This is a genomic window from Geodermatophilus sp. SYSU D01036, from assembly GCF_054050435.1.
The window spans coordinates 1-55,294 of record NZ_JBJGZJ010000014.1 but is presented as its reverse complement, the minus strand read 5'-3'; the positions used below and the strand labels follow the sequence as shown (position 1 = coordinate 55,294).

56 protein-coding genes (1 of these 56 cut by a window edge) are annotated in these 55,294 nt (G+C 75.6%); 16 read left to right on the top strand and 40 right to left on the bottom strand.

Features of this window, described 5'->3' with window-relative positions; translation table 11 throughout:
• Positions 1–906, bottom strand: partial view of an EAL domain-containing protein gene (locus ACI8AR_RS14960; protein WP_457051730.1) — the 5' portion only. It extends 294 nt beyond the left edge of the window; the window shows 906 of its 1,200 coding nt (coding positions 1–906); its start codon is at positions 904–906; its stop codon lies off the left edge, out of view.
• 151 nt (positions 907–1,057) lie between these two features.
• Between ACI8AR_RS14960 and ACI8AR_RS14955 the strand changes: the two genes are divergently transcribed.
• On the top strand, positions 1,058–1,693 hold the full coding sequence (locus ACI8AR_RS14955) for a dihydrofolate reductase family protein (RefSeq protein WP_457051729.1): 636 nt from the start codon (positions 1,058–1,060) through the stop codon (positions 1,691–1,693).
• A 71-nt stretch (positions 1,694–1,764) separates the two neighbouring features.
• Positions 1,765–2,514, top strand: a complete 750-nt coding sequence (locus tag ACI8AR_RS14950) for a thioesterase family protein (RefSeq protein ID WP_457051728.1) — start codon at positions 1,765–1,767, stop codon at positions 2,512–2,514.
• 10 nt (positions 2,515–2,524) lie between these two features.
• On the opposite strand, the gene ACI8AR_RS14945 is transcribed toward ACI8AR_RS14950, so the two are convergent.
• Together ACI8AR_RS14945 and ACI8AR_RS14940 are read right to left on the bottom strand one after the other, a co-directional pair.
• Positions 2,525–3,199, bottom strand: a complete 675-nt coding sequence (locus ACI8AR_RS14945) for a response regulator transcription factor (protein ID WP_457051727.1) — start codon at positions 3,197–3,199, stop codon at positions 2,525–2,527.
• Positions 3,196–4,341 carry a sensor histidine kinase gene (locus ACI8AR_RS14940; protein WP_457051726.1) on the bottom strand — a complete coding sequence of 382 codons (1,146 nt, stop codon included), beginning with the start codon at positions 4,339–4,341 and terminating at the stop codon, positions 3,196–3,198. Before ACI8AR_RS14940 ends, ACI8AR_RS14945 begins: the two co-directional genes overlap by 4 nt.
• Before the next feature lie 181 nt (positions 4,342–4,522).
• On the opposite strand from ACI8AR_RS14940, the gene ACI8AR_RS14935 reads away from it, so the two are divergent.
• Positions 4,523–5,398: an ABC transporter ATP-binding protein gene (locus ACI8AR_RS14935; RefSeq protein ID WP_457051725.1), complete on the top strand. Its 876-nt coding sequence runs from the start codon at positions 4,523–4,525 to the stop codon at positions 5,396–5,398.
• A 32-nt stretch (positions 5,399–5,430) separates the two neighbouring features.
• Complete coding sequence (locus tag ACI8AR_RS14930; RefSeq protein ID WP_457051724.1) at positions 5,431–6,213, top strand: hypothetical protein; 783 nt, start codon at positions 5,431–5,433, stop codon at positions 6,211–6,213.
• Between the two features lie 92 nt (positions 6,214–6,305).
• Here ACI8AR_RS14930 and ACI8AR_RS14925 read toward each other — a convergent pair whose 3' ends face one another.
• The 3 genes from ACI8AR_RS14925 to ACI8AR_RS14915 form a co-directional block, all read right to left on the bottom strand.
• Positions 6,306–6,839, bottom strand: coding sequence for a DUF4240 domain-containing protein (locus tag ACI8AR_RS14925; protein WP_457051723.1), 534 nt, complete (start codon positions 6,837–6,839; stop codon positions 6,306–6,308).
• Between the two features lie 79 nt (positions 6,840–6,918).
• Complete coding sequence (locus ACI8AR_RS14920; protein WP_457051722.1) at positions 6,919–8,067, bottom strand: acyl-CoA dehydrogenase family protein; 1,149 nt, start codon at positions 8,065–8,067, stop codon at positions 6,919–6,921.
• Positions 8,061–8,927 carry an FAS1-like dehydratase domain-containing protein gene (locus ACI8AR_RS14915; RefSeq protein WP_457051721.1) on the bottom strand — a complete coding sequence of 289 codons (867 nt, stop codon included), beginning with the start codon at positions 8,925–8,927 and terminating at the stop codon, positions 8,061–8,063. The genes ACI8AR_RS14920 and ACI8AR_RS14915 overlap by 7 nt, the downstream gene beginning before the upstream one ends.
• Before the next feature lie 72 nt (positions 8,928–8,999).
• Between ACI8AR_RS14915 and ACI8AR_RS14910 the strand changes: the two genes are divergently transcribed.
• On the top strand, positions 9,000–10,076 hold the full coding sequence (locus tag ACI8AR_RS14910) for an alkene reductase (RefSeq protein WP_457051720.1): 1,077 nt from the start codon (positions 9,000–9,002) through the stop codon (positions 10,074–10,076).
• Positions 10,077–10,154: 78 nt separating this feature from the next.
• On the opposite strand, the gene ACI8AR_RS14905 is transcribed toward ACI8AR_RS14910, so the two are convergent.
• From ACI8AR_RS14905 to ACI8AR_RS14855, 11 genes are all read right to left on the bottom strand, one after another.
• Entirely contained in the window at positions 10,155–10,973 is an 819-nt protein-coding gene (locus ACI8AR_RS14905; RefSeq protein WP_457051719.1) for a TcmI family type II polyketide cyclase, read from the bottom strand.
• A 400-nt stretch (positions 10,974–11,373) separates the two neighbouring features.
• On the bottom strand, positions 11,374–13,824 hold the full coding sequence (locus ACI8AR_RS14900; RefSeq protein WP_457051718.1) for an FAD-dependent monooxygenase: 2,451 nt from the start codon (positions 13,822–13,824) through the stop codon (positions 11,374–11,376).
• Positions 13,821–15,068 (bottom strand): beta-ketoacyl synthase N-terminal-like domain-containing protein, encoded by a 1,248-nt coding sequence (locus ACI8AR_RS14895; protein WP_457051717.1) that lies wholly within the window; start codon positions 15,066–15,068, stop codon positions 13,821–13,823. The genes ACI8AR_RS14900 and ACI8AR_RS14895 overlap by 4 nt, the downstream gene beginning before the upstream one ends.
• A complete protein-coding gene (locus tag ACI8AR_RS14890; protein ID WP_457051716.1) occupies positions 15,065–16,351 on the bottom strand; it encodes a beta-ketoacyl-[acyl-carrier-protein] synthase family protein in 1,287 nt (428 codons plus the stop codon). Before ACI8AR_RS14890 ends, ACI8AR_RS14895 begins: the two co-directional genes overlap by 4 nt.
• Complete coding sequence (locus ACI8AR_RS14885) at positions 16,348–16,773, bottom strand: cupin domain-containing protein (RefSeq protein WP_456936149.1); 426 nt, start codon at positions 16,771–16,773, stop codon at positions 16,348–16,350. Before ACI8AR_RS14885 ends, ACI8AR_RS14890 begins: the two co-directional genes overlap by 4 nt.
• A gap of 19 nt (positions 16,774–16,792) precedes the next feature.
• Positions 16,793–17,749 carry an ACP S-malonyltransferase gene (locus ACI8AR_RS14880; protein WP_457051715.1) on the bottom strand — a complete coding sequence of 319 codons (957 nt, stop codon included), beginning with the start codon at positions 17,747–17,749 and terminating at the stop codon, positions 16,793–16,795.
• Positions 17,746–18,237, bottom strand: coding sequence for an SRPBCC family protein (locus ACI8AR_RS14875; RefSeq protein WP_457051714.1), 492 nt, complete (start codon positions 18,235–18,237; stop codon positions 17,746–17,748). The genes ACI8AR_RS14880 and ACI8AR_RS14875 overlap by 4 nt, the downstream gene beginning before the upstream one ends.
• Before the next feature lie 29 nt (positions 18,238–18,266).
• The gene (locus ACI8AR_RS14870; RefSeq protein WP_457051713.1) at positions 18,267–20,009 is read right to left on the bottom strand and encodes an acetyl-CoA carboxylase biotin carboxylase subunit; all 1,743 of its coding nucleotides are present in this window, start codon (positions 20,007–20,009) and stop codon (positions 18,267–18,269) included.
• Positions 20,006–20,506, bottom strand: coding sequence for an acetyl-CoA carboxylase biotin carboxyl carrier protein (accB, locus tag ACI8AR_RS14865; RefSeq protein WP_457051712.1), 501 nt, complete (start codon positions 20,504–20,506; stop codon positions 20,006–20,008). The genes ACI8AR_RS14870 and accB overlap by 4 nt, the downstream gene beginning before the upstream one ends.
• 37 nt (positions 20,507–20,543) lie before the next feature.
• A complete protein-coding gene (locus tag ACI8AR_RS14860; RefSeq protein ID WP_457051711.1) occupies positions 20,544–22,301 on the bottom strand; it encodes an acetyl-CoA carboxylase carboxyltransferase subunit alpha in 1,758 nt (585 codons plus the stop codon).
• Entirely contained in the window at positions 22,298–22,612 is a 315-nt protein-coding gene (locus tag ACI8AR_RS14855) for a TcmI family type II polyketide cyclase (RefSeq protein ID WP_456929754.1), read from the bottom strand. The genes ACI8AR_RS14860 and ACI8AR_RS14855 overlap by 4 nt, the downstream gene beginning before the upstream one ends.
• A 467-nt stretch (positions 22,613–23,079) precedes the next feature.
• On the opposite strand from ACI8AR_RS14855, the gene ACI8AR_RS14850 reads away from it, so the two are divergent.
• Both ACI8AR_RS14850 and ACI8AR_RS14845 read left to right on the top strand, forming a co-directional pair.
• Positions 23,080–23,745, top strand: a complete 666-nt coding sequence (locus ACI8AR_RS14850) for a LuxR C-terminal-related transcriptional regulator (RefSeq protein ID WP_457051710.1) — start codon at positions 23,080–23,082, stop codon at positions 23,743–23,745.
• A gap of 361 nt (positions 23,746–24,106) precedes the next feature.
• Entirely contained in the window at positions 24,107–24,787 is a 681-nt protein-coding gene (locus ACI8AR_RS14845) for a LuxR C-terminal-related transcriptional regulator (protein ID WP_457051709.1), read from the top strand.
• 26 nt (positions 24,788–24,813) lie between these two features.
• Here ACI8AR_RS14845 and ACI8AR_RS14840 read toward each other — a convergent pair whose 3' ends face one another.
• Complete coding sequence (locus ACI8AR_RS14840; RefSeq protein ID WP_457051708.1) at positions 24,814–25,695, bottom strand: ABC transporter permease; 882 nt, start codon at positions 25,693–25,695, stop codon at positions 24,814–24,816.
• Positions 25,692–26,708: an ABC transporter ATP-binding protein gene (locus tag ACI8AR_RS14835; RefSeq protein ID WP_457051707.1), complete on the bottom strand. Its 1,017-nt coding sequence runs from the start codon at positions 26,706–26,708 to the stop codon at positions 25,692–25,694. The genes ACI8AR_RS14840 and ACI8AR_RS14835 overlap by 4 nt, the downstream gene beginning before the upstream one ends.
• 342 nt (positions 26,709–27,050) lie before the next feature.
• Here ACI8AR_RS14835 and ACI8AR_RS14830 point away from each other — a divergent pair, with 342 nt between their 5' ends.
• The gene (locus ACI8AR_RS14830; protein ID WP_457051706.1) at positions 27,051–28,388 is read left to right on the top strand and encodes a right-handed parallel beta-helix repeat-containing protein; all 1,338 of its coding nucleotides are present in this window, start codon (positions 27,051–27,053) and stop codon (positions 28,386–28,388) included.
• Positions 28,389–28,448: 60 nt separating this feature from the next.
• Here the strand turns inward: ACI8AR_RS14830 and ACI8AR_RS14825 are convergent, their stop codons facing one another.
• The 5 genes from ACI8AR_RS14825 to ACI8AR_RS14805 are packed head-to-tail and all read right to left on the bottom strand — an operon-like array spanning position 28,449 to position 34,423.
• The gene (locus ACI8AR_RS14825; protein ID WP_457051705.1) at positions 28,449–29,132 is read right to left on the bottom strand and encodes an SRPBCC family protein; all 684 of its coding nucleotides are present in this window, start codon (positions 29,130–29,132) and stop codon (positions 28,449–28,451) included.
• Positions 29,129–31,540 carry an aerobic carbon-monoxide dehydrogenase large subunit gene (gene cutA / locus ACI8AR_RS14820; protein WP_457051704.1) on the bottom strand — a complete coding sequence of 804 codons (2,412 nt, stop codon included), beginning with the start codon at positions 31,538–31,540 and terminating at the stop codon, positions 29,129–29,131. Before cutA ends, ACI8AR_RS14825 begins: the two co-directional genes overlap by 4 nt.
• Positions 31,537–32,055, bottom strand: a complete 519-nt coding sequence (locus ACI8AR_RS14815; protein ID WP_457051703.1) for a (2Fe-2S)-binding protein — start codon at positions 32,053–32,055, stop codon at positions 31,537–31,539. The genes cutA and ACI8AR_RS14815 overlap by 4 nt, the downstream gene beginning before the upstream one ends.
• The gene (locus ACI8AR_RS14810) at positions 32,052–32,939 is read right to left on the bottom strand and encodes an FAD binding domain-containing protein (RefSeq protein WP_457051702.1); all 888 of its coding nucleotides are present in this window, start codon (positions 32,937–32,939) and stop codon (positions 32,052–32,054) included. The genes ACI8AR_RS14815 and ACI8AR_RS14810 overlap by 4 nt, the downstream gene beginning before the upstream one ends.
• The gene (locus ACI8AR_RS14805; protein WP_457051701.1) at positions 32,936–34,423 is read right to left on the bottom strand and encodes a uracil-xanthine permease family protein; all 1,488 of its coding nucleotides are present in this window, start codon (positions 34,421–34,423) and stop codon (positions 32,936–32,938) included. Before ACI8AR_RS14805 ends, ACI8AR_RS14810 begins: the two co-directional genes overlap by 4 nt.
• Before the next feature lie 183 nt (positions 34,424–34,606).
• On the opposite strand from ACI8AR_RS14805, the gene ACI8AR_RS14800 reads away from it, so the two are divergent.
• From ACI8AR_RS14800 to ACI8AR_RS14790, 3 genes are read left to right on the top strand one after another with little or no spacing between them, the layout of a single operon-like run.
• Complete coding sequence (locus ACI8AR_RS14800) at positions 34,607–36,106, top strand: FdrA family protein (RefSeq protein WP_457051700.1); 1,500 nt, start codon at positions 34,607–34,609, stop codon at positions 36,104–36,106.
• On the top strand, positions 36,103–37,512 hold the full coding sequence (locus tag ACI8AR_RS14795) for a DUF1116 domain-containing protein (protein WP_456936132.1): 1,410 nt from the start codon (positions 36,103–36,105) through the stop codon (positions 37,510–37,512). Before ACI8AR_RS14800 ends, ACI8AR_RS14795 begins: the two co-directional genes overlap by 4 nt.
• 52 nt (positions 37,513–37,564) lie before the next feature.
• Entirely contained in the window at positions 37,565–38,176 is a 612-nt protein-coding gene (locus ACI8AR_RS14790) for a hypothetical protein (RefSeq protein ID WP_457051699.1), read from the top strand.
• 3 nt (positions 38,177–38,179) lie between these two features.
• On the opposite strand, the gene ACI8AR_RS14785 is transcribed toward ACI8AR_RS14790, so the two are convergent.
• Complete coding sequence (locus ACI8AR_RS14785) at positions 38,180–38,668, bottom strand: DUF2470 domain-containing protein (protein ID WP_457051698.1); 489 nt, start codon at positions 38,666–38,668, stop codon at positions 38,180–38,182.
• A 339-nt stretch (positions 38,669–39,007) separates the two neighbouring features.
• On the opposite strand from ACI8AR_RS14785, the gene rpsD reads away from it, so the two are divergent.
• Entirely contained in the window at positions 39,008–39,610 is a 603-nt protein-coding gene (gene rpsD, locus ACI8AR_RS14780) for a 30S ribosomal protein S4 (protein WP_457051697.1), read from the top strand.
• Here rpsD and ACI8AR_RS14775 read toward each other — a convergent pair.
• The 12 genes from ACI8AR_RS14775 to ACI8AR_RS14720 all read right to left on the bottom strand — a co-directional run bounded on the left by ACI8AR_RS14775 (position 39,598) and on the right by ACI8AR_RS14720 (position 47,859).
• A complete protein-coding gene (locus ACI8AR_RS14775) occupies positions 39,598–40,269 on the bottom strand; it encodes a 3-oxoacid CoA-transferase subunit B (RefSeq protein ID WP_457051696.1) in 672 nt (223 codons plus the stop codon). The two genes, rpsD and ACI8AR_RS14775, sit on opposite strands and share 13 nt — an antisense overlap.
• Positions 40,266–40,934: a 3-oxoacid CoA-transferase subunit A gene (locus ACI8AR_RS14770; protein ID WP_457051695.1), complete on the bottom strand. Its 669-nt coding sequence runs from the start codon at positions 40,932–40,934 to the stop codon at positions 40,266–40,268. The genes ACI8AR_RS14775 and ACI8AR_RS14770 overlap by 4 nt, the downstream gene beginning before the upstream one ends.
• 162 nt (positions 40,935–41,096) lie before the next feature.
• On the bottom strand, positions 41,097–41,360 hold the full coding sequence (locus ACI8AR_RS14765; protein WP_456936126.1) for a hypothetical protein: 264 nt from the start codon (positions 41,358–41,360) through the stop codon (positions 41,097–41,099).
• Between the two features lie 12 nt (positions 41,361–41,372).
• Positions 41,373–42,500 (bottom strand): SRPBCC family protein, encoded by a 1,128-nt coding sequence (locus ACI8AR_RS14760; protein WP_457051694.1) that lies wholly within the window; start codon positions 42,498–42,500, stop codon positions 41,373–41,375.
• Complete coding sequence (locus ACI8AR_RS14755) at positions 42,497–44,182, bottom strand: hypothetical protein (RefSeq protein ID WP_457051693.1); 1,686 nt, start codon at positions 44,180–44,182, stop codon at positions 42,497–42,499. The genes ACI8AR_RS14760 and ACI8AR_RS14755 overlap by 4 nt, the downstream gene beginning before the upstream one ends.
• Positions 44,183–44,275: 93 nt before the next feature.
• A complete protein-coding gene (locus ACI8AR_RS14750) occupies positions 44,276–45,028 on the bottom strand; it encodes a GvpL/GvpF family gas vesicle protein (RefSeq protein ID WP_457051692.1) in 753 nt (250 codons plus the stop codon).
• 2 nt (positions 45,029–45,030) lie between these two features.
• Positions 45,031–45,474, bottom strand: a complete 444-nt coding sequence (locus ACI8AR_RS14745; RefSeq protein ID WP_456929695.1) for a gas vesicle structural protein GvpA — start codon at positions 45,472–45,474, stop codon at positions 45,031–45,033.
• The gene (locus ACI8AR_RS14740) at positions 45,471–45,845 is read right to left on the bottom strand and encodes a gas vesicle protein K (protein ID WP_457051691.1); all 375 of its coding nucleotides are present in this window, start codon (positions 45,843–45,845) and stop codon (positions 45,471–45,473) included. Before ACI8AR_RS14740 ends, ACI8AR_RS14745 begins: the two co-directional genes overlap by 4 nt.
• Positions 45,842–46,054, bottom strand: coding sequence for a gas vesicle protein GvpJ (gene gvpJ / locus ACI8AR_RS14735; protein WP_387991074.1), 213 nt, complete (start codon positions 46,052–46,054; stop codon positions 45,842–45,844). Before gvpJ ends, ACI8AR_RS14740 begins: the two co-directional genes overlap by 4 nt.
• Positions 46,047–47,174 (bottom strand): GvpL/GvpF family gas vesicle protein, encoded by a 1,128-nt coding sequence (locus tag ACI8AR_RS14730; protein WP_457051690.1) that lies wholly within the window; start codon positions 47,172–47,174, stop codon positions 46,047–46,049. Before ACI8AR_RS14730 ends, gvpJ begins: the two co-directional genes overlap by 8 nt.
• Positions 47,171–47,581: a gas vesicle protein gene (locus ACI8AR_RS14725; protein WP_457051689.1), complete on the bottom strand. Its 411-nt coding sequence runs from the start codon at positions 47,579–47,581 to the stop codon at positions 47,171–47,173. The genes ACI8AR_RS14730 and ACI8AR_RS14725 overlap by 4 nt, the downstream gene beginning before the upstream one ends.
• On the bottom strand, positions 47,578–47,859 hold the full coding sequence (locus ACI8AR_RS14720; protein ID WP_456936118.1) for a gas vesicle protein GvpO: 282 nt from the start codon (positions 47,857–47,859) through the stop codon (positions 47,578–47,580). The genes ACI8AR_RS14725 and ACI8AR_RS14720 overlap by 4 nt, the downstream gene beginning before the upstream one ends.
• 398 nt (positions 47,860–48,257) lie before the next feature.
• On the opposite strand from ACI8AR_RS14720, the gene ACI8AR_RS14715 reads away from it, so the two are divergent.
• Positions 48,258–48,434 carry a hypothetical protein gene (locus ACI8AR_RS14715; protein WP_457051688.1) on the top strand — a complete coding sequence of 59 codons (177 nt, stop codon included), beginning with the start codon at positions 48,258–48,260 and terminating at the stop codon, positions 48,432–48,434.
• A gap of 42 nt (positions 48,435–48,476) precedes the next feature.
• Here ACI8AR_RS14715 and bar read toward each other — a convergent pair whose 3' ends face one another.
• Both bar and ACI8AR_RS14705 read right to left on the bottom strand, forming a co-directional pair.
• Positions 48,477–49,580: a barbiturase gene (gene bar / locus ACI8AR_RS14710; protein ID WP_456936117.1), complete on the bottom strand. Its 1,104-nt coding sequence runs from the start codon at positions 49,578–49,580 to the stop codon at positions 48,477–48,479.
• A gap of 13 nt (positions 49,581–49,593) precedes the next feature.
• Entirely contained in the window at positions 49,594–50,547 is a 954-nt protein-coding gene (locus tag ACI8AR_RS14705) for a carbamate kinase (protein ID WP_457051687.1), read from the bottom strand.
• Between the two features lie 122 nt (positions 50,548–50,669).
• Here ACI8AR_RS14705 and ACI8AR_RS14700 point away from each other — a divergent pair, with 122 nt between their 5' ends.
• Complete coding sequence (locus ACI8AR_RS14700; RefSeq protein WP_457051686.1) at positions 50,670–51,110, top strand: hypothetical protein; 441 nt, start codon at positions 50,670–50,672, stop codon at positions 51,108–51,110.
• Between the two features lie 2 nt (positions 51,111–51,112).
• Here ACI8AR_RS14700 and ACI8AR_RS14695 read toward each other — a convergent pair whose 3' ends face one another.
• The gene (locus tag ACI8AR_RS14695) at positions 51,113–51,931 is read right to left on the bottom strand and encodes a PHP domain-containing protein (RefSeq protein WP_457051685.1); all 819 of its coding nucleotides are present in this window, start codon (positions 51,929–51,931) and stop codon (positions 51,113–51,115) included.
• Between the two features lie 78 nt (positions 51,932–52,009).
• On the opposite strand from ACI8AR_RS14695, the gene ACI8AR_RS14690 reads away from it, so the two are divergent.
• Together ACI8AR_RS14690 and ACI8AR_RS14685 are read left to right on the top strand one after the other, a co-directional pair.
• The gene (locus ACI8AR_RS14690) at positions 52,010–54,235 is read left to right on the top strand and encodes a RecQ family ATP-dependent DNA helicase (protein WP_457051684.1); all 2,226 of its coding nucleotides are present in this window, start codon (positions 52,010–52,012) and stop codon (positions 54,233–54,235) included.
• Positions 54,236–54,277: 42 nt separating this feature from the next.
• Positions 54,278–54,910 (top strand): alpha-ketoglutarate-dependent dioxygenase AlkB, encoded by a 633-nt coding sequence (locus tag ACI8AR_RS14685; RefSeq protein ID WP_457051683.1) that lies wholly within the window; start codon positions 54,278–54,280, stop codon positions 54,908–54,910.
• Positions 54,911–55,294 lie beyond the last annotated feature (384 nt).

Genomic DNA, 55,294 nt, shown 5'->3' with positions numbered 1-55,294 from the left:
GCCGGCGCCGACGTCGTCGATGGCCAGCCGCATGCCGGCCGCGCGGAAGGGCACCAGCGCCCTGGTGAGCGCGTCGTAGTCCTCGACCGGGTCGTGCTCGGAGAGCTCGAGCAGGACGCGGTCGAGCGGCAGCTCGCGCAGCAGCGCGGCGCACTCCGGGGTGAGCAGGGTCTGCGGGGACACGTTCATGGCCACGTAGCCGCCGACCCGGTCCAGGTGGGCGGCCGCGCCCCGGAGGGCGAGCAGCTCCACCTCGGAGCCGCGGCCGACGCTGTGCGCCTCCTCGAAGACGACGTCGGGGCCCTTGGCCCACTCGCGCGGGAAGCGGCTGAGCGCCTCGGCGCCGACGCGGACGCCGGTGACCAGGTCGACGATCGGCTGCAGGACCACGCTCGGGCCGCCCGCGGCGACCAGCGGGTCGAGCCGGCCGTCGATGTCGTCGCGGCGCTGCTGCTCGCGGATCTCGGGCTCGATGATCACCGACGCCGCTGACGCGAGGACCTGCATCAGCGCCTCGTCGCGGCGGGTGAGCTCCTTGTCCGAGGTGAAGCCGAAGGCGCAGAAGGTGCCGTAGAGGCTGCCGTCGGAGAGCGTGACCGGCGTCGAGACGTAGCTGCGGATGCGGGGGATGCGCGCCGAGGGCAGGGACATCGCCAGGGGGTGGCGCGTCACGTCGTCGATGACGGCGGGCAGCTTCCCGTCGAGGACCGCCTGGCAGAACGAGGTGTCCTGGGCGACCTTCGCCTTCTCCCGCACGAGCAGCGGCACCCGGGTGTCGACCACCTCCAGGTGCTGGGTGGTGCCGTCCAGGCGGCTGAGGAACGCCACGCTCATGTGCAGCGACGTGCGGGCCGTCCGCAGCAGGTCGGCGATCTGCTGCTCGGCGTCGGTGCGCTGTCGGGCCATCGGGTGCTCCTCGTCCGGAACGGGTGACGTCCTCCCATCGACATCGGTCGTGCACGACTGGAGTGGGCCCGACGGGCCTCACCCGGACCGATGAGTCCCGGCGCCGCCCGCCGTCTCCACCTGCGACCGCACCACCCCGGAGGAGAGACCGATGCGCCCGCTCACCGTCACCACGTTCCTGACCCTCGACGGCGTCGCCCAGGCCCCCGGCGGGCCGCAGGAGGACCCGTCCGGCGGCTTCCCCTACGGCGGCTGGCTGGTGCCGTTCGCCGACGAGGCGATGGGGGAGCAGATGGACGCCTGGTTCCGTCCGGCCGAGGACTTCCTGCTGGGCCGGACGACGTACGAGATCTTCGCCGCGCACTGGCCGCACGTGGACGCCACCGGCGACCCGGTGGCCCAGGCGCTGCAGACCAGGACCAAGCACGTCGCGTCGCGGACGCTGACCTCGCTGGAGTGGTCCACCGCCCGGCTGCTCGGCGCCGACGTGCCGGCCGCCGTCCGGGAGCTCAAGGCCGCCGACGGCGGCGAGCTGCAGGTGCACGGCTCGATCGGGCTGGTGCAGACGCTGCTGGCCGAGGACCTGGTCGACGAGCTGCGCACCATCGTCTTCCCGGTGGTCCTCGGCACGGGCAAGCGCCTGTTCGAGGGCGGCGCCGCGCCGCGCACCTGGGAGCTGGTCAGCTCGACGACCACCTCGACCGGCGCGGTGATGACCGCCCACCGGCGCACCGGCGAGGTGGCCACCGGCTCCTTCGCGCTGGAGGACGCCGACACCACGGTTTGACATCCGTACCGACGGGTGTACGGTCCTCCCGTCCCGGTTGGACAGTCCAACCGGGACGGGAGGAGGGGCCCGTGACCGCCATCGCCCTCGAGGCGTCGCCGCTCGTCTTCGACCCGTCCTGGCGGTCGTTCACGCACGTGCAGGGCGGCCTGGTGGCCGGGCACCTGATGGCCGCCGCCGCGGACCGCACCGGCGCCGCGCCGCGTGCGGTCACCGCCCACCTGCTCGCCGGCGTCCAGCCGGGCGTGGAGACGGCGGTCGACGCCGTTCCCGACCGCGCCGGGACCACCGGCAGCGTGCGGGCCACGATGAGCCAGCAGGGGCGGGTGCTCGCCGTCGCCCAGGTGCTCACGCTGGCCCGCCCCGCCTCCCCGGTCTCGGAGGGCGCGCCGCCGGCGCCCGGGCCGACCGTGCGCGAGGGGGTGCCGTTCCGGCTGCCGCGGGAGTTCGTCCCGATCGCCGACCACACGGAGATCCGCGCGCTGGGGGCGTCCCGGCCGCTGGCCGGCGGGCCCGAGCCGCGGCTGTCGGCGTGGGTCCGCATCGACGGCGACCTCGAGCCGCTGGTCCAGCTCGGCGTGCTGCTCGACGCGCTGCCGCCGGCGCTGTTCGCCGTCCGCACCACGCCGGCGGTGATGCCGACCGTCGAGCTCACCGCGCACCTGGCCGGCCCGCCGCCGGAGACCGGCGCGTGGGTGCGGATCGACCAGGTCACCGCCTGGGCCGATGCCGACGTCGCGGTCGACGACGCCGAGCTCCGCGCCGTCGACGGCTCGCTGGTCGCCCGGGCCCGCCAGACCCGGCGCCTGCTCTCCCGCTGAGCGGGGCCCGTCAGCCCTCGAGCAGGCCGGCCTCGTGGGCGAGGATCGCGGCCTGCGTGCGGTTGGCGAGGTCCAGCTTGGTGAGCAGCCGGGAGACGTAGGTCTTCACGGTGGCCTCGCTGACGAACAGCCGGCCGGCCAGCTCCGCGTTGGAGCCGCCGCTGCCGAGCAGGGTGAGCACCTCGCGCTCGCGGTCGGAGAGCGTGGCCACCCGCTGCAGCGCCTCGGCCCGGCGCGGGGTCGCCCGGCTGTCCACGTAGGAGGCGATGAGCGCGGCGGTGACGGCGGGGGAGAGCGTCGCCGTCCCGTCGGCCACCGCCCGGACGGCGGCGGCGATCTCGCGCGGCGGCGTGTCCTTGAGCAGAAACCCGGCCGCGCCCGCGGCCAGCGCCGCGTACACGTACTCGTCGACGTGGAAGGTGGTCAGGACGGCGACCTGCGGCGGGTCGGGCAGGGCGAGGATCGCGCGGGTGGCGGCCAGCCCGTCCATGCCGGGCATGCGGACGTCGGTGAGCACGACGTCGGGCCGCAGCTCCCGCGCGGCGGCCACCCCGGCCGCGCCGTCGCCGGCCTCGCCGACGACGTCCATGTCACCGGCCGCCTCCAGCACGGTGCGCAGGCCGAAGCGGACCAGCTCCTCGTCGTCGACGAGCAGCACCCGGATCCGGCGCCCGTCCCCGCTCACGTCGGCAGCACCGCCTCGACGCCGAAACCGCCGTCCAGCCGCGGTTCCGCGGTCAGCCGCCCGCCCAGCGTGCGCACCCGCTCGGCCACGCCGACGAGGCCGAAGCCGCCCCCGGGGACGGCGTCCGGGGTGCGGGCGGGCGGTCCGTTGACGACGTGCACGTGCAGCTCGCCGGGCCGCCGGTCCACGCTCACCCGGACCGGCGCGCCGGGGGCGTGCCTGCCCGCGTTGGTCAGGGCCTCCTGCACGATGCGGTACGCCGCCCGGCCGACGACGGGGTCGACCGGTGTGGTCCCCTCCGCCGGGCCGGTCCAGGCGACGGTCATCCCGGCCTCGCGGGCGGACCGCACCAGCCGCGGCAGGTCGGCCAGCTCCGGCTGGGGACCCAGCGGCGCGGCCTCGTCGAGCTCCCCGGCGCGCAGCACCCCGACCATCTGGCGCAGCTCCTCCAGTGCCTGCCGCCCGGCGGTCTGCACCTGACCGGCCAGCTGCTCCACCCGCTGAGGGTTCCCGGCGGCCACCTCGATGGCGCCGGCCTGCAGCACCATGAGGCTCACCCGGTGCCCGACGGCGTCGTGCATCTCCCGCGCGATCCGCGTCCGCTCGGTCACGACGGCGTCGTGTGCCAGCCGCTCCCGCTCGGTCTCGGCCCGCACCGCCCGCTCGCGCAGGGCCGCGAGCAGCTGGGCGCGGGTGCGCTGCCAGATCCCGAGCGCCGCGGGCAGCACGAGGGCGAGGGCCACGCCGCCGAGGGCGCCCACCGCCTCGTTCGCGGTGCCGATGGTCCAGGGCTGGGCGAGCGCGACCGCCCCGAGCGCGCCGGCGACGACGCGCACCGGCCACCGGCCGTCGTAGCGGCCCACCGCGTAGGCGGTGAGCAGCAGGCCGACCGACAGCGCCGGGACCAGCGCCGTGAGGGCGGCGCTGACGACGAAGGGCACCACGGGCGCCGAGCGCCGGAAGAGGAACAGGGTCAGCACCAGCAGCACGCCGCCGACGACGAGGACGGCGTCCGGCGCCAGGCGGGCCTCCGGGGTGACGACGCCGACCGTCACGGTGGCCGCGCTCGCCAGCGCGACCAGCGCCTCGAAGCCGACGCTGCGCGCGCGGAGGCCGGGCCAGACGCGCTCCCGGATCCCCACGGGCGGAGCGTATGTCCGGCCGGTGCGCCGGCGGGTCGTCCGTCCGGCGCGGACCGGATCACCTTTCGGATGACACGGCCGCGCCGTCCGTGGACCCCGATCGGCTGCCTCCGGCCGACGCGGGGAGCGGGCCCGGCCCGGCAGGTTCGTCGTCGACAGCAGCGACTCCCCGGAGGCAGCGATGATCGAGGTCAGCGGACTGACCAAGCAGTACGGCTCCCGGACCGTCGTCGACGACGTGTCCTTCACGCTCGAGCCCGGCACCGTGACCGGGTTCCTCGGGCCCAACGGGGCCGGCAAGAGCACGACCATGCGGATGATGACCGGCCTGGTCCCGGCCACCGCGGGGACCACCCGCATCGACGGCCGTCCCTACGCCGGCCTGCCGAACCCGGCCGCCGTCGTCGGGACGCTGCTCGACGCCTCCGCGGTCCACCCCGGGCGCACCGGGCGGACGCACCTGCGGCTCCTGGCCTCGGCGGTCGGCGTGCCGGCGGCGCGGGTCGACGAGGTGCTCGAGCTCGTCGGGCTCACCCCGGCCGCCCGGCGCCGGGTCGGTGGCTACTCCCTCGGGATGCGGCAGCGGCTCGGCATCGCCGGGGCGCTGCTGGCCGACCCGCCGGTGCTGGTCTTCGACGAGCCGGCGAACGGCCTGGACCCGGAGGGCATCCGCTGGATGCGCGACCTGCTGCGCGGCCACGCGGCCCGCGGCGGGACGGTGCTCCTGTCCTCGCACCTGCTCGGCGAGGTCGAGTCGACCGTCGACCGGCTGCTGGTCATCGGCGCCGGGCGGATCGTGGCCGACGGCCCGGTGGGAGACCTGCTCGGCAGCGAGGGGACCTCGGTGCGGGCCGCCGATCCCGCCGCGCTGACCCGGGCGCTCGAGGCCGCGGGGTTCCACGTGCAACACGGGCCCGACGGCGCGCTGGTCGTCCCCGGCGCCGAGCCCGGCGCGGTCGGCGCGGTCGCCGCGGCCGGCGGCCACGTCCTCACCGACCTGCGACCGGTCCGCCGCGGCATCGAGGACCTGTTCTTCCAGCTCACCACCGCCTCCTGACCCACCTCGCTCCTCCCTCTCTGGAGACCGCCATGGCCACCGTCCTGCCCCCCGTCGTCCCCGCCCGCGGAGCCACCCCCGCCGGCACCCGTCCGCCGGTCCGCACCGGGGCGCCCTCTCCCGCCGCGCTGGTCGGCATCGAGCTCCGCAAGTCCCTGTCCACCCGCTCGGGCCGCTCGCTGGCCGCGGCCTCGGTGCTGCTGGCCCCGGCCGCGACCGCGGTCGTCGCCGCGGCCAGCGAGGAGGGCCTGGCCTCGGTCACCGGCCCGATCGGCGTCATGGGGGTGCTCACCGGGCTGGTGCTGGTGGCGCTCGGTGCGCTGTCCACCGCGGGGGAGTGGAGCCACCGGACGGTGCAGACCACCTACCTGCTCGTCCCGCGCCGCGGCCGGGTGCTGGCCGCCAAGACGGTCGCCGTCGCCCTGCTCGGCGCGGCACTGGCCGCGCTGTCCGCGGCGCTGACCGCGGGCGTCCTGGCGGTCCTCGTCGACGGCGCGTCGTGGGGGGGCGCCGGGCGCGCGCTCGGGGTGGTCGTGGCCGCCGGAGCGGTGTTCGCGGTGACCGGCGCCGGCGTCGGGGCCGCGCTGGCCAACACCCCGGCGACGCTGACCTCGTTCTACCTCGTCGTCCTCGGGGTCCTGCCCCTGGTGCGGAACTTCGAGCCGGAGATCGGGTCGAGGCTGGACCCTGCCGACGCGGTGGTGGCACTGGCGATGGGTCAGGCGCAGACCCGGCCGGTGCTGGTGCTGACCGGGTGGGTCGTGGTGAGCGTGGTCGCCGGCGCCGTGGTCACCCGCCGCCGCGCGGTCGCCTGATCCCGGCGGAACCCGGCCCCATCCCGTCCCTGTCCCGTCCCCGGCGGTCCCGGCTCCGGCCGGGGCCGCCGGTCCGCGCCGGCGTCCCCGCGTCAGTCGCCGGACGCGCGGGCCGACAGGCGGGGCAGGCGCGCCGCGAACCAGGCGTCGTCGTCCTCGGGGAACGGCTCGCCACGGGGGTCGTCGGAGGAGCCGACGGCCAGGTCCTCGTCGAGGTCCTCGGTGTCGACGCCGGCCTCCTCGAGCACGTCGGCCGGCACGTAGGCCAGCGACTCGGCCTCGCTGAAGACCTCGCCGTCCTCGTCCCACTCCAGGTCGGCCAGGGCGTCGGGGTCGGCGAGCACCCGCTCGAACGCCTCCCTGCCCTGGGCGACCAGCCAGACGCGGAAGTCGAGGAAGGCGTCGTCGCTCATGCCGCCGGCGGCGACGTACCCGGCGGCCCACACCCGCCACTCGTTCGCCCGCTCGACCTGGTCGTGCAGGTGTCGCGCGAAGGCGACGACGTCCTCCGTCCCGCGCGCGGACAGCTCCTCGGTGAGCGCCTCCACCTGGTGGGCGACGGGGTCGTCGGACCCGGGCGCGGGCCGGCTGCGCTCGACGACGGTCCAGAAGGTGTCGAGGTCCATGCCGGGACCGTACGGCCGGGGCGCCCGCGGTCCCGGCAGGGACGCGGCCGGCGGGCGTCCCCGCGGGAACGCCTCCGGCTCAGTCGAGGCCGCCGCGGGCGACGAGCTGGCGGGCGATGACGTCGCGCTGGATCTCGTTGGTGCCCTCGCCGACGATCATCAGCGGCGCGTCGCGGAAGTAGCGCTCGACGTCGAACTCGGTGGAGTAGCCGTGCCCGCCGTGCACCCGGATGGCGTCCAGCGCGACCTTCATCGCCGTCTCGGAGGCGAACAGCTTGGCCATCCCGGCCTCCATGTCCGACCGCTGTCCCGACTCGTGCCGCTCCGCCGCGTACAGCACCAGCTGCCGGGCGGCGGTGAGCGAGGTGGCCATGTCGGCGAGCAGGTTGCCCACCGCCTGGTGCCGCCAGATCGGCTTGCCGAAGCTCTCCCGCTCCTGGGCGTAGCGCAGCGCGTCGTCGAAGGCGGCCTGCCCGACGCCGAGCGCCCGGGCCGCGAGCTGGATCCGGCCGGTCTCCAGCCCGGTCATCATCTGCGCGAACCCGCGGCCCTCCACCCCGCCGAGGACGGCGTCGGCCGGCGCCCGGTACCCGTCGAAGGACAGCTCGCAGCTCTCCACGCCCTTGTAGCCGAGCTTGGGCAGGTCCCGCGAGACGGTCAGCCCGGGCCCGTGCTCGACCAGCAGCACCGACACCCCGCGGTGCCGCGGCTGGGCCTGCGGGTCGGTCTTGCACAGCAGCGCCACCAGCTGCGACCGGCGCGCGTTGGTGATCCACGTCTTCGCGCCGTCGACGACCCAGCCCTCGTCGTCCCGCCGCGCGACGGTCCGCATCGCCTGCAGGTCCGACCCGCCGCCGGGCTCGGTGAGCGCCATCGTCGCCCGCACCTCGCCGGTGGCCATCCGCGGCAGCCAGCGGTCCTGCTGCTCGCGCGTCCCGAACGCCAGCAGCAGCTTGGCGACGACGGTGTGCCCGCCCATCGCCCCGGCCAGCGACATCCACCCGCGCGCGAGCTCCGCGGTGACCAGGGCGTAGCAGGGCATGGACACCGGCGCCTCGCCCCACGGCTCGGGGATCGCCAGGCCGAAGACGCCGAGCTGCTTCATCCGCTCGACCAGCGCCTCGGGATAGGTGTCCGCGTGCTCGAGCTCGCGGGCCACCGGCCGGACCTCGCGGTCGACGAAGGCGCGCACGGTGGCGACGACGTCGCGCTCCTCCGGGCTCAGCACGGGGCGGCCCCCGCGAGCACCGCGGTCCCCGTGACCGACGCCGGCTGCCCCACCGCCGCCGCGGTCAGCGCGAACCGGTCACCGTCCAGCCGGCCGGTCGCCCGCACCGGCGTGCCCGCGTACGCCGGCCGGGTCAGCCGGTGGCTGAAGGACGTGACGGACCGGTCCGGGGCGTGTCGGCGCGGGACCTCGAGCAGCAGCAGGGCGAGCAGCGGCCCGTGCACCACGAGGCCCGGGTGGCCCTCGACCTGCGTCACGTAGGGCTGGTCGTAGTGGATGCGGTGCGCGTTGTAGGTCAGCGCGCTGAACCGGAACAGCAGCGGCGGGTCGGGCAGCACCTCGACCACGTGGTCACCGACGTCGGCCGGGGACCCGGCTCCCGCCGGGGCCGGGGACGAGCCGGCCTCCTGGGAGCGGTAGACGACGTCCTGCTCCTCGGTGACCAGCAGCGCGCCGTCCGCCCGGTACTCGCTGCGCACGGTGACCAGCAGCATCTCCCCGCTGCGGCCGGCCTTCACCTCGCACCGGGCCAGCGACGACGTCCGCTCGACCACGGCGCCCACCCGCAGCGGCGCGGTCACCTCCATCCGCCCGCCGGCGATCATCCGGCGCCGGTGCGGCAGCGGCGGGAGGAAGTGCCCGGCGCGGGGGTGGCCGTCGTCGCCGAGGTCGGCGGTGGCCGGCCGGTCGAGGAAGGTGAACCAGTGCCAGCCCGGCGGCAGCGGGTCGCCGTCGGCCAGGGGCGGGGCGGGCCGGTCGAGGACGGCGGCGAACGCGGCCGCGGGCCCGGGCGCGACCAGCGCGGAGTCGGTCAGCGGCCCCGGGGACCAGCCCGCGACGGCGTCGGACAGGAGCGTCACCGGGTCATCGTGCCGCCTGTGACGCCGCCCGCATCCCGGAATGGCCCGGCGCCGGGTGGTGTCGGAATCCCCGTGGACCTGTTCTCTCCCGTGAAGCTCGGCGACCTCGAGCTCGCCAACCGCGTCGCCATGGCGCCGCTGACCCGCATGCGCTCCGGCAAGGCCGGCGTCCCCGGCGACCTCGTCGTCGAGCACTACGAGCAGCGCGCCGGCATCGGCCTCATCGTCACCGAGGGTACCTACCCGACCCACGAGGGCCAGGCGTTCGTCGGCCAGCCCGGCATCGTCACCGACGAGCAGGTGGCCGGCTGGCGCCGCGTCGCCGACGCCGTGCACGCCCGCGGCGGCCGGATCGTCGTGCAGGTGATGCACGGCGGCCGCGTGACCCACCCCGACGTCAACGGCGGCCGCCGCGTCGTCGCCCCCAGTGCCATCGCCATCGACGGCGCCGGCCACACCGAGAGGGGCAAGCAGCCCTACCCGGTGCCGCACGCGCTGACCACCGACGAGGTCCGCCAGGTCGTCCGCGACTTCGTCCGCGCCGCCGAGCGCGCCGTCGAGGCCGGCCTGGACGGCGTGGAGATCCACGGCGCCAACGGCTACCTGCTGCACGAGTTCCTGTCGCCGGCGTCCAACGTCCGCGACGACGAGTACGGGGGCTCCCCGGAGAACCGCGCCCGCCTGGTCGTCGAGGTCGTCACCGCGGTCGCCGAGGCGATCGGCGCCGGTCGCGTGGGGCTGCGCATCTCGCCGGAACACGACATCCAGGACGCCCTCGAGACCGACCGCGAGGACGTGCGCGCCACCTACGGCACGCTGGTCGACCAGCTGCGCCCGCTGGGCCTGGCCTACCTCTCCGTGCTGCACCGCGAGCCGGCCGGCGACCTGGTCCAGGAGCTGCGCAGCCGGTTCGGCGGCCACCTGATGGCCAACAGCGGCTTCGGCTCGGTCACCACCCGCGAGGAGGCGCTCGCGCTCATCGAGGCCGCGCACGCCGACGTCGTCGCCGTGGGCCGGGCGGTCATCGCCAACCCCGACCTGGTCGAGCGCTGGGCCGGCGAGCACCCGGAGAACGAGATCCGGTCGCACCTGTTCTACGCGTCCGGCGCCGAGGGCTACACCGACTACCCGACGCTGCGCGCCGGCTGAGACGCCGCGCGGCGTCCCCGGGAGCCCCTCCGGTCACCCGGAGGAGGCTCCCGGCTGGCCGCGGTCGTCCCGGCCGGCTCAGTCCCCGGGCCGCCAGTCCGGAGCCGTCCAGCGGTGGAACACACGGGCCACCGAGTCGCGTGGGCTCTGCCACGTCTCCGGTCGGTACGGGCTCACGTACGGAGCGAGGTCGCCCATCACCTCGGCGAAGGCCGGCCGCACGGACTCGTGGTCCCGCCGCACGGCCGCGGCCCGGACCGGGTCCTGTTCCAGGAGGTGCACGAACACGTCCTCCATCGAGTACAGCCAGCGGCCGGTGACCCCCGTCTCGATCGGCAGCGGGCCGGCGTCGGACTCGGCGAACACGCGGGCCACGTCCTCCTCGCTGCCCGGCCGCATCCGCTGGACCACGACGGTCAGTTGCCGCTCGGCGGGGACCGCCCCCTCGGGCAGCCAGGTGTAGAAGTGCTTCGCCACGGAGTGCGACGGGTTCTCCCAGTAGCTGGGATAGGGCGTCACGTAGGGAGCGATGGCCTCGGCGATCGCCTGGAACGCCGGCAGGCCGCGGCGCTGCCCGGAGATCGCCGGGTCCTCCTTGCGCTCCAGGACGTGCAGGTAGAGGTCGTGGTGGGACAGCATGATCCGCCCGACGACGCCGAGGTCCTGCGGCCGGGTGATCCGGTCGTAGTGGGCGAACACCGAGCCGACCTCGTTCTCGCTGCCCGGGACGAGGCGGCAGACGATCACGTTGCGGAACGGGCGCCACGTGGCCGAGGCCCACGTGGCGGGGATGGTCGCGAACGGCGCGGCCGGCGTCGACGGCTCGGCCGTGGGGGTCGTCGAGGCGTCGGCCGGGGGGTCGGCCGACGACAGCTGGGAGGGGGTCGCCTGGTCCATCGCGTGCCTCCAGACACGGCTTGCAGGGTGGGGAGGAGGGCAGGGCGCGCAGTCCCCGGAGGCCGGGATGGCCCGCAGCCACCCGGCCCGTCGACGGGGCGTCGAGCCGCAGGTCGCGGAGGCGGGCGAGGACCCGGAGCGTCGCCGTCGTCACCCGCGGACGTCCGAGGGCGGATCCCGGGCGGTCGGTCGCTGGAGCGGGGGGCCCACTCCCGTCGTCCGTGCCTGCACGACGGGCCGCTCAGCCGGCTACCGGGCGCTGACGGGTCCGACCCCGTCCCCGGCCTGCACGTCGGCGCGCCGGGGACGGGGTCGGTCGGGTGGAGCGGTCCTGCTGCCGCGCCCGGGTCTGGGTCACGGGTTCCCCCTGCGTGGTGGTGCGATGTCGTGCCGCCGGGTCTCAGAGCGCGTAGACGCCGGCGAGGTGCTCCCGCAGCACCTCCTCGGACACCGGCCGGGTGCGGAAGCCGACGTGCCCGTCGGGCCGGACCAGGTAGGCGGCCGTGCCCGGGCCCGTGATCCCGTAGGCGGTGCGGAAGCCGTCGCCGGGGTCGGTGAGCACCGGCAGCTCCACCAGCGGCGGGACGGGGGTGCCCGGCGCGAGCAGCAGGTACGGGTGCACCTGCCCGCGGGTCGCCGTCCGGACGCCCACCGCCAGCTCCTCGAGCGCCGCCGGGTCGGCCGTCGCGTCGGCCGACAGCAGCAGCGTCGCGTGGGTGCCGCGGGTGAGGTCGAACAGCCGGACGTCGTGCGCGACGCCGAACCGGCGCAGGCCCGTCACGTCCGGCGCCCGGTGGCCCGGCTCCGGGCCGCCCGCGAAGCCGCCGTCGACCTGCCCCACCAGCGGGCTCCCGGCGTAGTTCATGGTCATCTGCATCTCGAGCAGGAACTGCGCCTTCTCGTCCTCCATGTCCATCTCGTCGGTGAACGCGATGGCCACGGCCCGGTCGACGATCGCCTTGCCCGCCGGGCGCCGCTCGGCCTCGTAGCTGTCGAGCAGTCCGGGGGAGCCCTGCCCGCGGACGGCGAGGGCGAGCTTCCAGGACAGGTTCCACGCGTCCTGGATGCCGGTGTTCATGCCCTGGCCGCCGGCCGGCGGGTGCAGGTGCGCGGCGTCCCCGGCGACGAAGACGCGTCCCACCCGGTACCGGTCGACGATGCCGTGCTTGATCCGGAACACCGACGACCAGCGCAGGTTGCTCGCCGTCGTCCCGGGCGGGCCGAGGTCGTCGATGGCGGCCTGGATGTCGGCCAGCCCCGGCGGGTCGTACTCCTTCCAGAACCCGGCGGGGACGACGCCGCTGCCGATCGTCTCCTGCAGCCGCTTCGGCGCCAGCGTGGCCACCCGGAACCGGTTGCGGCCCCGCAGCGGGACGCAGACGAGCATGCCGGTGAAGTCGCCGTCGTCCTCGATCCGCACCCACCGCAGCAGGTGGCCCGGCGGCATCTCCCAGTCCACGTCGACGTCGCCGAGCATGAACAGCTGCGGGAACATCGACAGCCCGCCGTCGAACCGCAGCCCCAGCTGCGCGCGCACCGCGCTGGAGGCGCCGTCGGCCCCGACCAGGTAGGCCGCCCGCGCCGCCTCGACCTCCCCGGAGGCGTGCGCCAGCTGCGCGGTCACGCCCTCGTCGTCCTGGGTGAAGCCGGTGAGCTCGACGCCGCGCTCCACCTCGACGCCGAGGGACCGCAGCCGGTCGCCGAGGATCCGCTCGGTCTCGTACTGCGGCAGGCCGAGGTGGGCGTAGGGCAGCTCCTCCAGGCCCGACCAGTCGACCTGGTGCGTGAGCTTCCCGTTGACGAAGACGGTCTGGCCGTAGAGCCAGCTGCCGGCGTCCATCGCCTCGGTGACGATGCCCTGGTCCTCCCAGATCTCCATCGTCCGGCAGTGGATGCCGATCGCCTTGTCCGCCTGCGTCGAGGCCTCCGGCCGCTTGTCGACGACGCGGACGGCGATCCCGCGGCGGGCCAGCTCGATCCCGGCGGTCAGCCCCGCCGGCCCGGCGCCGATCACGAGCACCTCGGCGTCCGGCCGGGTCCGCCGGGCGGCGGGGGCCGCCGGCACGGGGAGGGGGGAGGGCAGCGAGCCGAGGTCGATCGGCGCGGTGACCGGCTCGGCCAGCGCCGGCCGGGGCGCCGGCACCTCGGCGGGGGCCTCGACCGGGGCGGGGGCCGGCGGTGCCGCCGCCCGCACGCCCCGCACGCCGGCCTCCTGCGGGCGGAACCGGATCTCGTAGAGCTTGCGCTGGAAGAACACCGACAGCCAGCGGATGAGCGGGCCGCTCTGGTCGGCGTGCGAGGGGTCCTCCACCCAGTTGCGGAAGTCCTCGTCGGACTCCCACTCGGCGAAGATGTGGTACAGGTCCGAGTCCGGCTCCCGGAGCAGCTCCTCGCGGATCAGCCCCTTGGTGCCGCGCAGCCGGTCGGTGACGATCGCGTAGGCCCGCTCGAACGCCTCCTCCTCGCCCGGCGCCACCTTCGTGCTGATGTCCACGCGCACGTGCGAGGCCTGCTCGCCGCCGGTGATCCCGTACAGCACCTCGTAGGTGCTGCGGTCGGCGTCCTCGCGCAGGTCCCGCAGCGCCGCGGTCAGCGTCTCCCGGGCGGTCGAGCGGCCGAAGCCGTCGACCGCGGCCCGGTCCACCCAGTCGGCGACGACGAGGAACGTCCGCGGGTCGGCCGCGTCCCGCATCAGCTCCTGCCGGAGGTTGCCCGGCACCGAGGCGATCTGCGCCGCGGCCTCGCGCCAGGCGTCCTCGAACGCCTGCTCGCAGCCCTCCCGCACCCGCATGCGCAGCAGCGTGCGCACCGCGCCGTCGTGCGTCGTCGGCCGCTCCTCCAGGGTGGTCATGAACGAGTTCCTCCAGCGTGTCGGCGCAGCACGAGGCTGCTGTTGAAGCCACCGGCGCCGCGGGCGAGGACGACCACGGTGGCCAGGTCCTGCACGCGGCCGGCGCGGACGAGGTCGACGCCCGGCGGCGTGTCGACCGGGTCGTCCAGGAAGGCGGTGCCGGGCACGATGCCGTCCCGCATCGCCAGCAGCGCCGTCGCCACGTTCAGCGCCGACCCGCCGGCCATGAGCCGGCCGGTCCACGACGACGGCGCGGTCACCGGCACCGGGGCCGGCCGCCCGCCGAACACCGCGCCGATCGCCTCCAGCTCCAGCCGGTCCAGCGCCGGGACGCCGGCGCCGTCGGCGATCACCAGGTCGACCTCGTCCGGGGAGACGCCGGCGTCGGCCAGCGACAGCCGGATCGCGCGGGCGTACTGCGTCGCGTCGGGCGCCGGGTCCTCGTGGTGGTGGGCGTCGTGGGTGGCGCCGTAGCCGGCGACCTCGCCCCACACCTTCGGCGCGCCGCGGGCCGCGGCCGCGCCGGGCTCCTCCAGCAGCAGGATCGCCCCGCCCTCGCCGACGACGTGCCCGTTGGCCCGCCGGTCGAAGGGCTTGTAGGCGTCCTCCGGGCGGTCGGCGCCCGACAGCCGGCCGCCGGTGGCCTGGCACAGCACCGCGTACGGGCACAGCCCGGCCTCGGTGCCGCCGACCAGCACGGCCGGGGTGCCGCGGCGGACCACCCGCCGCGCCCAGCCGATGCTGTCCAGCCCGCCCGCGCCCTCGGTGACGACGACGCCCGAGGGGCCCTTGAAGTCGTCGCGGATGGACACCTGGCCGGTGGAGGCCGCGTAGAACCAGGCGATCGACTGGTAGGCGCCCACCGACCGGGGCCCCTTGGCCCACAGCCCCTGGATCTCGTGCTGGCTGAACTCGTTGCCGCCCGAGCCCGAGGCCAGGAACACCGAGGTGGCGTAGACGTCGTCCTCGGGGGCGGTGTAGTCCGCGTCCTGCGCTGCGAGGGTGGCCGCCGCCAGCGACATCCACGTCCACCGGTCGGTCTGCACCATCAGCTGCGGCGAGACGTGGTCGGCGGGCACGAAGTCGCGCACCTGCCCGGCCAGCGGGACCCCGTAGCGGTCGGCGTCGAAGCCCTCGAGCGGCCGGATGGCCGGCTCCCCGCGGACCAGCGAGGCCCAGTGCTCCTCGACGCCGACGCCGGTCGGGGCGACGACGCCGATGCCGGTGACCAGCAGCCCGCTCACGACTCCCTCCGCGTGGGGCTGGCCAGCACGATCGCCGACTGGAACCCGCCGAAGCCGCTGCCCACCGAGATGGCGACGTCGACCTTCTGCTCCCGCGCCACCTTCGGCACGTAGTCCAGGTCGCACTCGGGGTCGGGCACCTCGTAGTTGGCCGTGGGCGGCAGCACGCCCCGCTGCACGGCCAGCGCGGTCGCGGCGATCTCGATCGACCCGATGGCGCCCAGCGAGTGCCCGACCATGGACTTGATCGAGCTCATCGCCACGCTGCCGGCGGCGGGGCCGAGGCTCTTCTTGACCGCCGCCGTCTCGTGCCGGTCGTTCTGCTTGGTGCCCGAGCCGTGCGCGTTGACGTAGCCCACCTCGTCCGGCGCGATGCGGCCCTGGTCCAGCGCCCGGGTGATCGCCTCGGCCATCTCGGTGCCGTCGGGCTTGAGCCCGGTCATGTGGAAGGCGTTGCAGCGGTTGGCGTAGCCGGTGACCTCGCAGTACACCTCCGCGCCGCGGCGGCGGGCGTGGCCGAGCTCCTCGAGCACGAGCACCGCCGCGCCCTCGCCCATGACGAACCCGTTGCGGCGGGCGTCGAAGGGCTTGGAGGCGTGCTCGGGGTCGTCGTTGCTGTCGGTGGTCGCCCGGATGGTGTCGAAGCAGGCCATCGAGATCGGCGAGATCGGGGCGTCGCTGGCCCCCGCGATGACGACGTCGGCGTCGCCGTCCTCGACCAGCTGCGCGCCGTAGCCGACCGCGTCGATGCCGGAGGTGCAGCCGGTGGAGACGACGGTGGCCGGGCCGTGCGCGCCGAACCGGACGGCGAGCTCGGCGGCGCCGCAGCTCGGCACCAGCGCGGAGGCGAGGAACCGCGACGCGTACCGCGGGTCGACCTCCCACAGCCGGCCCGAGTCGCTGACCTGGACGTACTCCTGCTCCAGGCGCATCGTCGCGCCGACGGCGCTGCCCAGGGTGACGCCGACGCGGTCGCCGTCCGGGCCGTCGTCGGCGCCGAACCGCAGCCCGCTGTCGGCGACCGCCTCGTCCGCGGCGACCATCGCCATCTGGACGAACCGGTCGTTGCGGAACACCTCGTGGGCGGTCAGGCCGAGCTTGCGGCCGTCGAAGTCCACCTCGGCGGCGACCTGGGAGCGGAACCGGGCCGGGTCGAAGAAGGTGATCCGGCGGGTCGCCGTCCGGCCCTCGGTGAGCATGTCCCAGAAGCCCTCGCGGCCCATCGAGCCGGGGGCGACCACCCCGATGCCGGTGACGACGACCCGGCGCCGGTCGGTGCTCACCGCACGCCCGGGGGCAGCTCGGTGTCCACGTGGCCCAGCTCGGGCCGCGGCGCCAGCGGACCGCACAGGAAGACGAACGTCGCCGTCGTGCCCGTGTCGTTGACGATCCGGTGCCGCACCCCGATCGGGATGTGGACGGCGGACTCGGCGACCAGGCGGCGTTCCTCGCCGTCGAGGGTGACCAGGACGTCGCCCTCCTGGCAGTAGAGGAACTCCTCCGAGTACGGGTGCCAGTGCTCGGTCACGACCTCGCCGGGCTCGAGGGTGAGCGTGCCCATGAAGCCGGCGGTCGAGCCCACGCTGGCCGGGGACAGCAGCACCCGGATGTCCCCGCCGCGGCGGCGGTTGGGCGCGGTGTCGGCGCGGTGGACGGTGGGGCCGCAGCGCGTCGGGGTGGCCGGCGCGTGCTGGATCGTCGTCATGTCTCTCCTCGGGAGCGGGTCAGGTGGGGAGCGAGCCCGCGAGCGCGGGACCCGGGACGTCGGCGGGGACGGGGGCGGGCGCCCCGGTGGCCAGGGAGACGGGCAGGTCCGGCTGCACCTGGGCGACCAGCGGCCCCAGCACCGGGACGGCGCCGATCTCGACGACCGACGTCGCGCCGGCGCCGGCCAGCGCCCGGGAGGTGGCCTCCCAGAGCACCGGCGCGGTGAGGTGGCGGCGCAGCGCCGAGCGCAGCCGCCCGGGGTCGCGGGTCGGCTCGCCGTCGGCGTTGGGGACGACGGGCACCAGGGGGACCGACCAGTCCAGGTCGGCCAGCGCGGTCGCCAGGTGCGCGGCGACCGGCGCCATCAGCGGCCCGTGGCACGGCGCCCGGCCGGGCAGCCGCACCAGCTCCAGGCCCGCCGCGCGCACGACCTCGGCCGCGCGGGCGAGCTCGGTGCGGCCGCCGGACAGCACCGCGCGCTGCGGGGCGTCGAGAGCGGCGACGCACAGCGGGCCGTCGTCGCCGACCGCCGCGACGGCGGCGCGGGCGACCTGCTCCGCGCCGGGGCCGAGGACGGCGGCCAGGCCCGCGCAGGAGGGCCGCGGCGCCAGGCACAGCAGCTCGGCGCGCCAGTGCACCAGCTCGACGACCTGGTCGAGCTCGAGGGCACCGGCGGCGACGAGCGCGGCGAACTCGCCCACGCCGTGCCCGGCGACGACCGCCGGGAACAGCCCGCGGGCGGTCAGGCTGCGGTAGCCGGCCACCCCGGTCACGACGACCTCGAGGTGCGTGGCGACGGGGTCGGGTGCGGTCGCGGGGTCCCGCCACCAGGCGGCGACGTCGCGGCCGACGACGGCGTCGACCTCGGACACGGTGGCCGCGGCCACCGGGTCGGCCAGCCACGGGTCGACCATGCCCGGGCGGGAGCCCTCCTCCCCGGGCAGGACGACCGCGGGACCCCGCGCCGCGGTCACCCCACCGCTCCCCGGGTCGCGGCCGCCTCGACCTTGTCGCGAATGATCCCCATCTGGACCTTGCTGTTCGCGTCGATCCGCCGGGTCATCGTCTCGGTGTCGACCGGGGCCTCCGGCCGCATCCGGAAGTCCTGCACCCAGCGCATCCGGGTGCCGCCGTCCTCGGCCGTGTAGCTCCAGTGGATCTCCATGAACTCGAACGGCCCGGGCTCCACGCGGCGCGCGCGCACCTCGTGGGTGGCCGGGTCGAGGGTCCGCTCGGACACCCAGCTCCACACCCGGCCGGACTCGTCGGGGTGCATGGTCAGCCGGAACCGGAACCAGGTGTCGGTGGACTCGAGGACCTCCACGCTGCGGTACTCGGTGAACAGGTCCGGCCAGGACCGCAGGTCGTTGGTCATCGTCCAGACGTGCTCGAGGTCGGCGTCGATGAGGATCGAGTTGTCGGTGTGGCCGACGGTCAGGGCGCGGGGGTCGGTGCTGGTCATGTCGGGGTGCTCCCTCGGGACGGGGTGGGCTACGCGGGCTGCGCCTGGGCCGCGCACACGGCCTCGACGATCTCGCCGAACGTGTAGTTGTCGGGGCTGTCGTCGGGCATCGCGGTGCCGAAGCGGTCCTGCAGCTCGGTCTGCATGGACAGGAAGGCGAGCGAGTCCAGGCCGACGTCGGCGAAGCGGGCGTCGGGGTCGTCGGTGTGCGCCTCGGCCGGCAGGCCCGCCTTCTCGGTGAGCAGCTGCATGAGGTCGGCCTGGGTGAACGGGGCAGCGGACATGGGTGGGTCCTCCTCGGGACGGGAGTGGGGGACGGACGCCGGACCGGCGGGGGCGCCGGCCGGGACGAGGTGCAGCGCGCCGCGCGAGGCGGGCAGGGCCGGCTCCCGGGACGCGGCGATGGCCGCGGCGCGGGCCACCAGGTCGGGCAGCCGGCGGTCGAGGAACTGGACGTCGTGCCGGTCGGCGCGCACGTCGGGGTCGCGCAGCAGCGCGCGGTGCAGGGCGGTGGTGGTGTGCACGCCGGGGCCCTCGACGCGCAGCTCGGCCAGCGCCCGGTCCATCCGGCGCACGGCCTGCTCGCGGTCGGGCGCCCAGACGACGAGCTTGCCCAGCAGCGAGTCGTAGTGCGGGCTGACCTCGTCGCCCTGGCGGTAGCCGGTGTCGAAGCGGGTCCACGGGCCGTCGGGGACGCACAGCACGTCGAGCCGGCCGGGTGCGGGGGCGAACCCGCGGGCGGGGTCCTCGGCGTTGATCCGGCACTCGATCGCCGCGCCGCGCACCACGACGTCCTCCTGGCGCAGCCGCAGCCGCTCGCCGCCGGCCACCAGCAGCTGCTCGCGGACCAGGTCCACGCCGGTCAGCAGCTCGGTGACCGGGTGCTCGACCTGGATGCGGGCGTTCATCTCCATGAAGTACGCGCGCCCGGCGTCGTCGACGAGGAACTCCACGGTCCCGGCGCCGGTGTAGCCGACCGACAGCGCGCCGCGGACCGCCAGCTCGCCGAGCCCGGCCCGCTGCTCGGGCGTGAGGTGCCCGGCCGGGCCCTCCTCCAGCAGCTTCTGGTGCCGCCGCTGCAGCGAGCAGTCCCGCTCGCCGAGGTACACGCCCGCGCCGTGGGCGTCGCAGAGCACCTGGACCTCGACGTGCCGGGCGCCGGACAGGTAGCGCTCGACGTAGACGGTGGGGTCGCGGAACACCGCCCGGGCGACGGTGCGGGTGGTGGCGAACGCCTCGGCGAAGTCGGCGGGGTCGTGCACCACCGTCATGCCCCGGCCGCCGCCGCCGGCCGCGGCCTTGATGATCACCGGGTAGCCGATCTCCGCGGCGATCGCCAGGCCCTCCTCGGCGGTGCGCACCGGGTCCACCACGCCGGGCAGCAGCGGCAGGCCGGCCGCGGCCATCAGCCGCCGCGCGGTGGCCTTGTTGCCCATCTGCTGCATGACCTCCGGCGGCGGGCCGACGAAGGTCAGCCCCTCGGCCTCGCAGATCTCGGCGAAGTCGGGGTCCTCGGAGAGGAAGCCGTAGCCGGGGTGCACCGCGTCGGCGCCGCTGCGCAGCGCCGCCTCGACGACGTTGGGCACGTGCAGGTAGCTCGCCCGGGGCGCCGGTGGGCCGATGTGCACCGCCTCGTCGGCCATCTCGACGACGGCGGAGCGCCGGTCGGCGGTGGAGTAGACGGCGACGACCTCGATGCCGAGTTCCCGGCAGGCGCGGGCGACCCGGACGGCGATCTCGCCGCGGTTGGCGACGAGCAGCCGGCCGATCACCGCGGCCCCCCGGACGGGCGCAGCAGCACCAGGACCTGGTCGTACTCGACCGACTCCGCGTCGCCGACCCGGATCTCGGTCACCGCGCCCGCGGAGTCGGCCACGATCGGGTTCATCAGCTTCATCGCCTCGACGATCCCGAGCGTCTGGCCGGCCTCGACCTCGTCGCCGACCCGTACGAACGGCTCGGCACCGGGGGAGGGCGCGGCGTAGAACGTGCCCACCAGCGGCGCCCGGACGGCGATCGTGCCCTCGGGGACCTCGGGCTCCTCGCCCGCCGGCTCCGGGACCGCGGCCGGGCCGGGCGGCGCGGCCACGGCCTGCAGGCCGCCGGACACCGGCGCCGGCGGGGCGGCCGCGGGAACGGCGTCGGCCGCCCACTCCACCTCGATGGCGCGGTCGCCGCTGCGGACGGTCAGCCGGCGCAGCGGCCCGGGCAGGGCGCGGGCGAGCTCGACGACCTCGTCGCGCAGGCTGCGGCCCTCGTCCCCGGCCACGGGTTCATCCCCCGCCTGTCCCGGCCGCGCCGGCAGTTCAGCGGGCCGCATCCCCACCACCCCCCTCGGGTGCGGGGGAGACGACGCGCAGCGGCCGGTCGCCGTCGCCGCCGATGCGGGCCAGCCGGGCGGCCCGGGTGCCGAGCAGGGTGCCGACGTCGAGCCGGGCGAGCTCGTCGAGCTCGCGCACCAGTGCGGCGCGGACCAGGCCGGCGGCCGCGAGCGGGTCGGCGTCCGCGCCGCCGGGCGGCTCGGGCACCACCGAGGTGGCGATGCCGCTGGCCCGCAGGTGCGGCGCGCCCAGGCGCATGGCCCGTGCGGCGGTGGGCGCGGCGGTCGCCGTCCGCCAGAGGATCGCGGCGCAGCCCTCCGGGCTGATCACCGACAGGTAGGCGTTCTCCAGGACCAGCAGCCTGTCGGAGGTGCACAGCGCCAGCGCCCCGCCGCTGCCGCCCTCGCCGGTCAGCACCGCGACGACGGGCACCCGCAGCCGGCTGCTGCGCATGATGGTCTCGGCGATCGCGTGCGCCTGACCGCGTTCCTCGGCCGCCGGCCCGGGGTGCGCCCCGGGGGTGTCGACCAGCGTGACCACCGGCAGGCCGAAGGTCTCGGCGTGGCTCATCAGCCGCATCGCCTTGCGGTAGCCCTCGGGGTGCGGCATGCCGAAGTTGCGGGCCACCCGCTCGCGGACCGAGTGGCCCTTCTCGTGGCCGATCACCACGACCGGGCGCCCGTCGAGGACGGCGACCCCGCCGACGACGGCCGGGTCGTCGGCGAACGCGCGGTCGCCGTGCAGCTCGACGAAGTCGTCGAAGACGGTGTGCAGGTAGTCCAGCGTCGTGGGCCGGCCCGCGACCCGGGCCCGCTGGACGACGTCCCAGGCGTCCGCGTCCGGCGCGTCGTCCGCCGGGGTCCCGTCCCGGGGCACCTCCGGCGCCGGCGCCGGGGCGGTGACCGGGGGAGGAGCCGGCCGGCGGCCGTGCAGCTCGAGCAGCCGCACCAGCAGCGGGCGCAGCTCCGCGCGGCTCTCGACCCGGTCGACCAGGCCGTGGGCCAGCAGGAACTCCGCCGTCTGGAAGTCGCTGGGCAGCTCGGCCCGGATGGTCTCCTGCACCACCCGCGGGCCGGCGAAGCCGACGTGCGCGCCGCGCTCGCCGACCAGGACGGCCGCCAGGGTGGCGAACGACGCCGACACCCCGCCGTAGGTGGGGTCGGTGAGCACGCACACCGACAGCAGGCCGGACTCGTGCAGCTGGGCGAAGGCGTGGCTGACCCGCGCCATCTGGAACAGCGAGAACACGCCCTCCTGCATGCGGGCGCCGCCGCTGGCGCAGACGGTCACCAGGGGCAGGCCGCGCTGCAGGGCGAGGTCCGCGGCCGCGCTGACGCGGCGGCCCACCTCGATGCCCATGCTGCCGCCGAGGAAGCCGAAGTCCATCGCGGCGAGGACCACCGGGGTGCCGCCGATGCGGGCGGTGCCGAGGACGACGGCCTCGCTCTCGCCGGAGCGGGCGGCGGCCTCGTGCAGCCGGTCGCGGTAGTCGCGCAGGTCGGTGAAGGCCAGCGGGTCGGCGGGCCCGGGCGGGCAGGCGTGCTCGTCGAAGCTGCCGTCGTCGGCCAGCAGCGCGATCCGGGCGCGGGCGCCCAGTCGCAGGTGGTGGTCGCACTCGGGGCAGACCGACAGGTTGCGGTCCAGGCGCTTGCGGTAGAGCAGCCAGCCGCAGCTGGGGCAGCTCACCCAGTCGACCGTCCCGGGCGCCGTGGCGTGCGGCCGGGCCGGCGTCGTCGCGGTCACGACCGCTCCGCCGACCACTCGTAGAACCGGCGCGCCATGGCGTCCCGCGGCGACCGCCAGTTCGGGTCGTAGGCGACGATGTAGGGCCGCAGCTCCTCGCTGACCGCCCGGAACGCCGGCAGCGACTGGGCGACCGCCATGGCCTCCTGCTCGGGGCGGTCGAACTCGATGAGGTGCACGTAGAGGTCGTGGAAGGTGAACAGCGACCGGTGCCGCACCCCGATCTCGTACGGCATCGACGTCGCGTCGGAGCGGGCGAAGACGTCGGCGACCTTGTCCGCGTCGGCGGGGGTCATCCTCGCGATGATCATCGTCTGGTGCACGGGCACTCCAGCGTCGCTGTGGGCCGGCTGGGGGCCGGCGGACCGGTGCGGCCGGCGGGCCGGGGACGGATGCCCGGCGACGCTAGGGCGGCGGCGCGGCCGTCCGACAGCGCCACGGGTCGGATCCGTCGCGCCCGCCCGGGGGAGGGTCCGGCCGGTCGCCGGGGCGGGCACCGGCCGGAGGGGGTGGCGCGTCCCCCGGCCCAGCGCCCGCGGGCGGGGGCGAGGCCGTCCTTCTGGCCGGGGGACCACGACCCGGGTATGAAATCCGGCGGCTCATCGCGCTCACCGCGTCGCAGACCGGTGGCGTCAGGTCACCGTCCGTCGCTAGCTTCCGGGTCCTGGGAGAGCGGCACGGGGCCGGACCTGAGCGGAGCGGACGCATGGGCGGCGAGCCAGGGGAGGGCGCTCCCCCACCGCGGGAGACACCACCGGCAGCAGGCAATCCGGCGCAGGTGCTGATCTGTGACGACCACGAGGTCCTGCGGCACGGCCTCCGTGCGGTGCTGCGCTGGGCACCCGACCTCGTCGTCGTCGCGGAGGCATCCGATGCGACGCGGGCGCTGGAGCTGGCCACCGAGCTGCACCCCGACGTCACGCTGCTCGGCCTGGGCACCCAGGGGCCGGCGATGACCGACCTGGTGCGGGACCTGACCGCGGCCGGTACCCGGGTCGTCCTGCTCGGCGAGGCCGGCAGCGGCGGCGACCTGGTCGAGGCCCTGCGCGCCGGCGCGCGCGGCTACGTCTACACGACCGTCAGCTCCGAGCGGCTGGTCGAGGGGGTGCGGGCCGTGGTGCGCGGCGAGACGCTGCTCGACGCCGCCGTCACCGGGGAGCTGCTGCACCACCTCGACGGCGCACGGAGCTCGGCCGGGACCGACGAGCCGGGTGGGCGCAACCCGCTCACCGCCCGGCAGCAGGCGGTGTCCGAGCTGGTGGCCGAGGGCCTGACCAACGCGGAGATCGCCACCCGGCTGCAGGTGAGCCGGGCGACCGTGAAGGGCCACATCACCGTCGCCCTGCGCCGGCTGGGACTGCGCGACCGGACGCAGCTGGCCATCCACGTCAACCGCACCGCCCGGCCCGGGACCGGGTGGGAGGCCGGGCCCGTCGGCAGCTGACCTCCGTGCCCGGCCCGACACTCTCCGTACAGGCCCGGCGCACACGCCGGGAGGACTCCCGCGCCCCACGCACACGAAGCTGGACGCCACCTGTGAACGCCGTGCAGATTGCCTGGCAGCACCGGACGGTTGCGCGCTACCGTTCGGCACGTCCGAATGAGACGGACGGGTTCCACCCGGCCGGAGACCCCGGTCCAGGGCCCGTCAGCCACCCGGACAGGGGGAACGCATGAGCTCCGACGACGTCCTGCGGGGTCCAGGCCCCGCCGCGCCGAGACCACGGCGCCCCGTCGGCCCGGCACCCGGCGTGCCGGTCACGGGACGGGGGGCCCCGCCCCGCCCGCGCCCGGTCCCACACCCGGTGCGCCCGCTCGCCATCCGGCCGCCGTCCAGCCTGGTCCGCGTGCTGCTGTGCGAGGACCGGGAGGTCTTCCGGCTGGGGCTGCGGGAGGTCCTCGAGGCCGAGCCGGACATGGCCGTCGTCGCCGAGACCCACCACCTGCCCGGGGCGCTCGCCGCCGTCGACGACGTGCCCACCCAGGTCGTCGTCGCCCGCCAGGGTCTGGTCGAGGGCGCCACGCTGCCGCTGCTGCGCGACCTCTGCCGCCGGGGCACCGCGGTCCTCGTGCTGGCCGAGCCGCGCGAGGCCGGGCCCGAGCTGGTGCACGTGCTGCGGGCCGGGGTGCGGGGCTACCTGCCGCGCTGCTCGGCCGCCGCCCGGCTGGTCGAGGCCGTGCGCGCGCTGGCCCGGCACGAGCCGGCCATCGACTCCTCGGCCACCAGGCAGCTGGTGCGCTACCTGACCGACCCCACGCCGCCGGCCGAGGCGCCCGACCGCGCGCTGGACCGGCTCACCGACCGGCAGCGGGAGGTCGCCGAGCTGGTGGCGCAGGGGCTGAGCAACGAGGAGATCGCGCGCCGGCTGTTCCTGAGCCTCGCGACGGTGAAGAGCCACCTCACCGCCTCGATGCGGCGGCTGGGCCTGCGCAGCCGGACCCAGCTGGCCATCCTCGTCAACCGGGACCACTCGCCCGCGGCCTGAGTCGGCCTCCCGGCGGGGAGGCCGACTCAGCTGAGGTCGCGGCGGGCCAGCAGCAGGGCGGTGAGGGCGACGGCTCCGGCGAGGAAGGCGCTCAGCACCCAGGCCGCCTGGCCGCCGTCGACCACCGCGACGACGCCCGGCGTGCGCACCGGGTCCCCGGCCAGCGCGGCCACCAGCGACCCGGCGTTGACCCCCGGCAGCGCCCGCTGCACGGTGTCGAAGACCTCGAGCAGCGGCGCGGCCACGTTGACCACCAGGCTCTCGACGGCGAGCACCCACACCAGGCCCAGCCCGATGGCCAGCGCGGTGCCGCGCAGCGCCGTCCCGAGCAGCATGCCGAGCACGCCCCACGTGGCGGCCACGAGCAGGCCACCGCCGAAGCCGCGGGCGACCTCCCCGATCCCGGGCCAGTCGGCGGGCGCGGACTCGACGCCGGCGATCAGCGCGCTGACCCCCGCGGTGAGCGCCAGGCTGAACGCGACGGTGCCGGCAAGGACGGTGAGCAGGGCCAGCACCTGGCCCGCGAGGACGGTGGTCCGCCGCGGCCCCTGGGCGAGCAGCGTCTTGAGCGTCCCCCAGCCGTACTCGCTGCCGGCCAGCAGCGCGCCGAGGGTCAGCAGCAGCGCGCCGCCGAACAGCGGCAGGCCCGACAGCGCGTTGCCGACCAGCCGGTCGGGCAGCGTGTCGGCCAGCAGCGCCTCCGGCGGGCTGCCCTCGTAGGAGGAGCCGCGCCGGTAGCTGGTGTAGGGGATGACCAGGCTGAACACCAGCTGCAGGGCGGGCCACAGGCCGAGCAGCACCCAGGTGGCCGGGCGGCGGCGCAGCTTGAGCAGCTCGGCGCCGACGATCGTCGGCAGCGACCCGGCGGAGCGGGGGACCGGCCCCGCGACGGCGGCCGCCGCGCTCACCGGGCACCCCGGCGCGTCCGGCGCGTGGGTGCCGGCTCCGGAGGCGGGTCCCCGTCGGCCGCCCGGTCGTCGGTGAGCTGCAGGAAGACCTCCTCCAGCGTGCGCGCCTCCTGCCGCAGCCCGGTGACGTCGACGTCGGCGCGGACCAGCGCCCGGTTGACCGCCGCCGTCTCGTCGGGCGCGGCCTGCAGGTGCAGCGCGCCGTCGACGACCGACACCCGGTCGGGCCCGAGGAGCCCCGATACGACCGCCACGGCGGCGTCCAGCGGCTGCGCATCGACGACGAGCCGGCCCAGGCCCCGCAGCTCCTCGACGGTGCTCTCCACGACCAGCCGGCCCGACGCCACCACCGCGACCCGGTCGCACAGGTGCTCGACCTCGCCGAGCAGGTGGCTGGACAGGACGACGGTGCGGCCCTCCGCGGCCAGCCGGCGGAGCAGGCCGCGCACCTCGCTGATGCCCGCCGGGTCCAGCCCGTTGGTGGGCTCGTCGAGGACGACCAGCTCCGGGTCCTTGAGCAGCGCCGCGGCGATGCCCAGCCGCTGCTTCATGCCGAGGGAGTAGGTGCCGAAGCGATCGCCGGCGCGGTCGGTGAGGTCGACGGTGCCGAGCACCGCGTCGATGCGCGCCGTCCCCACGCCGGCGTACCGGGCGAGGACCCGCAGGTTGTCCCGGCCGGAGAGGAAGGGGTAGAGCCCGGGGCCCTCCACCAGTGCCCCGACCCCGGCCACCGACGTGCCCGCCGGGCGGCCCAGCACGGTGGCCGACCCGCTGGTCGGGCGCACCAGACCCAGCAGCATGCGCAGCGTCGTCGTCTTGCCGGCGCCGTTGGGCCCGAGGAAGCCGAAGACCTCGCCGCGGCGCACCTGCAGCGACAGCGCGTCGACGACGGTCCGGGAGCCGTAGCGCTTGGTGAGCCGGTCGGTGGTGACCACCGCGTCGGCGAGGGACGGACCGGGCGGCGCCGGGAGTGGTGCGGGGCGCCGGCCGACGGTCTCCGGGACGGTCGTCATGCGGGGACTCTGCCCGCGCGCGTCTCGCGCTGTCGACGCTGCGAGGGTCCTTCGTCCCGAATCCGACCGGGGGCGTGCGACCTGGGGCGGAGGCGCCCTCCCGGGGTCGGTCGCCGTCCTCACCCGGCGGTGGAACGGGCACCTCCCCGGGCCGGTCGTACGACCTGGGGCGGGCCCAGGTTCACACCCCTGACCCGTGGACGCTCCTGTTCCGCCCGTGGATGGTGTGCCGCGTTGCCAGGTTCCTCACAGGTTCCCCGAGCGTCCCTCGCAGGTCGCCGAGGGCCTGTCCCCGCCCCCGGGCTGCTGCCCCGGAGCGGCCGCAGACAGAGAGGCCACGCCATGGACCCATCCACGACGACGGGGACGAGGACCCGCGCCAGAGCCGCACGCGTCACGGCGGCCGCGGGCGCGGGGGTCCTGTTCTTCGCCGCCCTACCCGCCGGGATCGCCTCGGCGAACGGCGGCCACCGGACCTGGGACGTCAAGCCAGGTGAGTCGATCCAGGCCGTCGTCGACCAGGCCGCCTCGGGCGACACGATCCGGATCGCGCCCGGCACCTACACCGAGGCCGTGTGCGTCGTGGACAAGGGCCTGACGATCCAGGGCGCCGGCCGGAGCCAGACCACCATCCGGTGGAAGGGCGGGGAGCCCACGTCGACCCCGTGCTGGGAGGCGGTCAACGCCACCGACCCCGAGGACGACGACGCCACCCTCGCCGACAACGTCTCCGGGCTGTTCTTCCTCAACCCGGACAGCCCCGTCGTGGTCAAGGACCTGCGCACGAAGAACCACACGGCGAACGGCATCGCCGCCTGGGGCGCCGACGGCTTCACGGTCACCAACACCAAGGGCATCGGGCACGACCGGTACGGCATCCTCGCGGCCGACTCGCGGCACATCAACATCGTCGGGAACATCGAGCAGGGCGTGGACCGGGCCGGTCCGGGCGAGGCGCCGGACTCCGGCACCGCCGGCATCTCCGTCGGTGACTCGGCGAACTCCGAGTCGCTCATCGCCCACAACCAGGTGGACGGCTACAACCTCGGCATCTTCCTCCGCGAGTCCAGCGGCGGGAAGGTCGACGCCAACACCGTGACCGGCAACTGCATCGGCATCCTGACGTTCGACGACTCCGGCACGGAGATCCCCGACCGCAGGGGCAACGTCGAGGGCGGCGACTGGCGGATCACCGGCAACACGTCGGCCGCCAACAACCGGTGGTGCCTGCAGGGCAGCCAGGGCGACCAGCGGATCTCCGGCGTCGGCATGGCCGTGGTGAACGCGTCGAACGTCCAGGTCAGCGGCAACGTCATCCGGGACCACGTCCCGACCATCCCGCCGGCCCAGTTCATCCCGCAGGGCGCGCCGCCGCTGACCTTCCCGACCGGTGGACTGGTGCTGCTCACCTTCCTGCCTCCGCCTCCGCCGGCGCCGCAGGGCGTCGCGAACCCGGGACAGGTGTCCCACGTCGCGGTCGTGGCCAACACCTTCGGTGACAACCGCGGCTTCGTGTTCGACCCGGCGACGGGTAGTTCGCAGCTCGGAAGGGTCGACATCCACGTCGTGCCGCCGATCCCGCCCTTCATCGGGGCGCCCGGTCCGGGCCTCTCGTTCCGCGACAACGCCTGCGACGGCAGCATCCCGGGCGACATCTGCGGGCCCCCGCTGCCGCTCTGAACAGCACCACCCCGCCCGAGGGCGGTCCCGGCACCCGCCGGGGCCGCCCTCGGCGCGCGTCTAGCGACGGCGGCCGAGCAGCCAGCCGACGAGGACGCCGAGCAGGGTGAGCCCCGCCCCGCCGAGCGCGCCGACGGCGAGGGTCTGCAGCTCCGACGACGGCGCCGCCGCCGGGGCCTTCGCGCCGCGGAAGACCTGCGGCTCGGGCGCGGCCGGCGCCCCCGCGGGAGCGGCCGCGGGCGCCTCGGTGGAGCTCGCCGCGGCCGAGGTCGCGCGGGCGGCGGCCGGCGCGACGGCCACGGGGGCGCCCTCGGTGAGCTCGCGGTCGATCGCGGCGAAGAACTGCCCGGCCATCCGCTTGGCGACGCCGGAGATCATCCGCTGCCCCACCCCGGCCACCGGCCCGCCGACGACGGCGTCGGCCGAGTAGGAGAGCGTCGTCCCCTCCTCGTGCGGCTCCAGGGCGATGTCCACCTTCGCCCGCACGTTGCCCGGGGCGCCGGCGCCGGAGGCGTGCATGACGTAGGACGAGTGCGGCTGCTGGTCGGTCAGCCGGACCTCGCCGGCGTAGGTGCCGCGGATGGCGCCCACGCCGACCGAGACGTCCATCCGGTACTCGTCCTCGCCGGTGCGCTGCAGCGACTCGCAGCCGGGGATGGTCCGCGCGAGCACGGCCGGGTCGGTGACGACCCTCCAGACCTCCTCGGGCGTGCCGTGCAGCACCGCCGAGCCGTCGAGGTTCACGCGGGCACTCCCGTCTGGAGGGACGCCTGCGTCCGCTCCGCCGTCTCGTCTCTCATCAGGTCGTACAGCTCGGTCGGCGAGATCGGCATCGACGCGATCCGCCGTCCGGTGGCGTCCTCGATCGCCGAGGCGATCGCCGCCGTCCCCGGGATGACCCCCGCCTCGCCGGCGCCCTTGATCCCCAGCGGGTTGAGCGGCGACGGCGTCTCCTGGTGGTCGATGACCACGTCGGGCACCTCGGAGGCATAGGGCATGAGGAAGTCCATGAACGACGCGTTCTGCAGCTGCCCGTCGGCGTCGTAGGCCATCCGCTCGTACAGCGCCCCGCCCACGCCCTGGGCGACGCCGCCGTGCACCTGGCCCTCGACGATCATCGGGTTCACCACGTTGCCGCAGTCGTGCACGACCGCGTACCGGACGACGTCGATCTCCCACGTCCGCGGGTCGATCTCCACCACGGCGGCGTGCGCGCCGGAGGCGAACGTCGAGCGGATCGGCGAGTAGTAGTCGCGGTGCTCCAGGCCCGGCGCGTCCCCGGGCGCGACCGGCGGCTTGCTGTCGTCGTGCGTGGCGAACTGGGTGGCCTGCTTGGCCGCCTCGTCGAACGCGTAGCGCAGCGGGTTGGACAGGACGGCGACCGTGCGCAGCGGGATCGACGCCCCCGGCGTCCCCTTGACCTGCACCAGACCCTCGTCGATCTCCAGGTCCTCGGGGTTGGCCTCGAGCACCTCGGCGGCGATCCGCAGCGCCTTCTCCCGCACCCCGCGGGCGGCCAGCGCGACGGCGTTGCCGCTCATCACCGCGGCCCGGGAGGCGAACGTGCCGACGGCGTACCCGAAGCGCCGGGTGTCGCCGGTGTGCACCTCGACGTCCTCGATCGGCACCCCCAGCTCGGAGGCGACGATCTGCGCGAACACCGTCTCGTGCCCCTGGCCCTGTGAGGTGAGCCCGGTGGAGACCAGCACCTTGCCGCTGCCGAGCACCTGCACGTGCCCGCCCTCGTAGGGCCCGGGCCCGGTGCCCTCCACGTAGAGCGCCATGCCGACGCCGAGCAGCTTCCCGCGCGCCTGCGCGTCCGCGCGCAGCGCGGCGGCCTCGTCCCAGCCGACCAGCGCGACGAGCTTGTCCAGCAGCCCGGGGTAGTCGCCGGAGTCGTAGATCACCGGCCGGCCGTCCTGGAACGTCAGGCGGTGGTCGTAGGGGAACTGGTCGGGCGTGATCAGGTTCCGCCGGCGCACCTCGGCGCGGTCGAGGCCGAGCGCGTCGGCGATGCGGTCCATCGTCCGCTCCATCGCGTAGCAGCCCTGCGGCCGCCCGGCCCCGCGGTAGGGCGTGACGATGACGGTGTTGGTGTAGACGCTCTCGACGACCACCCGGTACACGGGGATCACGTACGGGCCGACCAGCTGGGTCGCCGTCACGATCGGGACGATGATCCCGTAGGGCGTGTAGGCGCCGTTGTCGTGCCAGACGTGCACGTCGAGCGCGGTGATCCGGCCGTCGTCGTCGTACCCGACGGTGATCTCCTGCCGCTGCTGGCGCTCGTGGGCGCTGGAGACGAAGTGCTCGCGCCGGTCCTCGGCCCACTTGACCTCGCGGCCCAGCCGGATCGCCGCCATCGGCACCAGCAGCTCCTCGGGCCACGGGTGCACGATCTTGACGCCGAAGCCGCCGCCGACGTCGGGCGCGATCACCTCGACGCGGTCCAGCGACAGCTCGAGCTTGGCGGCGATCGCCGCGCGCACCGACGTCGAGGCTTGGGTGCTGGAGTGCACGCGCAGGCTGCCGTCGTCGGCGTCCCAGCGGGCGTGCACGCCCTTGCCCTCCAGCGGCGTGCAGGCGCTGCGCTCGATGTACTGGGTGAACGACAGCGTGTGCGGGGCGGCGGCCAGTGCCGGCTCGACGTCGCCGGTCTCCTGGTGGTGCCGGGCGGCGACGTTGTCGGGGATCTCCTCGTGGACGGCGTGCTCGGCCGCCCGGGCGGCGTCCACCCCGACGACGACCGGCAGCTCCTCGTAGGTGACGACGATCCGCTCGGCGGCGTCCTCGGCCACGTACCGGTCGGTGGCCACGACCATGACGACCGGCTCGCCGACGTGGTTGACCTCGCCGTTGGCCAGCGGGTACCCGGTGCGCGGCGCGTGCAGCTGGGGGTGGGGGATGAGCACGGGCAGCGGCTCGGCCATCGGGCCGGTGAGGTCCTCGTAGGTGTAGATCGCGACCAGGCCCTCGACGTCCAGCGCCGCCTCGACGTCGACGTCGACGACGCGGGCGTGCGCGTGCGGGCTGCGCACGAAGGCCGCGGCCAGCGCGCCGGCGCCGATGTCGTCGAGGTACCGGCCGCGGCCGGTGATGAGGCGGGCGTCCTCGCGCCGGCGGACCGGCTCCCCGAACAGCTTGGTGGTCACCGTGCCTCCTCCCGCATCGCGGCGGCGGCGTGCCGGACGGCCTTCTTGATGTTGGCGTAGCCGGTGCACCGGCAGAGGTTGCCGCCGACGAGCTCGTCGACCTCCTCCTCGGTGATCTCCGCGCCCGCGTCCCGCGCCTCGAGGCCCGCGGCGATGGTCACCAGGAAGCCCGGCGTGCAGAACCCGCACTGCAGGGCGTGGCACTCGCGGAAGGCCTCCTGCACCGGGTGGAGCACCTGCCCGCCCTGGTGGTCCTCGCGGGCCAGGCCCTCGACGGTGGTCACTTCCGCGCCGTCGACCTGTACGGCGAGCACCAGGCAGGAGCGCACCGGGTCGCCGTCGACGAGCACCGTGCACGAGCCGCAGACGCCGTGCGCGCAGCCGACGTGCGTGCCGGTCAGCCCGAGGTCGTCGCGCAGCGCGTCGGCGAGCACCCGGCGCACCGGGACGGTCACCTCCCGCGGGACGCCGTTCACCGTCACGCGGACGGTCCGCTCCGTGTCGACGGAGGTCATGCAGCGGTCCTCTCGATCGCCTCGGCGGCCGCGTCGGCGAGTGTCCGTTCGGTGAGCACGCCGACCAGCAGCCGGCGGTAGTCGGCGCTGGCGTGGATGTCGGTGTCGGGGTCGACCAGCGTGCGGGCCAGCGCGCCGGCCGCGGCCCAGTCGGCGCTGTCCACGGGCTTGCCGGCGACGGCCTCGGTGAGGTCGTGCACCTCGGGCACCAGCCCGACCGACAGGTAGGACGCGCGGACGGCGGCCACCCGGCGCTCCGCGTCGAGGGTCACGACGACGCCGGCCCCGCAGACGGCGTAGTCCCCCTTGCGCCGGGCGATCTCGGCGAAGGCGGTGCCCGAGCGCTCGGGCAGGGCGGGGAAGAAGGCGTCGACGACGACCGCGCCGCCGGGCAGCGAGGTCTCCAGCGGCCCGACGAACAGGTCCTGCCAGCCGACGGTCTCCCGGCCGGCCGGCGTGGCCACGGTCACCGAGCCGCCGGTGAGGGCGAGCACCGAGGTCATCTCCCCGGAGGGGTCGGCGTGCGCGATCGACCCGACCGTCGTCCCGCGGTTGCGGATGGCCGGGTGGGCGACGTTCGCCGTCGCCCGGGCCAGCAGCGGCTGGACCCGGGCGGCGGCCTTCGCGTCAGGGCTGTCGCGGAGCAGCTGCGCGTGCCGGACGAGGGCGCCCACCCGCACGCCGTCCCCGGTCGCCTCGACGGCGTCGAGGCCGGGCACCCGGTTGACGTCGACCAGCGTGGCCGGCGCCGCCAGGCGCATCGCCAGCAGCGGCAGCAGCGACTGCCCGCCGGCGAGCACCTTGGCGCCGGGCTCGGCGGCCAGGACGTCGAGCGCCTCGTCGAGGGACCGGGGGTCGGCGTAGCGGAAGGGTGCGGGCTTCACCTGTCGAGCGTCCCCTTGCGGGTGTCGACACCGGGCCGGCCCACCTCGTCCACCGACGACGGGTCGGCGCTGTACTCGCGTCCGCGGGGGCCGTACTCGTGCGCCCCGGCGTGGCCGAGCGCGGGACCCGTGCCACCGGCGTACTCCCGCTCGGCCAGGAGCGCGGCCTTCATCTCCGCCGGCGCGAGGGCGCGGGCGACGTGCCAGCCGAGCACCGCCACGATCGTGCCCAGGGCGATGCCGCCCAGCGAGAAGGTGTCGGTGATCTGCAGGTTCACGTTGCCGATGGCGATGATGATGCCCGCGGCGAGCGGCACCAGGTTGATCGGGTTGGCGAAGTCGACCCGGTTCTCTTTCCAGATCTTCGCGCCGAGCAGGCCGATCATCCCGTAGAGGACGACGGTGATCCCGCCCAGCACGCCGCCCGGGATGATGTTGATCAGGGCGCCGAACTTCGGGCAGAGGCCGAGCAGGATCGCCACGAGCGCCGCCACGTAGTAGGCCGCCGTCGAGTAGACGCGGGTGGCGGCCATGACGCCGATGTTCTCGGCGTAGGTGGTGGTCGGGGAGCCGCCGACCGAGGAGGCCACGACGGTGGCGACACCGTCGGCGGCGATCGCCCGGCCCATGTACGGGTCCAGGTCGCGCTTGGTCATCTCGGCGACGGCCTTCACGTGGCCGGCGTTCTCCGCGACCAGCGCGATGACGGCGGGCAGCACCAGGAGGCTGAAGTTGAGGGAGAAGCTGGGCGCGGTGAAGTCGGGGAGGCCGAACCAGTCGGCCTGGGCGACGGAGTCGAAGTTGATCCGGTCGCGGGTGACGACCTCGCCGGTGCCGTCGGGCGAGGTGATCTGGCCGGCGGTCGCGTCGAGCAGGATCGACAGCAGGTAGCCGAAGACGAGGCCGAGCAGGATCGAGATGCGGGCCCAGAAGCCGCGCAGCAGCAGCGAGGCGACGATGACGAAGGACATCGTGGCCAGCGCCACCCACTGGTCCTGGGGCCAGTAGATGCCGGCGACCACCGGGGCCAGGTTGAAGCCGATCAGGAGGACGACCGCGCCGGTCACCGCCGGCGGCAGGATCGCGTGCAGGAACCGGACCCCGGCGAAGTGGATGAGCACGCCGACCAGCGCCAGCACGACGCCGGAGACCAGGATCGCGCCGACGACGTCGCCGGAGTCGCCCCCCTGCGCCCGGACGGCGACGACGCCACCGACGAACGAGGCGCTCGTGCCCAGGTAGCTCGGCACCTTCCCGTTCACGATGAGCAGGAAGATGATCGTCGCGATCCCGCTCATCATGATCGCCAGGTTCGGGTCCAGGCCCATGACGATCGGGAAGACGAAGGTCGCGCCGAACATGGCGACGACGTGCTGGGCGCCGATGCCGATGGTGCGGGGCCACGACAGTCGTTCGTCGGGCGCGACGGCCTCGCCCAGCGGCGGCGTCTTGCCGTCGCCGTAGAGCTTCCAACCGAACGCCATGGGGTCCTCCTCGCGAGGCACAGCCGATGCGGGCCGGGAGGTGCCGCCACCCCCGGGAGGCCGTCACAGTGTCACGCGACACGCCGGTGCGAAAGTGCCTCAGCGCTAAATGTTCGGCCGGAAACAAGATCGTTGCGCCGTCGATATCTCACCGCTGAGGGATCTCCCGGTACGGTCGGCGGGGTGAGCGATCCAGGCCCCGGAGAGGGCGTCCGGCACGTCTCCCTGCGCAGCGGCGTCTACGCCGACTCGGTGCGGTTGATGCAGGTCAGCCGCGACGTCGGCGCCCGCGAGGGCGTCACCGCCGTCCTCGTCGCCATGGCCACGCCGCTCAACGTCGAGCTCGCCGCGGGCATGGGGCTGGCGCCCGAGGGGACCCCCGCGCCCGACCAGCTGCTGATCGCCGTCCGGGCCGTGGACGACGACGCGCTGGCCGCCGCGGTGGCCGCCGTCGACGCCGCCCTGGCCGAGCGCGAGCGCTCCCGCGCCACCGCCGACGCCCAGCCGGCCCGCACCATCGGCGCCGGCCTCGACGACCTCGAGCCGGGCGCCCCGGCGCTGGCGATCGTCAGCGTCCCCGGGCAGTACGCCGCGCTCGAGGCCGCCGACGCGATCGCCGCCGGCCGCAGCGTGCTGGTCTTCTCCGACGGCGTCCCGGTGGAGCAGGAGGTCGCGCTCAAGCGCGCCGCGCACGCCGCCGGGGTGCTGGTCATGGGCCCCGACTGCGGCACCGCGATCGTCTCCGGCGTCGCGCTCGGCTTCGCCAACGTGGTGCGCCCCGGCCCGGTCGGCGTCGTCGCGGCGTCGGGGACCGGCGCGCAGCAGGTGTCCTGCCTGCTCGACGCGGCCGGCGTCGGCGTCTCGCACGTGATCGGCGTCGGCGGGCGCGACCTGTCCGAGGCCGTCGGCGGGCTGGCCACCCTCGACGCGCTGGCGGCGCTGGACGCCGACCCGGCCACCGAGCGGGTGCTCGTCGTCTCCAAGCCGCCGGCGCCGTCGGTGGCCGAGGCGGTGGAGCGGGCCGCCGCGGGGCTGGCCACGCCGGTCCGGTCGGCCGCGCTGTCGCCGGAGACGCCCGACCTCACCGCTGCGGTCGAGGCGCTGCTGGCCGACATGGGGCTCGACGTCCCGGTCTGGCCGTCGCGGCCCGGGCCGGCGGAGGCCGCGCTGCCCGGCGCGGTCCTCAAGGGCCTCTATTCCGGCGGCACGCTGGCCGACGAGGCGATGCTCCTCGCCGCCCCGGTGCTCGGCGACGTCCGCTCCAACACCCCGCTGCGGCCGGACCTGGACCTCGGGACGGACCTGTCCGCCCGCGGGCACGTGGTGATCGACTTCGGCGACGACGCCCTGACCGTCGGCCGCGCCCACCCGATGATCGACCCGACGCTGCGGCTGGAGGCGATCGCCCGGCTGGCCGACTCCGGCGAGCCCGCCGTGCTGCTGCTCGACGTCGTCCTCGGCCACGGCGCCGACGCCGACCCGGCGGCGGCCCTCGCCCCGGCGCTGACCGCCGCGCGCGAGCGCGCGCAGCTGCCGGTGGTCGTCGCGCTGGTCGGCACCGAGGCCGACCCCCAGGGCTGGAGCCGCCAGGCCGACGCCCTCGCCGCGGCCGGCGCCGCGGTCTTCGCCTCCAACGCCGCGGCCACGCGGTACGCCCTCGACCTGCTGGGAGCGCAGCGATGAGCCTGGGTGGTCTGCTGGACGGCCCGCCGGCGGTGGTGGCCGCGGGCGTCGACGTCTTCTCCGGCGCGCTGCGCGCCCAGGGCGCCTCGGTGGCCGACGTGGACTGGCGGCCGCCCGGCTTCGGCGACGCCGCCGACCTCGCCGCGCTGGCGCTGGACCCGCGCCGCGCGGCGGCCAACCGGACGGCGGTCGAGCGGGTGCTGGCCGCGGGCTCGGTGCTGGTCGACGTCCGCCCGGCCCGCGAGGTGCTCGGCCTCGAGGGGCGCACGCTGCTGCACTCCGGCCCGCCGCTGACCTGGGAGGCGGCGTCGGGCCCGATGCGCGGGGCGCTCGTCGGCGCCTGCCTGTTCGAGGGCTGGGCGTCGACGGTGGAGGAGGCGGAGGCGCTGCTCGCCTCGGGCGGCGTGGAGCTCGAGCCGTGCCACCACCGCTCCGCCGTCGGCCCGATGGCCGGGGTGACCTCGCCGTCGATGTGGGCGTGGTGCCTGGAGGACCCGGTCAACGGCGGCCGGGCCTACTGCAACCTCAACGAGGGCCTCGGCAAGGTGCTGCGGATGGGCGCCTTCAACGAGGAGGTGCTCACCCGGCTGGCCTGGATGCGCGACGTCCTCGGCCCGCTGCTGGCCCGCGCGGTGCGCTCGATGGCCGAGCCGCTGGACGTCAAGGCCGTGCTCGCGCAGATGCTGCAGATGGGCGACGAGGGGCACAACCGCAACCGCGCCGGGTCGCTGATGACGCTGCGCGAGCTGTCCCCGGCGCTGGCCGCGCTCGACGCACCGTCCGACGACGTCGCCGCCGCGCTGCGCTTCATCGGCGGCAACGAGCACTTCTTCCTCAACCTCGGCATGCCGACGGCGAAGCTGGCGATGGACGCCGCCCGCGACGTCCCCGGCTCGACGCTGGTCACCGTGATGGCGCGCAACGGCACCGAGTTCGGCGTGCAGACCGCCGGCACCGGCGACCGCTGGTTCACCGGCCCCGCGCAGACGCCCGTCGGCCTGTTCCTCGGCGACTACGGCCCCGAGGACGCCAACCCCGACATCGGCGACTCCGCGATCATGGAGACCTACGGCGTCGGCGGGTTCTCGATGGCCGCGGCGCCGGCGATCGTGCGCTTCGTCGGCGGCACCGTGCCCGACGCGCTGGCCACCACCGAGCGGATGTACCAGCTCACCCTGGCCGAGAACCCGGCGATGGCGATCCCGATCCTCGGCTTCCGCGGCGCCCCGACCGGCATCGACGTCCTCGCCGTGGCCCGGACCGGCTGGCTGCCGCAGATCAACACCGGCATGGCCGGGCGGGTCGCCGGCACCGGTCAGGTCGGCGCGGGCCTCGTGCAGCCGCCGCGGGAGTGCTTCGAGCAGGCGCTGGCCGCGCTCGCCGAGGAGGCCCGCGCCGCCGCCTGACCCGCACCCGGTCACCTTGCCGAGGCCCGGGCGGTCGCACCAGGCTCGCTGCATGTGGACCAGCGCCTGGCCGGACGGCGAACCGGACGACGACGACCTGCGGCGGATGGGCGCGCCACAGAACGAGCTGCCGGTGGCCCTGCCGCAGAACGTGCTGCTCGCCCGCACCGACGACGCCGTGGTGGCCCTGGTGGGGATGCAGGTCCACTCGACGGGCCTGGCGTTCGACCTCGCCGTCCGCGTCCGTCCTGGGACGCTGTCCGGGACCGAGCTCCACGAGGTGCTCTGGCAGCCCAGCCCCGGGGCGCCACCGCTGCTCCTCGGACTCGAGCTGGCCGACGGCACCCGGGTGGACAACACCGGCGAGGCGGAGTGGGGCGGCGACGTCGTCTTCACCCAGGGGAGCGGCTCGGGCAGCGAGTACTCCGTGGACCACTCCTGGTGGCTGTCCCCGTTGCCGCCGGCCGGGCCGCTGACGGTCGTCGTGTGGTGCCCGGAGCTCGGCCTGCCGGAGACCAGCACGGTGATCGACGGGACAGCGATCCGCGCGGCCGCCGAGGGCGTGGTCGAGCTGTGGCCGTGGGAGCCGCCCCGACGGCGCGGCCCGGATCGACCGCGGCCCGCGCTGGAGATCCCGGAGGGCAGCTGGTTCGCCCGGCGATGACCGCTACGCCGGACCGCAGGTGAGCAGGGTGTCCAGCGCGGCGGCCAGGCCCTCCCCGCCGGTCAGCGGCGCCCGGAACGGCACGCGCAGGTCGTGGCAGGAGCGCCGCGCCTCGACGCGGAACCGCACGCCGTGCCGGTCCAGCCCGAGCAGGCGGACGTCGTCGCGCGGGCCGGCCCAGGCCCGCACCCGGGCGAGCAGGGTGTCCAGCGCACCGGCGTGCGCGGCGGCGAGGCCGGACTCCGCGGCGCTCACCGGGTCCGGCCGCGCGTCCGCGAAGTCCTCGGGCTCCACCTCCGCCGACGTCCCGGCGTCGGTGAGCAGCACCTCGGCGAGGTCCAGGCGCAGCAGCACCGCGCCCAGGCCGACGTCGAGCAGCGCGTCCGAGGGGCGGACGTCGGCGAGGTCCAGCAGCGCCGCCTGCACGCCGGCCGGGTGCACGGGGGTCAGCCAGCCGGACAGCTCCACCTGCCCGCGCACCGGGTGCTGCACCGGGAAGGGCGTGCTCGGTGACGGTCAGCCGCGCCGGCAGGTCGCCCAGCGGCGAGGTCCGCAGCGCCGCCGCCAGGCGCCCGTCCGCGGGGACGACGACGAGCACCTGCCCGGCCGCCGTCGTCCCGGTGACCGTGACCTCGACCGCGCCGACGCCGACCGCGTGCAGCGCCGCCGAGGCCCGGGCGGCCACCGTGCGGGCGCGCTCGGCGGGGGAGGGCTGCGGGATGCCGGTGGTGCCCGAACCGGCGCGGGGGGAGGGGCCGGCGGTCATCGATCACCTCGGGTGTCGGGATGCGGGTAAGGTGAACCTAACCTAAGTTCACTACGGAGGTCCGGTTGAACACCCCGCGTCCCCAGGTCCGGCTCAGCCGCCGGCTCGGCCTGCCGCTCACCCCGAAGGCCGTGAGCTACTTCGAGCGCCGCCCCTACCCGCCGGGCGAGCACGGCCGCAAGCGCAAGCAGCAGAGCGACTACTCGACCCGGCTGCTGGAGAAGCAGCGGTTGCGGGCGCAGTACGACGTCAGCGAGACCCAGCTGCGCCGGGCGTTCGACCGGGCCCGACGGACGGGTGGCAAGACCGGCGAGGCGCTGATCCAGGACCTCGAGTCGCGGCTGGACGCCACGGTGCTGCGCGCCGGGTTCGCGCGGACCATCTACCAGGCCCGCCAGTTCGTCACCCACCGGCACGTGCTGGTCAACGGCCGCCGGGTGGACCGCCCGTCCTACCGGCTGCGCCCGGGCGACTGGATCTCGATCGCCGAGCGGTCGCGGACCCGGGAGCCGTTCCAGGTCGCCGCGGCCGGCGCGCACGCCACCGCCCCGGCCTACCTCGAGGTGCGGCTGGCCGACCTCACCGCCCGGGTGGAGCGCGTGCCCGCCCGCGAGGAGGTCCCGGTGGTGTGCGAGGAGCAGCTGGTCGTGGAGTACTACTCCCGCTGACCCGGCAGGAGCACCCCGACGTCGTCGGCGAAGGACAGCCGGGCGGCCGTGGCGCCCTGCAGGTCGTCGCGGCTGAGCCCGGCCACCATCTCGCGCACCAGGAACCCCTCGGCGGTGACGTCGAGGACGGCGAGGTCGGTGTAGACGCGGTCGACCACGCCCGCGGCGGTGAGCGGGTAGGTGCAGCGCGGCACGAGCTTGGGCTCACCGGACTTGGTCGTGTGCGTCGTCATGACCAGCACCCGCTTCGCGCCGACGGCGAGGTCCATCGCGCCGCCGACCGCCGGCGGGTGCGTGACGTCGTCGGTCGCCCAGTTGGCGAGGTCGCCGTGCTCGGAGACCTGGAAGGCGCCGAGCACGGTCACGTCGACGTGGCCGCCGCGCATCATGAGGAACGCGTCGGTGTGGTGGAAGAACGCCCCGCCGGGCAGGAGGGTCACCGGCTGCTTGCCGGCGTTGATCAGCTCGGGGTCCTCCTCGCCCGGCGCCGGGGCGGGGCCCATCCCGAGGATGCCGTTCTCCGAGTGGTAGACGACCTCCTTGTCGTCCCCGACGCAGTCGGCGACCAGCGTGGGCAGGCCGATGCCGAGGTTGACGTAGGCGCCGTCGGGGATGTCCCGGGCGATCCGCCGTGCGACGTCCCGCGTGTCCAGCCTCACGCCCTGCCCACCTCCACGACACGGTCCACGAAGATCCCCGGCGTCACGATCGCCTCCGGGTCCAGCGCGCCCAGCTCCACGAACTCGTCCACCTGGACGACGGTCAGCGCGGCGGCCGCGGCCATCGTCGGACCGAAGTTCCGCGCCGCGGTGCGGTAGACGAGGTTGCCCCAGCGGTCGGCGCGCGCGGCCCGGACCAGGGCGACGTCGCCGGGCAGGGGCTCCTCGAAGACGTGCCGCCGGCCGTCGATCACCCGCACCTCCTTGCCCTCGGCGAGGCGGGTGTCGGCGCCGGTCGGAGTGAAGAACCCGCCGAGGCCGGCGGCCGCGGCGCGCATCCGCTCGCTGAGCGTGCCCTGGGGGACCAGCTCGAGCTCCACCTCGCCGGCGCGCCAGCGCTCCTCGAACCAGATCGAGCCGGTCGAGCGCGGGTACGAGCAGACGATCTTGCGCACCCGCCGCTCGCGCAGCAGCGCCGCGACGTCGGTCTCGCCCGAGCCGGCGTTGTTGGTGACGACGGTGAGGTCGGTGGTCCCCTGGTCGAGCAGCGCGTGCACCAGCTCCACCGGGACACCGGAGGCGCCGAACCCGCCGATCAACACGGTCGCGCCGTCCTCGATGCCCGCGACGGCGTCGGCCAGTGACCCCACCCGCTTGTCGATCATCCGCACCCTCTCCGGCTCCGTCGGCGTGCCCCGACGCTAACGGGCCGGCGCCGTCCGGCCTCCCCCGGTCCCGCGCGGCCGCCCGGCCGCCCGGCCGCACAGACGCCACCGGCCGGCGCCGGGGTGCCCCGAGGGGCCCCGACGCCGGCCGGCGACGGTCGTTCAGGAGGACAGGCGGACCAGCCGCTGGATCAGCGACCGGCTGGGGAACCGGTCCTGGCGGATCTTGGCCAGCAGGATCTCCGCGTACTCCTGCTTGCGCCACGGCGTGAGGAGCGCCTCGACGTCGTCCATCATCGTCGCCGACGGGTAGTGGTCGGTCTCGATCTTCTCCAGGAGGACGTCGAGGACCTCCTCCCGGACGCTGAGCGAGATCGCCGCCTCACGCAGCGACGCCGGGACCTCGCCGTTCTCGGTCTGGGACATCGTCTCCTCCTCTCAGCGGGTGCCGGCGGGTGCCGGCCGCCGCGCCCGTCGCCGCTGGGGCGCCCCGCCCCCGTCGCCGGAGGGCTGCTCCTCGGGAGCCGGCTCCTCCTCGGGGGCCTCCTCCGGGGCCTCCTCGGGAGCCTCCTCGGGCTCCTCTTCCTCAGCGCCCTCCTCCTCGCCGGGCTCCTCCTCGCCGGCTTCCTCCTCCTCGTACCCGGCTTCCTCGTCGTAGCCGGTCTCGTCCTGGTCCTCGGCCTCTTCCGGGGCCTCGGCGCCGGTCTCGTCCGGCTCCGGCTCGTCGGGGCCGCGGACGACCTCGCCGTCCCGGATCTCCCCGCGCCAGCTGCCGGTCGCCTCGCCGCGCATCATGATGAAGCGCCGGAAGTGCTTGAGGTCCAGCCGGGCGCGGCGGCCCTGGGCCCGCCAGATGTTGCCGGTCTTCTCGAACAGGCCCTGCGGGTAGTACTCCATGACCAGCAGGACCTGCGTGAGGTCGTCGGCCAGCGGGTGGAACGTGATGACGCCCTTGGTCGTGCCCTTGGCGCCCTCGGTGGTCCAGACGATCCGCCGGTCCGGGATCTGCTCGGTGACGGTCGCCTTCCAGTTCCGGCGGGACTTGAACACCTTCACCCGCCAGTTGCTGGACACCTCGTCGGCCTGGTCGACCGAGTCGACGCCCTTCATGAAGCTGGCGAACTCCTGGTACTGCGTCCACTGGTCGTAGGCGACGTTCACCGGGACGCCGACGTAGACGTCCTCGACGATGTTGACGAACTTCTTGTTGCCGCCGGCGCCGCCGCCCTTGCGGAACAGGCCCTTGACCTTCTCCTTGACGCCCGTGCCCACGCCGCCGAGCACGGCCTTGACCGGGCTGTCGCCCTGGGCCACCCGGGAGATCGCGCCCATCGCGGCGGGGGCGACGAAGCCGCCGCCGTCGGCCTTCTCCTTGAGGTTGTCGGTGACGCCGCCGACCTTGCTGCCGAGCGACTTCACCGCGTCGGTGGCGCGGGCCTTGGCGTAGTCCTTCGCCGCGTCACCGAGGCGGCCGATCACCGGGTTGTGGGCGAGCCCGCCGAGCAGGCCCCCGCCACCTCCGCCGCCGCCGGTCTCCTGGTTCTCCTGGTTCTCGGTGCTGGTCATGCGCGGGTTCCTTCCGTGCGCGGACGACGGGGTGTGCGGCCCTGCGGCCGGGCGCGGCGTGCCGGCTCGGCCTCGGTCTGGCGGCCCTCGTCACGGCCGGCGGCCTCCTGGCCGCTGCCGGACGCGGCGTCGCCGGTCGGCCGGGGCCGCCGGCGGGGAGCCTCCGAGGACTGCGCCCGGTCGCCCTGCGCCCGGTCCCCTCGGCCCTGACGGCTCTGCGGACGACGGGCCGCACGCCGCGGCGGCAGCGGGGTCTCCTGCTGCTCCTCGTCGTCGCCCTCGTCGTCGCCCCCGAGGTCCTGCGAGGCGTTGCCCCCGCCGGCGGTCCCCCCGGCGGCGCTGTCGGTGTCGCCGCCGTCCGTGTCGTCACCGGGCGAGCCGCCGGCCTGGCCGGGGTCGACGTCGACGTCGGCGTGACCCGGGTCGGGGGTGCGGTCGCCGCCCTCGTCGGACGTCTCGTCCTCGGACTCGTCCTCACCGGACGTGTCCTCGGCCGAGGTGTCGTCCTCGGCGGTCGCGCCCTCCTCGCCTTCGTCGGTGTCCTCGTCGGTGTCCTCGTCGGTGTCCTCGTCGGACTCCTCGTCCTCCTCCGAGGTCTCGTCCTCGGCGGTGAGGTCGTCGTCGCCCTCGTCGCCCTCGTCGGACTCGGTGTCCTCCTCGGCGTCGTAGGAGTCCTCGTCCTCGTACTCGTCCTCGTCGGTGTCCTCGTCGGTGTCCTCGTCGGTGTCCTCGTCGGTGTCCTCGTCGGTGTCCTCGTCGGACTCCTCGTCGGACTCCTCGTCCTCCTCCGAGGTCTCGTCCTCGGCGGTGAGGTCCTCGTCGCCCTCGTCCTCGCCGGACTCCGCCTCGTCCTCGGCCGCGCCGGTGTCCTCCTCGGCCCGGTCGTCGGGGACGCCCTCGTCCTCGGACCCCGCGTCCTCGGATCCCGCGTCCCCGGCGCCCTGGTCCTCGTCGGTGCCGGTGTCCTCGGTGTCCTGGTCCTCGGCGGTGCCGGTGTCCTGGTCCTCGGCGGTGCCGGTGTCCTGGTCCTCGGCGGTGCCGGTGTCCTGGTCCTCGGCGGTGCCGGTGTCCTGGTCCTCGGCGGTGCCGGTGTCCTGGCCCTCGGCGGTGTCCTCCTCCGCCTCCGCGGCCTTGCCGGTGTCCTCCTGCTCCTCGTCCTCCTTGCCCTTGCCCTTGCCGGTGATCGCCCGGAGGCCACGGCGGAGGACGCCGGTGCCGGACTCGGCAGCGCCGCCCGCGGCGCCACCGGCCGCGCCGGCCGCCTTGCCGGCGGTGTCGGTGGCCGTGGAGGCGGCCTCGCCCGCGGTGTCGGTGGCCTTGAGCGCCGCCTCGCCCACGGTGTCGACGGCCTTCCCGGCCTTCTCGTTCAGCGCGGCCGTGCGCTGCTCGAGCGCCTTGGTCAGCGCCGCGAGCTGGGTGTCGAAGGTGGCCGTCGCCGCGCTCCTGCCGGCCTGCAGCAGGGGCCCGCGCAGCTGGGTCAGCAGCTCCTTGGCCTCGTTGCTGCTGGCGACGGACAGGAGGGCCTCACGCAGGAGGCGCTTGGGGTCCAGGGCGGACTGCGAGCCGGCGACCCACATGGCGAAACTGAGTGCGGCCCGGCCCTTCTTCATGCGGCCCAGCAGGTAGCCACCGAGCGTGGCGGCTCCCAGCTTGAGCACGGACGGCGTGGGACTCTCGGTCACAGTGATCCTCTTCTCCGCCCGGGGACCCGGTCCCCGGTGCAACTGCTCGATCGACTGCCGCCGGCCCCCGTACCGACGGTGTGCTGCTTTCCCTCACCACCCCCATCGCGAACGGGGTGCGGGCTGCGAACCCACGACCACGTCGTCCAGGAAGCTGTAGACGGGCATCGGGCCCACGTACTCGACGCTGGCGCTGCCGGCGGCGGCCTCGCGCAGCCGGGCGACCGCGGCGTCGGCGTCGTCGAGCCGGCCACGCCGGACGAGGTACGCCGTCCGCGACACCTGCTCGTCGACGTGCAGCTCACGCGACTGCTCGGCCACCCCCGACAGCTCCTGCGTCCAGGTGGCGGCGAGCTCTGCCTGCCGGTCGGCGACGCGCGCCGCCACCGCCTCGCCCACCGCCATCCGGTCGGCCAGCGAGGCCCCCGGCACCCGGGCGCGCGCGGCGAGCCGCGCGATGTCCGGGTCGTCGCGGCTCACCGCGGCGACCGAGGCGTCGGTGTCGAAGTCGAGGTCCAGCCGCAGCTCGACCAGGTCGGCCACGGCGTCCAGGCGCTGGGCCAGCTCGTCCGCCGACGGCTCGAGCACCTCGGCCCGGACGGCGTCCTCGTCGGGCGCGACGGTCCCGAACGGCAGCGGCAGCACCGGGACGGTCACGACCAGGGTCACCAGCAGGTCGAGGTGCGCGACGGCGTCGTCGCCCACCAGCTCGCCGTCCGGCGCGTCGGACACCACCGCCGCCAGCGGACCCGCGACGACGGCGCGCGGCTGCTGCAGCCGGCCGGGCGGCACCCGGCCGACGGCGGCGGCGTCGGCCTCCCGGACGACGCCGTGCACGAGCAGCACCGTCAGCTCCGGTTCTGCGGCCGCCGCGACGCCGGGGCGCCGCGCTCGCCGCCGCCGCGCGAGCCGCCGTCGCCCTCCTCCTCGCGGTTCCGGTCGCGGCCGGTGAGGGAGCCGATGACGTCCTGCGCGGTCTCCCGGGCGCCGCTCAGGGCTCCTTTGGTCGCGGACTTCGGCCCGCCCTGGGTGACCTCGCGGATGAGCCCCGGCAGCCCGGCGACCTGGTCCTGCGGCTGCAGGTCCAGCCGGTTGACCGCCTCGGCGAAGCGCAGGTAGGTGTCGACGCTGGCGATCACGATCCGCGCGTCGATGGTGAGCAACTCGATGCCCACCAGCGCCACCCGCACGTACGCGTCGATGACGATGCCCTTGTCGAGGACGACGTCGAGGACGTCCGCGAGGCCGCTGGGCCGGGGGGCGCGGTTGACGGAGGACGTGGACATGGTCATGGCGATCTCCTGCTCGGGTCGGGGTCAGGGGGCCGTGCTCGGGTGCCCGTGGTGCCACCGCGCGCCAGCGCGGTGAGGTCGAGGGGCAGGTACAGGTCCTCGGGGACGACGCCGAACGCGTCGATCAGCTCGTCGAAGGTGGCCTCCAGGTCGATCAGCGCCCGGCCGAGCTGCTCGACCTGGGCGTCGGTGAGGTCGCCGACGTCCACCCGCCGCAGCGCCTGGCGCTCGACGACCTGGCGGACGACCTCCAGCAGGGACACGACCAGCCGCCCCAGCGAGCGGCCGACCTCCTCGCCGCTGCCCTCGAGGCGGCGGGCGGCGCCGGACGGTGCCCTCCGCTGCGGGAGCGGGGGCTCGGGGCCCGTCACCGGAGGGCCTCCGTGCCGGCCGGCTGCGGCTCCCGGGGCTGGACGGCGGTGAGCAGCAGGCGCAGGTCCAGCCGGACCAGGTCGATGCCGGCCAGGGTGATGACGACGTCCCCGCCGACGTAGGCGCCGCGCTGCAGCACCCGGTCGAGCAGCTCGACCAGGCTCGTGCCCCTGGTGTCCCCGCCGAGGATCCCGGTCCGCTCAGCCACCGTGACCCTCCGCGGTCAGCGCGGCGAAGGAGTACGGCGGCCAGGGGCCACTCACCTCCAGCGCGAGTCCGTCGTCCTCCAGCTCGGCCCGGAGCTCCCCGACCGCGGCGAGGAACGCCTCCTCCGCGTCCGGTACCACCAGGCAGGCGAGGTCGAGCAGCAGCCCGGACGCCGGCGCGGCGCCGCGGTGCAGGCACTCCCGGACGTGCGGGTCCAGCACCTGCTCGAGCCGGTCGGCCGCCCGGGCGGCGTCGCGGGCGGCCTCGTCCCGCTCGCGCAGCGCCTGCCGGCGCTGGGCCAGGTACGCCGTGCCGGTCAGCTCCTCGCGGTCGGGGCGGGGGCCGCCGTCGCCGGCCTCCTCGCCGTCGGCCGGGCGGACCAGCCGGACGCCCCACTCGCGGGCGTCGCCGATGCGGGCCAGCTGCTCGCGGGCGACGGCGGCGTGCTCGGCCAGGAGGCGGCGGGCGGCCGTCGCGTCGGGGACGGCGGTGCCCAGCCGCAGCGGCAGCACCGGGCCGGCGGCGACGGCGGCCCGGACGACGGCGTCGTGGCCGCGGGCCAGCAGCGCCAGGCGCCCGCCCTCGGACAGGTCGTCGGGGTCGATCTCCAGGTCGGCCCGCGGCACGCGGCGCACGAGCAGACCGAGGTCGCCGTCGGTGACCAGCTCGAGGGGGCGCCCGCCGTCGGGGGCGCCGGGCGGGTCCGCGGGCACCGGGAGGTCGGCGCGGGCCAGCGCGAAGGCGTACAGCACCTCGTCCGGCAGCGGAGCCGCGTCGGTCCGCGGCGGAGGCACGGGAGGCGGTGCCGACCCGGGTGGCGGCGCGGGCTCGGGCGGCACAGGGGTTTCGGGCGGCACAGAGGTTGCGGGCGGCACAGGGGGTGCGGGCGGCGCAGGGGGTGCGGGCGGCGCAGCGGGCTCCGGGCGGGCGGCCGCGGCCGGCGCGGGGGCCGCACCCGCGGCCCGGCCGGCGAGGACCTCCGCCACCAGGGCGTCGGCGAGCAGGCCGGCCAGCCGCTCGACCGCCAGCTGGCGGCCCCGGACGACCGCGTCCGCCAGCACCTCGGGGCCCAGCTCGCGGGCGACCCGGGTGAGGCGGTCGGGGACGTCGGGACCGGTCACGGCTGCTCGGCCTCCCGCCGCTCCGTCGTCTGGTCCGTCGCCGCCGGGCCGGCCTCGAGGCCCTGCCGGCGGACCAGGTCCTCCAGCTCAGCGACGCGCGCCCGCAACGCGGCGACCTCGCCGTCGTCGCGCTCGCCGTCCTCGACGGCCGGCGCGGGCCGGCCGGAGAAGAACGGGTCGTGGCTCCACCAGTCCAGGCCCATCTCGCGGGCGGTCTCCGCGGAGGAGACGAACAGGCGCAGCTTGAGGGTCAGGAGCTCGATGTCGAGGATGTTCACGACGATGTCGCCGGCGATGACGATGCCCTTGTCGAGCACGCGCTCGAGCACGTCCGCCAGCGAGTCGGGCTGCCGGCCGAGCGCTCCGCTGCCGACGCCGACCTGACGGCGGGCGACGGGTCCGCTCATGCCTGGTCCACCTGGCCGCGGCTGAAGCGGCGCAGCCTCTCGAACCCGGTCAGGGTGCCGGAGCCGTCCATGTCGACCCGGTAGGTCGCCATGACGCTCGTCGTGGAGGGGATGCGCTCCAGTTCGACGACGTCGACCAGCACGGACCACCCGTCGCCGTCCCGGCGCACGCCGGTGGTGGCGACGGGCTCGAGGCCCGTCAGAGCCATGAACTGCTCCAACGCGCCGCGTACAGCGCCCACGAGTCCCCCGTGACCCTCGCGATGATCGGTGTCCATGAGCGGCCCACTTCACGTCGTCGAATGATCAGGATCCGCCCCTACCCGACCCCCATCCAGGGGAAACGGGATGATCACGGACGGGTGACGGTGTACCGGAGCGGGCCCGGGCGCGCCACCGCGGGGCCGGATCGCCGCGTGCGCCGGGACGATCGAGGACGGCGCGGTGGTCGACCATCCCGGGAACACGACCGCGTCCGTCGGGAGCAGTTCGACCCGCGCCCACCTGCCCGGGATGTGCGGGCGCGGCTGGGGCCGGGTCCAGTACACCGCCGGCGACTCCGCGGTCGCCATCCCGGCCGAGGCGGTCCACCACGGCGTCACCGAGACGGCGCTGCTCGCGGTCTCCCGCGGCAACGTCTGCGGAGGCGGCCGGGTCCGCGGTCTCGGTGGACCCGGTGATCGCCGGACCCACCCACACCGGCGGCGTCGAGGAGTTCGTCCACCCGCTCGTGGGCCGCGACCTGCCGTGGGACGAGGTGCAGCGGCGGTTCGTGCGCGGGCACCGCCCGGCCCCGCTGCTGCAGCGGCGCGCTGCGCGTCGACGGGGGTACGTGGACGCGATCCTGCCGTGAGCGGGACCCGCAGGGGAGCGCCCGGCGGGTCCCGCTCGGGCCTCAGGCCTTGACGATCGCGGCGACCGGGCCGCCGCCGGAGGGGCCCTGGTGCACCGCGGCCACCGACACGAACACCGCAGGGTCGCCGGTCACCGACGCCGCGACGCCGCCGACCGTGGCCTTGATCTGCCGGTGCCAGAAGACGTCGGAGTCGTCGAGCATCGCGTTGCGCCGGCCGCGGACGTAGCCGGTCGGGTCGGCCTCGCACTTGAGGAAGACGTTGACCAGCCGGTCGCCGAGGTCGCTGACGTGCGGCCGCTCGGGCAGGTCCAGCCCGGCCTGGCGGATGGCGTCCCAGATGCCGTCCTGGTCCAGGGCGTCCTTCATCACCGAGTGGCCGATGCGGTAGTTCCCGCCGTGCCCGCGGGCGTTGCCGACGACGACGATCTGCGCCCGGTCCAGCTCCACGCCCGACGAGCAGGAGGCGACGGCGCTGTACAGGGACAGGTCGCGCATGACCTGCTCCTGCTTCGGCATCTCGATCTCGCCGAGCGCCACCGCGATGCCGAGCGCCGTCGTGCCGTTGGACAGGTCCATCGACCCGTGCGGCTCGTCGTAGTACGTGTCCTTGCCGCGGTTCTTCGCGTCGCGGATGGTCTCGATGGTCAGCAGCGGCGTCTTGGTCTGCACGTAGTGGACGTCGGCCGGGTCGGTGATGCCGGCCGCCTCCATCGCGCGGCGCACGCCCTCGGCGACCTTCTCCACCATCGAGATGCGGCCGATGTCCTCGGGCAGCAGGACGTCGCTCATCGCGTAGCCCACGGTCAGCCGCGGCTCGTCGGTCTTCTCGACGGCGTCCTCGGGCAGCGTCGCGAAGATCGTGGCGTGCGGGCTGATGACGCCGTCGGTGCCGCCGGACCACACGATCGGGATCTGCGCGACCTCCTCCTTCGACCGGCTGCCCTTCTCCAGCAGCACCTCGCGGAAGGCGCGGTCGGCGATGATCCGGGTGTAGTCGTTGACGCCGCCGTTGCCCTCGGTCTTGCCGATGACGGCGACGACCCGGTCGGCCTCCATGACGCCGTCGTCGATGAGCTTGGCCAGCTCGCTGGCGTCGCTCACGTTGTGCAGCGGGACCTTGCGGACCTCGATCGGTGCGGGCACCTGTTCCTCTTCTCTATGCGACGGTGAGCACGGTGCCGACGGCGTCACCGGTGACGGCGTCGGCGATGTTCTCGAGCGAGGTGACGACGGCGCGCTCGCCGCCCGCCTCGACGAAGCGGAGGACGGCCTCCACCTTGGGGCCCATGGAGCCCCGGGCGAACTGGCCGTCGGCGGCGTGCGCGCGGAGCTCGGCCACCGTGACCCGGCCGAGCGGGCGCTGCGCCGGCGTGCCGAAGTCGACCATCACGTTCGGGACGTCGGTGGCGATCACCAGGGTGTCGGCGTCCAGGTCGCGGGCCAGGACGGCGGCGGTGAGGTCCTTGTCGATGACGGCCTCGACGCCGCGCAGCGCGGCGCCGTCCCCGCCGTCGTCGGTCACCGGGATGCCCCCGCCCCCGGCGCAGACGACGACGAAGCCGGCCGCGGCGAGGGCGTGGATCGCGGGGGAGTCGACGACCGACCGCGGCTCGGGGGAGGCGACCACCCGCCGCCAGCCCCGCGGGCCGCGGTCCTCCCAGACCTGGCCGAGGGCGAGGAAGCGCTCGGCCTCCTCGCGCGGCAGGAACCGGCCGACCGGCTTCGACGGCTCGGCGAAGTGCGGGTCGGCGGCGTCGACCAGGGTGCGGGTGACCAGCCCGGCGGTGCGCTGCGGGAGGCCCCGGGCGGCGAGCGCCGCGTCCAGCTCGTCGGCGACGGTGAAGGCGATGGTCGCCTGGGTCTGCGCGACGTTCCAGTCCAGCGGCACCGGCGGCACGACGTGCGCCGCGAGCTCGTTCTTGACCAGCAGGTTGCCCACCTGCGGGCCGTTGCCGTGGGTGAGCACCACCTCGACCCCGGCGGCCACCACCTCGGCGACGTGGCCGGCCGCCTCGCGGATCGCGGTCCGCTGCGCCTCCGGCGTGGCCGAGCCGTCGGGTCCGGTCATGGCGTTGCCCCCGAGGGCGATCACCACGCGGCGGCACGTCACCCCGGCGACCCTAGCGGCGTTTCTCTTAGCGGTGAAGTAGTTGCCGGGGACGACGTCCCACCCGTCAGCCGCCTGGGCAGGGGACGATCCGCGGCAGCGGGGCCACCCGGAGGGAGACGGCGATGCGCGTGCGCTTCGGCTTCGACACCCGCGCCACCCCGGTCCAGGTCCGCGAGGCGTTCACCGACGTCACCGACCGGCGGCTCGAGGTGTGGTCGAAGACCCTCGACCCGGCGAAGTACGAGGTCCGTGAGCAGGGTGAGGGGTGGGCCGTCGTCCGCGAGGGCAGCGCCGGCGTCCCGTTCTGGGTGCTGCTGCGCTACGAGTGGACCGACCCCGACCGCGTCACCTGGACGCTGCTCGACAGCGACCACTGCGACCGCGGCACCGGCGACATCCGGATCACCCCGCGCGACGGCGGCGGCAGCCACGTCGACGTCGTCATGCACCACACCGGCGGCCGGGGGCTGCGCGGCCGGGCCGTGCTGCTGGCCCAGCGCCTGATCGCCCCGCCCGGCCTGCGGCGCACGTGGCGCGACGCCCTCGACCGGGCGGCCGGCTGAGCTCAGCGGCGCCAGAAGTCGAAGCGGTCCCGCCCGGGCCGGAACCCGGCCGCCTCGACGACGTCGACGGCGAGGTTGAAGCGCTGCCCCACCGCGCCGGGCTGGTGGGCGTCGCTGCCGAAGCTGACCGCCTCGCCGCCCTCCTCGCGGAACCAGCGCACCTGGTCCACCGAGGCCAGCGGGCTGCTGGTGTTGACCTCCAGCGCCCGGCCGGTGCCGGCCAGCGCGCGGAACACCGCCCGGTACTCCTCCTCGTAGTCCTTCTCCACGTACCGGTGCGAGCCGCCGGGCCAGTACCGCCGCGGGAAGTCCACGTGCGCGAGCACCTGGAAGACGTCGCTGCTCTCCACCATGTCGACGACCTCGGCCAGGTAGCGGCGCATGGTGCCGTCGGCGTCCTGGTAGAGCAGCTGCCCGACGCCGTAGAGCCGGCCCTCGTGGTGCAGCGAGTGCAGCGACCCCAGGACGCGGTCGACGGGCGCGCCGGCCAGGTGGGCGGCGACGCTGGACTCGAACAGGTGCGGCTCGCCGGCCTCGACGCCGGACCAGATGCGCAGCTCGGGGAACCGCTCGCGGACCTCGGTGAGCTCGGCCCAGTAGCCCTCGGTGTCGATCGGCTCGTGCCGGGAGGCGTGCCGGTCGACCAGGCCGAGGGTGGTGGCCCGGTCGTCGGGGCCCCAGACGGTGAAGTCGAGGTGCTCGGTGAAGGCGATCGCGGGCAGTCCCTGGGCGACCGCCCGCTCGCACGCGCGGGCCATCGTGACCGAGCTCGGGGTGTCCCACGACCACCCGGTGTGCACGTGGTTGTCCGGCGGTCGCATCGTCCCCATCCTGCCCGTCGTCCCCAGGTCCTGCTCACACGGTCCCGCTGTCGGGGGACGCACCTACTGTCGGGTGCCATGAGCACCGCCGCGCCGTCCGCCGACCTCGCCACCGAGGCCCTCGACGTCCTCCGGGAACTGACCGGCCGGCCCGACGCGGTGTTCCGCGAGGGGCAGGACGCCGCCGTCGCCGCGCTGGTCGAGCGGTCCGAGCGGGCGCTGGTCGTCCAGCGCACCGGCTGGGGCAAGTCGGCGGTGTACTTCGTCTCCACCGCGCTGCTGCGCCGCCGCGGCGCCGGCCCCACCCTGCTGGTCAGCCCGCTGCTCGCGCTGATGCGCGACCAGGTGGCCGCCGCGGCCCGCGCCGGCATCCGCGCGGTGGAGATCTCCAGCGCCAACGCCACCGAGTGGGACGACGTCGCCGCGGCCCTGGCGGCCGACGACGTCGACGTCCTGCTCGTCTCCCCGGAGCGGCTGACCAACCCGCGCTTCCGGGAGGAGCAGCTGCCCGGCCTGGTCGCCCGCTGCGGCCTGCTGGTCGTCGACGAGGCGCACTGCGTCTCCGACTGGGGCCACGACTTCCGTCCCGACTACCGCCGCATCCGCGACCTGCTCGGCACACTGCCGGCCGGCACGCCGGTCCTCGCGACCACCGCCACGGCCAACGAGCGCGTCGTCGCCGACGTCGCCGAGCAGCTGGGCGCCGGCGGCGTCGGGGTGACGACGGTCCGCGGCCCGCTGGCCCGCGACTCGCTGCGCCTCGGGGTCCTGCGGCTGCCCACCGACCGCGCCCGGCTGGCGTGGCTCGCCGCTCACCTCGGCGACCTCCCGGGCAGCGGCATCGTCTACACGCTCACCGTCGCCGCGGCCGAGGAGACGGCGGGGCTGCTGCGCGACGCCGGGCACGACGTGCGCGCCTACACCGGCCGCCTCGACGACGCCGACCGCAAGGAGGCCGAGGAGGCGCTGCGGGAGAACCGGGTGAAGGCGCTGGTCGCCACCTCGGCGCTGGGCATGGGCTTCGACAAGCCCGACCTGGGCTTCGTCGTCCACCTCGGGGCGCCGTCGTCGCCGGTCAGCTACTACCAGCAGGTGGGCCGCGCCGGCCGCGCCGTCGAGCACGCCGACGTCCTGCTGCTGCCCGGCCCGGAGGACCTCGCCATCTGGCAGTGGTTCGCCACCTCCTCCATGCCGCGCGAGGACCACGCCGCCGCCGTCCTGTCCGCGATGGCCGACGGGAAGGCGTGGTCGGTGGCGCGGCTGGAGACCGTGGCCGACGTCCGCCGCTCCCGGCTCGAGCTGCTGCTGAAGGTGCTCGCCGTCGACGGCGCGGTGGAGCGGGTGCAGGGCGGCTGGCGGTCCACCGGCCGCCCGTGGGTCTACGACGCCGACCGTTACGCCCGCGTCGCCCGCACCCGGGAGGCCGAGCAGCGGGCGATGATCGCCTACGCGAAGCCCGTCGACGAGGCGCGCTGCCGCATGGCCTTCCTCCAGGAGGCGCTCGACGACCCGACCGCTGCCCCGTGCGGCCGCTGCGACGTCTGCGCCGGCCCCTGGTACCCGACCGACGTCCCCGCCGGCGCCGCCGAGGCGGCCTCCGCCGCGCTCGACCGCCCGGGCGTCGAGCTCGCTCCGCGGGCGCAGTGGCCCACCGGCGCCGACCGGCTCGGCGTCGAGGTGAAGGGGAAGATCGCGGCGGGCGCGCAGGTGGACCCGGGCCGGGCTGTCGCCCGGCTCACCGACCTGGGCTGGGGCCAGCGGCTGCGCACCCTGCTCGGCGACGACGGCGTGGGCGGCACGGTGACCCTCGACCTCGAGGCGCCCGGCATCGAGGAGGACCCGGACGCCGCCTTCGACGTCCCGGTGCAGCGCTCGGTGTCCGACGTCCCGCCGGACGAGGACCTGCTGCGCGCCTGCGCCCGCGTGCTCGGCGCCTGGGACTGGGCCGAGCGGCCGGCGGCGGTGGTCGCGGTCCCGTCGCGCCGCCGCCCGCGGCTGGTGACCGGGGTGGCGCAGGGCCTGGCCCGGGTGGGGCGGCTGCCGTACCTGGGCGAGCTCTCCCTGGCGCACGGCGGGCCGACCGGCGGCCCGGGCGGGAACAGCGCCTTCCGGCTGGCGGGGGTGTGGCAGCGGATCGTCGTCGGGCCGGAGCTGCGGTCGCGGCTCGCCGAGCTGGGGCCGGTGCCCGTGCTGCTCGTCGACGACCTCGCCGACTCGCGCTGGACCATGACCGTCGCCGGACGGGAGCTGCGGCTGGCCGGCGCCTCCCGCGTGCTGCCCTTCGCGCTCGCGCTCACCGCGTAGCGAGGGCTCGTACACACGTTCGATCGCGCGTAGCCTGCCGCCATGTCGCTCGCGCACCAGCCGTCGATGTTCGACGTCGCCGAGGAAGCCGCACTCACCCCGCTCCGGGGCCGGGTGCGGCGGCACGTGCTCAGCAGGGGCGCGTGGGTCGACCACCTGCCGGGCTGGGTCACCGGGTCCGACGAGGTGCTCGAGGTGCTGCTCGGTGACATCGGCTGGCGGGCCGACCGGCGGCAGATGTACGACCGCGAGGTCGCCGTCCCGCGGCTGCTCCGCTGGTACGGGCGCGGCGAGACGCTGCCGCACCCGCTCCTGACCGAGGCCCGCGCCGCCCTCGACGCGCACTACGCGCCCGAGCTCGGCGAGCCGTTCGTCACCGCCGGCATGTGTCTGTACCGGGACGGCCGGGACAGCGTGGCCTGGCACGGCGACCGCCTGGGCCGGAGCCGCACCGAGGACACGATGGTGGCGATCGTCTCCTTCGGGTCGCCGCGGCCGCTCCTCCTGCGCCCGGCCGGCGGTGGCGGCGAGACGCTGCGCTTCCCGCTGGGGCACGGGGACCTCGTGGTGATGGGCGGCTCCTGCCAGCGCACCTGGGAGCACTGCATCCCGAAGACCAGCAGGCCAGTCGGGCCGCGCGTGAGCGTCCAGTTCCGCCCGGCCGGCGTGGCCTGAGCCGGCGACGACCGGCGGGAATGGCGCCACCTACCCAACCGTTTCCACTGGTGTCCACCGCGGTTCACGACGGCGCGAGGGACGCCGGGGACCCCCCGTGCAGAGCTTCTTCGGGGGCGTGTATGGTTCTTCCTGCACCGAGCGAGAACGGACCGGGCCGGAAGGCGCGGGAAACCGCCGGGCCGGACTGTTGCGGAGCCGGTGCTAGAGTGGGGTCACCGCCTCGAACGAGGGCCTGCGAGGGCCGGAGTACGAGCGCGTCCGCTCCTTGAGAACTCAACAGCGTGCCGAAAGTCAGTGCCAAGTAACAAACCCCCGGCGCTGCACCGTGTGGTGGAGCGCAGGGATTCCTTTGGTTGATGGATATCGCGATCTGTCAGGTCG

What these genes read in the sequence shown, in the direction of transcription:
- ACI8AR_RS14930 (WP_457051724.1), top strand. Translation starts at nt 5,431, where the DNA reads ATGGCCACCGTCCTGCCCCCCGTCGTCCCCGCCCGCGGAGCCACCCCC.
- ACI8AR_RS14795 (WP_456936132.1), top strand. Translation starts at nt 36,103, where the DNA reads ATGAGCCTGGGTGGTCTGCTGGACGGCCCGCCGGCGGTGGTGGCCGCG.
- ACI8AR_RS14855 (WP_456929754.1), bottom strand. Translation starts at nt 22,612, where the DNA reads ATGATCATCGCGAGGATGACCCCCGCCGACGCGGACAAGGTCGCCGAC.
- ACI8AR_RS14815 (WP_457051703.1), bottom strand. Translation starts at nt 32,055, where the DNA reads ATGACCTCCGTCGACACGGAGCGGACCGTCCGCGTGACGGTGAACGGC.
- ACI8AR_RS14690 (WP_457051684.1), top strand. Translation starts at nt 52,010, where the DNA reads ATGAGCACCGCCGCGCCGTCCGCCGACCTCGCCACCGAGGCCCTCGAC.
- ACI8AR_RS14790 (WP_457051699.1), top strand. Translation starts at nt 37,565, where the DNA reads ATGTGGACCAGCGCCTGGCCGGACGGCGAACCGGACGACGACGACCTG.
- ACI8AR_RS14685 (WP_457051683.1), top strand. Translation starts at nt 54,278, where the DNA reads ATGTCGCTCGCGCACCAGCCGTCGATGTTCGACGTCGCCGAGGAAGCC.
- ACI8AR_RS14900 (WP_457051718.1), bottom strand. Translation starts at nt 13,824, where the DNA reads ATGACCACCCTGGAGGAGCGGCCGACGACGCACGACGGCGCGGTGCGC.
- ACI8AR_RS14885 (WP_456936149.1), bottom strand. Translation starts at nt 16,773, where the DNA reads ATGACGACGATCCAGCACGCGCCGGCCACCCCGACGCGCTGCGGCCCC.
- ACI8AR_RS14725 (WP_457051689.1), bottom strand. Translation starts at nt 47,581, where the DNA reads ATGAGCGGACCCGTCGCCCGCCGTCAGGTCGGCGTCGGCAGCGGAGCG.
- ACI8AR_RS14695 (WP_457051685.1), bottom strand. Translation starts at nt 51,931, where the DNA reads ATGCGACCGCCGGACAACCACGTGCACACCGGGTGGTCGTGGGACACC.
- ACI8AR_RS14875 (WP_457051714.1), bottom strand. Translation starts at nt 18,237, where the DNA reads ATGACCAGCACCGACCCCCGCGCCCTGACCGTCGGCCACACCGACAAC.
- ACI8AR_RS14935 (WP_457051725.1), top strand. Translation starts at nt 4,523, where the DNA reads ATGATCGAGGTCAGCGGACTGACCAAGCAGTACGGCTCCCGGACCGTC.
- ACI8AR_RS14830 (WP_457051706.1), top strand. Translation starts at nt 27,051, where the DNA reads ATGGACCCATCCACGACGACGGGGACGAGGACCCGCGCCAGAGCCGCA.
- ACI8AR_RS14770 (WP_457051695.1), bottom strand. Translation starts at nt 40,934, where the DNA reads ATGATCGACAAGCGGGTGGGGTCACTGGCCGACGCCGTCGCGGGCATC.
- ACI8AR_RS14720 (WP_456936118.1), bottom strand. Translation starts at nt 47,859, where the DNA reads ATGGACACCGATCATCGCGAGGGTCACGGGGGACTCGTGGGCGCTGTA.
- ACI8AR_RS14760 (WP_457051694.1), bottom strand. Translation starts at nt 42,500, where the DNA reads ATGACCAGCACCGAGAACCAGGAGAACCAGGAGACCGGCGGCGGCGGA.
- ACI8AR_RS14925 (WP_457051723.1), bottom strand. Translation starts at nt 6,839, where the DNA reads ATGGACCTCGACACCTTCTGGACCGTCGTCGAGCGCAGCCGGCCCGCG.
- ACI8AR_RS14905 (WP_457051719.1), bottom strand. Translation starts at nt 10,973, where the DNA reads ATGGACCAGGCGACCCCCTCCCAGCTGTCGTCGGCCGACCCCCCGGCC.
- ACI8AR_RS14805 (WP_457051701.1), bottom strand. Translation starts at nt 34,423, where the DNA reads ATGGCGTTCGGTTGGAAGCTCTACGGCGACGGCAAGACGCCGCCGCTG.
- ACI8AR_RS14835 (WP_457051707.1), bottom strand. Translation starts at nt 26,708, where the DNA reads ATGACGACCGTCCCGGAGACCGTCGGCCGGCGCCCCGCACCACTCCCG.
- ACI8AR_RS14745 (WP_456929695.1), bottom strand. Translation starts at nt 45,474, where the DNA reads ATGACCATGTCCACGTCCTCCGTCAACCGCGCCCCCCGGCCCAGCGGC.
- ACI8AR_RS14765 (WP_456936126.1), bottom strand. Translation starts at nt 41,360, where the DNA reads ATGTCCCAGACCGAGAACGGCGAGGTCCCGGCGTCGCTGCGTGAGGCG.
- ACI8AR_RS14955 (WP_457051729.1), top strand. Translation starts at nt 1,058, where the DNA reads ATGCGCCCGCTCACCGTCACCACGTTCCTGACCCTCGACGGCGTCGCC.
- ACI8AR_RS14700 (WP_457051686.1), top strand. Translation starts at nt 50,670, where the DNA reads ATGCGCGTGCGCTTCGGCTTCGACACCCGCGCCACCCCGGTCCAGGTC.